This is a genomic window from Sphingobium sp. V4 (genome assembly GCF_029590555.1).
Taxonomy (GTDB): Bacteria; Pseudomonadota; Alphaproteobacteria; order Sphingomonadales; family Sphingomonadaceae; genus Sphingobium.
The window spans coordinates 57,672-115,342 of the sequence record NZ_CP081002.1 but is presented as its reverse complement, the minus strand read 5'-3'; the positions used below and the strand labels follow the sequence as shown (position 1 = coordinate 115,342).

48 protein-coding genes and 1 pseudogene (2 of these 49 cut by a window edge) are annotated in these 57,671 nt (G+C 63.8%); 29 read left to right on the top strand and 20 right to left on the bottom strand.

Annotated elements, in window-relative coordinates; all coding sequences use genetic code 11:
• The 14 genes and pseudogenes from K3M67_RS16370 to K3M67_RS16305 form a co-directional block, all read right to left on the bottom strand.
• A protein-coding gene (locus K3M67_RS16370) for a family 1 glycosylhydrolase (RefSeq protein WP_285833447.1) crosses the window boundary here: on the bottom strand, positions 1-430 show its 5' end (the start). It extends 875 nt beyond the left edge of the window; the window shows 430 of its 1,305 coding nt (coding positions 1-430); it begins with the start codon at positions 428-430; its stop codon lies beyond the left edge, outside the window.
• Positions 431-455: 25 nt separating this feature from the next.
• A complete protein-coding gene (locus tag K3M67_RS16365; RefSeq protein WP_285833446.1) occupies positions 456-1,304 on the bottom strand; it encodes an alpha/beta hydrolase in 849 nt (282 codons plus the stop codon).
• Positions 1,305-1,379: 75 nt separating this feature from the next.
• Positions 1,380-3,593: a TonB-dependent receptor gene (locus K3M67_RS16360; protein WP_285833445.1), complete on the bottom strand. Its 2,214-nt coding sequence runs from the start codon at positions 3,591-3,593 to the stop codon at positions 1,380-1,382.
• 38 nt (positions 3,594-3,631) lie between these two features.
• Positions 3,632-4,465: a fumarylacetoacetate hydrolase family protein gene (locus K3M67_RS16355; RefSeq protein ID WP_285833444.1), complete on the bottom strand. Its 834-nt coding sequence runs from the start codon at positions 4,463-4,465 to the stop codon at positions 3,632-3,634.
• A gap of 88 nt (positions 4,466-4,553) precedes the next feature.
• Positions 4,554-5,444 (bottom strand): VOC family protein, encoded by an 891-nt coding sequence (locus K3M67_RS16350; protein ID WP_285833443.1) that lies wholly within the window; start codon positions 5,442-5,444, stop codon positions 4,554-4,556.
• Positions 5,441-5,872 (bottom strand): GlcG/HbpS family heme-binding protein, encoded by a 432-nt coding sequence (locus K3M67_RS16345; RefSeq protein ID WP_285833442.1) that lies wholly within the window; start codon positions 5,870-5,872, stop codon positions 5,441-5,443. The genes K3M67_RS16350 and K3M67_RS16345 overlap by 4 nt, the downstream gene beginning before the upstream one ends.
• Positions 5,869-7,368, bottom strand: a complete 1,500-nt coding sequence (locus K3M67_RS16340) for a bifunctional 3-(3-hydroxy-phenyl)propionate/3-hydroxycinnamic acid hydroxylase (protein ID WP_285833441.1) — start codon at positions 7,366-7,368, stop codon at positions 5,869-5,871. Before K3M67_RS16340 ends, K3M67_RS16345 begins: the two co-directional genes overlap by 4 nt.
• 16 nt (positions 7,369-7,384) lie before the next feature.
• Positions 7,385-8,620, bottom strand: coding sequence for an amidohydrolase family protein (locus K3M67_RS16335; protein ID WP_285833440.1), 1,236 nt, complete (start codon positions 8,618-8,620; stop codon positions 7,385-7,387).
• Between the two features lie 80 nt (positions 8,621-8,700).
• Entirely contained in the window at positions 8,701-9,597 is an 897-nt protein-coding gene (locus K3M67_RS16330) for a LysR family transcriptional regulator (RefSeq protein WP_066858903.1), read from the bottom strand.
• Positions 9,598-9,650: 53 nt separating this feature from the next.
• Entirely contained in the window at positions 9,651-10,349 is a 699-nt protein-coding gene (locus K3M67_RS16325) for a YoaK family protein (protein WP_285833439.1), read from the bottom strand.
• Positions 10,346-12,271: an amidohydrolase gene (locus K3M67_RS16320; RefSeq protein WP_285833438.1), complete on the bottom strand. Its 1,926-nt coding sequence runs from the start codon at positions 12,269-12,271 to the stop codon at positions 10,346-10,348. The genes K3M67_RS16325 and K3M67_RS16320 overlap by 4 nt, the downstream gene beginning before the upstream one ends.
• Positions 12,272-12,294: 23 nt before the next feature.
• Positions 12,295-12,465, bottom strand: a pseudogene (locus K3M67_RS16315) (DUF1427 family protein); the annotation flags it as partial.
• Positions 12,466-12,486: 21 nt separating this feature from the next.
• Positions 12,487-13,326, bottom strand: coding sequence for an alpha/beta fold hydrolase (locus tag K3M67_RS16310; RefSeq protein ID WP_066858900.1), 840 nt, complete (start codon positions 13,324-13,326; stop codon positions 12,487-12,489).
• A 43-nt stretch (positions 13,327-13,369) separates the two neighbouring features.
• The gene (locus tag K3M67_RS16305) at positions 13,370-14,029 is read right to left on the bottom strand and encodes a hydrolase (RefSeq protein WP_285833437.1); all 660 of its coding nucleotides are present in this window, start codon (positions 14,027-14,029) and stop codon (positions 13,370-13,372) included.
• 282 nt (positions 14,030-14,311) lie between these two features.
• On the opposite strand from K3M67_RS16305, the gene K3M67_RS16300 reads away from it, so the two are divergent.
• The 3 genes from K3M67_RS16300 to K3M67_RS16290 all read left to right on the top strand — a co-directional run bounded on the left by K3M67_RS16300 (position 14,312) and on the right by K3M67_RS16290 (position 18,331).
• On the top strand, positions 14,312-14,965 hold the full coding sequence (locus tag K3M67_RS16300; protein WP_285833436.1) for a YjbE family putative metal transport protein: 654 nt from the start codon (positions 14,312-14,314) through the stop codon (positions 14,963-14,965).
• A gap of 97 nt (positions 14,966-15,062) precedes the next feature.
• On the top strand, positions 15,063-17,231 hold the full coding sequence (locus K3M67_RS16295; RefSeq protein ID WP_285833435.1) for a TonB-dependent receptor: 2,169 nt from the start codon (positions 15,063-15,065) through the stop codon (positions 17,229-17,231).
• Positions 17,231-18,331, top strand: a complete 1,101-nt coding sequence (locus tag K3M67_RS16290; protein ID WP_285833434.1) for a PepSY-associated TM helix domain-containing protein — start codon at positions 17,231-17,233, stop codon at positions 18,329-18,331. Before K3M67_RS16295 ends, K3M67_RS16290 begins: the two co-directional genes overlap by 1 nt.
• A gap of 69 nt (positions 18,332-18,400) precedes the next feature.
• On the opposite strand, the gene K3M67_RS16285 is transcribed toward K3M67_RS16290, so the two are convergent.
• The 5 genes from K3M67_RS16285 to K3M67_RS16265 form a co-directional block, all read right to left on the bottom strand.
• On the bottom strand, positions 18,401-19,678 hold the full coding sequence (locus K3M67_RS16285) for an alginate export family protein (protein WP_285833433.1): 1,278 nt from the start codon (positions 19,676-19,678) through the stop codon (positions 18,401-18,403).
• Between the two features lie 69 nt (positions 19,679-19,747).
• The gene (locus K3M67_RS16280) at positions 19,748-20,551 is read right to left on the bottom strand and encodes an ABC transporter ATP-binding protein (protein WP_285833432.1); all 804 of its coding nucleotides are present in this window, start codon (positions 20,549-20,551) and stop codon (positions 19,748-19,750) included.
• A gap of 17 nt (positions 20,552-20,568) precedes the next feature.
• Complete coding sequence (ntrB, locus tag K3M67_RS16275) at positions 20,569-21,519, bottom strand: nitrate ABC transporter permease (protein ID WP_285833431.1); 951 nt, start codon at positions 21,517-21,519, stop codon at positions 20,569-20,571.
• Between the two features lie 17 nt (positions 21,520-21,536).
• A complete protein-coding gene (locus tag K3M67_RS16270; RefSeq protein WP_066859047.1) occupies positions 21,537-22,817 on the bottom strand; it encodes a CmpA/NrtA family ABC transporter substrate-binding protein in 1,281 nt (426 codons plus the stop codon).
• Between the two features lie 458 nt (positions 22,818-23,275).
• A complete protein-coding gene (locus K3M67_RS16265; protein WP_285833430.1) occupies positions 23,276-24,328 on the bottom strand; it encodes a LacI family DNA-binding transcriptional regulator in 1,053 nt (350 codons plus the stop codon).
• A 309-nt stretch (positions 24,329-24,637) separates the two neighbouring features.
• Between K3M67_RS16265 and K3M67_RS16260 the strand changes: the two genes are divergently transcribed.
• The 23 genes from K3M67_RS16260 to K3M67_RS16150 all read left to right on the top strand — a co-directional run bounded on the left by K3M67_RS16260 (position 24,638) and on the right by K3M67_RS16150 (position 52,578).
• Entirely contained in the window at positions 24,638-27,013 is a 2,376-nt protein-coding gene (locus K3M67_RS16260) for a TonB-dependent receptor (protein WP_285833429.1), read from the top strand.
• Positions 27,014-27,149: 136 nt separating this feature from the next.
• Positions 27,150-28,787, top strand: a complete 1,638-nt coding sequence (locus K3M67_RS16255; protein WP_353051190.1) for a glycoside hydrolase family 3 protein — start codon at positions 27,150-27,152, stop codon at positions 28,785-28,787.
• Complete coding sequence (locus tag K3M67_RS16250) at positions 28,781-30,712, top strand: glycoside hydrolase family 3 protein (RefSeq protein WP_285833427.1); 1,932 nt, start codon at positions 28,781-28,783, stop codon at positions 30,710-30,712. Before K3M67_RS16255 ends, K3M67_RS16250 begins: the two co-directional genes overlap by 7 nt.
• Before the next feature lie 38 nt (positions 30,713-30,750).
• Positions 30,751-32,391: a sulfatase family protein gene (locus K3M67_RS16245; protein WP_285833426.1), complete on the top strand. Its 1,641-nt coding sequence runs from the start codon at positions 30,751-30,753 to the stop codon at positions 32,389-32,391.
• 25 nt (positions 32,392-32,416) lie between these two features.
• Positions 32,417-33,676 carry an MFS transporter gene (locus K3M67_RS16240; protein ID WP_066858890.1) on the top strand — a complete coding sequence of 420 codons (1,260 nt, stop codon included), beginning with the start codon at positions 32,417-32,419 and terminating at the stop codon, positions 33,674-33,676.
• A 515-nt stretch (positions 33,677-34,191) separates the two neighbouring features.
• Complete coding sequence (locus K3M67_RS16235) at positions 34,192-34,356, top strand: hypothetical protein (protein ID WP_198162878.1); 165 nt, start codon at positions 34,192-34,194, stop codon at positions 34,354-34,356.
• Positions 34,357-34,439: 83 nt separating this feature from the next.
• Positions 34,440-36,770, top strand: coding sequence for a TonB-dependent receptor (locus K3M67_RS16230; protein ID WP_285833425.1), 2,331 nt, complete (start codon positions 34,440-34,442; stop codon positions 36,768-36,770).
• A 23-nt stretch (positions 36,771-36,793) separates the two neighbouring features.
• The gene (locus K3M67_RS16225) at positions 36,794-38,197 is read left to right on the top strand and encodes an MFS transporter (RefSeq protein WP_285833424.1); all 1,404 of its coding nucleotides are present in this window, start codon (positions 36,794-36,796) and stop codon (positions 38,195-38,197) included.
• Positions 38,198-38,225: 28 nt separating this feature from the next.
• Positions 38,226-39,164, top strand: coding sequence for a TauD/TfdA dioxygenase family protein (locus K3M67_RS16220; protein WP_285833423.1), 939 nt, complete (start codon positions 38,226-38,228; stop codon positions 39,162-39,164).
• Positions 39,165-39,245: 81 nt separating this feature from the next.
• Positions 39,246-40,877 (top strand): arylsulfatase, encoded by a 1,632-nt coding sequence (locus K3M67_RS16215; protein WP_285833422.1) that lies wholly within the window; start codon positions 39,246-39,248, stop codon positions 40,875-40,877.
• Between the two features lie 622 nt (positions 40,878-41,499).
• On the top strand, positions 41,500-41,682 hold the full coding sequence (locus K3M67_RS16210) for a Flp family type IVb pilin (protein ID WP_285833421.1): 183 nt from the start codon (positions 41,500-41,502) through the stop codon (positions 41,680-41,682).
• 76 nt (positions 41,683-41,758) lie between these two features.
• Entirely contained in the window at positions 41,759-42,664 is a 906-nt protein-coding gene (gene cpaB / locus K3M67_RS16205; protein ID WP_285833420.1) for a Flp pilus assembly protein CpaB, read from the top strand.
• The gene (locus K3M67_RS16200) at positions 42,654-44,132 is read left to right on the top strand and encodes a type II and III secretion system protein family protein (RefSeq protein ID WP_285833419.1); all 1,479 of its coding nucleotides are present in this window, start codon (positions 42,654-42,656) and stop codon (positions 44,130-44,132) included. Before cpaB ends, K3M67_RS16200 begins: the two co-directional genes overlap by 11 nt.
• The gene (locus tag K3M67_RS16195; protein ID WP_285833418.1) at positions 44,122-44,427 is read left to right on the top strand and encodes a hypothetical protein; all 306 of its coding nucleotides are present in this window, start codon (positions 44,122-44,124) and stop codon (positions 44,425-44,427) included. The genes K3M67_RS16200 and K3M67_RS16195 overlap by 11 nt, the downstream gene beginning before the upstream one ends.
• Before the next feature lie 21 nt (positions 44,428-44,448).
• Complete coding sequence (locus K3M67_RS16190) at positions 44,449-45,651, top strand: CpaE/TadZ family protein (protein WP_285833417.1); 1,203 nt, start codon at positions 44,449-44,451, stop codon at positions 45,649-45,651.
• Positions 45,652-45,653: 2 nt separating this feature from the next.
• Positions 45,654-47,042 (top strand): TadA family conjugal transfer-associated ATPase, encoded by a 1,389-nt coding sequence (locus tag K3M67_RS16185; protein WP_066858881.1) that lies wholly within the window; start codon positions 45,654-45,656, stop codon positions 47,040-47,042.
• Entirely contained in the window at positions 47,039-48,037 is a 999-nt protein-coding gene (locus K3M67_RS16180) for a type II secretion system F family protein (RefSeq protein WP_066858880.1), read from the top strand. The genes K3M67_RS16185 and K3M67_RS16180 overlap by 4 nt, the downstream gene beginning before the upstream one ends.
• Before the next feature lies 1 nt (position 48,038).
• Positions 48,039-49,013: a type II secretion system F family protein gene (locus K3M67_RS16175; protein WP_285833416.1), complete on the top strand. Its 975-nt coding sequence runs from the start codon at positions 48,039-48,041 to the stop codon at positions 49,011-49,013.
• Positions 49,010-49,765: a hypothetical protein gene (locus K3M67_RS16170; protein WP_285833415.1), complete on the top strand. Its 756-nt coding sequence runs from the start codon at positions 49,010-49,012 to the stop codon at positions 49,763-49,765. Before K3M67_RS16175 ends, K3M67_RS16170 begins: the two co-directional genes overlap by 4 nt.
• Entirely contained in the window at positions 49,762-50,232 is a 471-nt protein-coding gene (locus K3M67_RS16165) for an A24 family peptidase (RefSeq protein ID WP_066858877.1), read from the top strand. Before K3M67_RS16170 ends, K3M67_RS16165 begins: the two co-directional genes overlap by 4 nt.
• A gap of 128 nt (positions 50,233-50,360) precedes the next feature.
• Positions 50,361-51,632 (top strand): pilus assembly protein TadG-related protein, encoded by a 1,272-nt coding sequence (locus K3M67_RS16160; RefSeq protein WP_285833414.1) that lies wholly within the window; start codon positions 50,361-50,363, stop codon positions 51,630-51,632.
• Positions 51,629-52,174, top strand: coding sequence for a TadE/TadG family type IV pilus assembly protein (locus tag K3M67_RS16155; RefSeq protein WP_285833413.1), 546 nt, complete (start codon positions 51,629-51,631; stop codon positions 52,172-52,174). The genes K3M67_RS16160 and K3M67_RS16155 overlap by 4 nt, the downstream gene beginning before the upstream one ends.
• Positions 52,171-52,578: a TadE/TadG family type IV pilus assembly protein gene (locus K3M67_RS16150; protein ID WP_285833412.1), complete on the top strand. Its 408-nt coding sequence runs from the start codon at positions 52,171-52,173 to the stop codon at positions 52,576-52,578. Before K3M67_RS16155 ends, K3M67_RS16150 begins: the two co-directional genes overlap by 4 nt.
• 125 nt (positions 52,579-52,703) lie before the next feature.
• Here the strand turns inward: K3M67_RS16150 and K3M67_RS16145 are convergent, their stop codons facing one another.
• Positions 52,704-53,903, bottom strand: a complete 1,200-nt coding sequence (locus K3M67_RS16145) for an IS256 family transposase (protein ID WP_285833411.1) — start codon at positions 53,901-53,903, stop codon at positions 52,704-52,706.
• Positions 53,904-54,889: 986 nt separating this feature from the next.
• Between K3M67_RS16145 and K3M67_RS16140 the strand changes: the two genes are divergently transcribed.
• The 3 genes in view from K3M67_RS16140 to K3M67_RS16130 are tightly spaced (at most 2 nt apart) and all read left to right on the top strand, a layout consistent with a single transcriptional unit that may run on beyond the window.
• Complete coding sequence (locus K3M67_RS16140) at positions 54,890-56,572, top strand: ATP-binding cassette domain-containing protein (RefSeq protein WP_285833766.1); 1,683 nt, start codon at positions 54,890-54,892, stop codon at positions 56,570-56,572.
• A complete protein-coding gene (locus K3M67_RS16135; RefSeq protein ID WP_285833410.1) occupies positions 56,569-57,630 on the top strand; it encodes an efflux RND transporter periplasmic adaptor subunit in 1,062 nt (353 codons plus the stop codon). The genes K3M67_RS16140 and K3M67_RS16135 overlap by 4 nt, the downstream gene beginning before the upstream one ends.
• Before the next feature lie 2 nt (positions 57,631-57,632).
• On the top strand, positions 57,633-57,671 hold the 5' end (the start) of the coding sequence (locus K3M67_RS16130; protein WP_285833765.1) for a TolC family protein. Its footprint extends 1,419 nt past the window's final position; the window shows 39 of its 1,458 coding nt (coding positions 1-39); it begins with the start codon at positions 57,633-57,635; the stop codon falls past the right edge of the window.

The following is a 57,671-nucleotide window of genomic DNA, read 5'->3' as shown; positions in this document are numbered from 1 at the left end:
AGCGCGGCGCGGTGAAATGGCTGTAGGTGACGATCGGCGTCAGGCCGCGTGCGCGGCACCCGTCTACGATCGCCTTGTAATGGTCAAGCATCGCCTCGCTGAACAGGCCCTTCTCCGGCTCGATCCGCGCCCATTCGATGCCGAAGCGATAGCAGTTGAGGCCCATATTTTTGGCGAGGTCGAGGTCGGTTTCCCACATCAGGAAACTGTTGCAGGCATCGCCCGATGGCTGGGCGAAGACGGTGGGTTGCTGATTTTCCAGGAACCACAGGTCGCTGGCGATATTATTGCCCTCGATCTGGTGCGGCGCGGTTGCCGTTCCCCAGAAGAAGCCCTTGGGAAAGGCAGGATCGGCAGCCTTTCGCGCGGCGAACGCCGGGGCGGCCATCAACGCGGCGCCGGTGGCCAGAAGGGTTCTGCGGTCCAGCATGGTTTCGTTTCTCCGATTATGATTGTCAGGCGGTGATGTCGCGCACGAAGGCACAGATTTCGTCGGCGAGCCGCCGGTCGGCCGTGCCAAGGTGCATGGGCATAGTGTAGTGATTATGGCCGCTGAGGATCAGCGCCCGCGGCATCGCGCCGTGACGGGCAAGCCGGTCCTGCATCAGACCCAGGAACTCGGCCTGGAAACGCGGCGGGTCGAACTCGGCGCAGGCGAGGAACAGCGGCAGCGTGGTGGCCGCGACCGCCTCCAGCGGCATCCGGTCGGGATAGAGCGCCGCTTCGCCATAATAGAGCGTGTCGCGCTGATCGAGCGGGGTATAGCCATAGAGGCCGGACAGCAGGATCGCGGCGCGAATATCGTCCGCCCCGGCCAGCTTGAGATAGCCCGCGACATGCACCGCGCCCGCCGACGTGCCCATCAGCACGATCCGATCAGCGTCACCGCCATGCTGCGCGGCCTGGCCCTTGAGCCAGGCGACCACGGCCGCGACATCCTCGGCACCGGTGGGCCAGACATGATCCGGCGCCAGCCGGTAATTGATGACGACGCCAAGAAATCCGGCCTGCGCCGCCATGCGGCCGACATTGGCGTTGGGCCACGCGTCGCCGCCGCCCTTGTCGCCCTTCAGGAACCCCCCGCCATGAACGAAGACGAGGATGGGCGCGTGTCCATCGCCCTGCGGCCGGTAGAGGTCGAGCCGATGGCGCTCATGCGGCCCGTATGCGATGTCGGCGACCGATGCCGGCATCTGTTCGACCAGCGCGGATTGCTCGGCATCGAACAGCGCCCCACATTGCGCCAGGACGTCCGGGCCAAGGTCGGTGCCCATCGCGGCGATGGCTTGTCTGACTGGATTCATATCCGCATCCTAATCGCCTAGGTCGACAGCGAAAGGGCAGCATGACGGCCGGCCGTCATGCTGCCCGCATTGCGATCAGAATTTCGCGTCGAGTTGCAGGCCGACCTGGCGGAAGGACTGCGGGCCATAAATGGCGCCGACACCCGATCCGAAATTGCTCTGCAAAATCGACGGTTCATGGACATTGAACAGGTTGCGCACGAACAGGCCCGCCGAATAGCGTTCATCCTCGCTGCGGACGCCCAAGCGGCCACCCACCGTCCAGTGGGGACGGAAGGTTTCCTCGCTGCGCGACGTGTTCTGGTAGCGGATCCGCGATTTCCAGATGGTGTCGACCGCAAGGAAGCCATTGATGGCGCCGGTCAGCGGCTGCTCATATTCGCCCGACAGGGTGAATTTGTAGCGCGGAGAGTAAGCCAGCTGGCTGCCGCCGATGTCGGTGCCGTCATTGCCGATAAAGCCACCCGGATAGGTCGCCTTGGTGTAGATGAAACCAGTGTTCATCGACAGCCGGTCGGAAATCTGGCCGAACAGATTGACTTCCGCACCGCGCGTCTTGACCCCGTCGATGTTGGTCTGGGCGCAGACAAGCTGAGCCGTCGTCGGGTTAACGTTACATTCCTGAGCCTGGAAGTTCTTGATCTTGCTATAGAACAGGCTGACATCCAGCACCGCGCCGCCGAACAGCGTAGCCTTGAGGCCGGCTTCATAGGACATCGGAATTTCCGGCTGCACGACATAGGGCAGCAATGGTGCAGTCGGTACCGCGATCTGCCCGCCCTTGAAGCCGCGCGCGGCAGTGGCATAGGCCATGATGTCGCGAGCGATGTCATATTGCACGCCGGTCTTCCAGGAAACCTTGTCGACATTCAACACTTCAAAGCTGGTCGCGCCCGTGCCCGCATCGGTCCGGTCGAGCGAGAGGCGGCCGCCGGTGTAGCGCGCGCCCAGGATCAACCGCAGGCTGTCGCTGGCGTGCAGCGTGCCCTGGCCAAAGACCGACAAGGACTCGTCCTTGATCTCGTTCAGTGCGCCCGGCGTGTTGACCGGGGTGATGGTGACACCGTTGGGCAGCGTCACGCGAATGGTGAAGCGCTCGGGCTGCTGCACCGTCTTCTGATTGGAATAGAAAGCGCCGATGGTGTATTCGAGCAGGTCGTTATTGTTAGACGACGCCCGGAATTCCTGGGTGAACAGGCGCAGGTCGGTGCCGGTCGGCCCGCTCGTCAAACGGGAGGCAAGAGCGTCGGCGCGATAGATGTTGCCGCCGCCCGAATTCACATCCGTCTTGCGGTAGGCGGTGATGGATGTGAGGGTGAGCGGACCCGCATCATAATCGACCTGGGCCGACCCGCCCCAGGCTTTGGTGCTGCCACGATAGCCGTTGGCGAGGCAATAGGTCTGGTTCCCTTCACCGGGCGTGATGCCGCAGCTGTTGAGCAAGGCGGTGTTTGCCGCCGTGTTGGAGATGAAGGTGAAGAAATCGCCGCTATTTTCAGTCGTGCCCTTCGACCAGTCGCCGATCAGGTTGACGGTCAGGTCTTCGGTCGCGTTCCAGAGGAAGCGGCCGCGCAGCGCATAGCGATTGACGTCGTTCCAGTCGCCAGTGACCGCGTTGCGATTGACACCCTGACGGGTGTTGCTCATGCCCGAGACGCGCAACGCGCTGGTCGCGCTGATCGGCACGTTGATAACGCCCTGGACAACCTGCTGGCCATATTGGGAGCCGGCCGTCCCTGCATCCGACAATTCGGTGCGGACGCGACCGCTGAACTGGGTCGGATCAGGGGCATTGGTGGTGATGTTGATCACGCCGGCCGACGTGGTGAGGCCGAACAGCGTTCCTTGCGGCCCCTTCAGCACTTCGATCCGCGACACGTCGAACAGGTCAGAGATATTGGCATTGCCCTGGCTGACCTGATCGACGACGACGCCGACTGAAGCGACAGCGCCGGGCGAGAAGCTCTGCGTGCCGATGCCGCGGATCGAGCCGCCGCCGCCCGTGTTCTGGGCCGGAGCCGACTGGATTTCGAGCGCCGGGGCGACCCGGTTCAGGTCGTTCAGATTGTTGACCTGCTGACGCTCCAACTGCTTCTGGCTGGCGACGGTGATGGAGATGGGAACCTCCGTCACCTTTTCCTGACGCCGTTGAGCGGTAACAATTATGTCCGACGATGCTTCCTCGGCCGCTTCCTGCGGCGCGGCGGCGTCCTGCGCGAAGGCGGGCGCGGTGATGGCGAGCGTGCTGACGCCCGCCATGGCCAGGATGGACTTGTGGAACTTACGCATGGTTACTCCTCCCCTTCTTATGATTGGGTCGCTTGGACTTACTGTTCGTCGATGATGCGGTTGGTCAGCGTGCCGATGGTGCCGATGGTGACTTCGACCTTGTCGCCCGCGTTCATGTAGAGCGGCGGGGTACGCTTGTCGCCGACGCCGCCAGGGGTGCCCGTGGCGATGACATCACCAGGGGCGAGCGGCGTGAAGGCGCTGATATATTCGATGACCGTGGGAATGTCCCAGATCATGTCGCTGACCGGCTGGTCCTGCACCAGTTCGCCATTGAGGCGGGTCTGGACGCGCAGCGCGCCCAAATCCTCGATCGCGTCGGGCGTCACCAGCCCGGGGCCGAAGCCGCCGGTGCCAGGGAAGGTCTTGCCCGGCGTGAACTGGATATTGTGGCGCTGCCAATCGCGCGCCGACCCGTCGTTAAAGCAGGCATAGCCGGCGACATAGGCCATGGCGTCAGCGGCTGCGACCTTGTGACAAGGCTTGCCGATGATGACCGCCAGTTCGCCCTCATAGTCGAAGCGGGTGGTGACGGCGGGCTTCACCATGGGCTGGCCATCCGCGATCAGGCTGTCGGCATAGCGCACGAAGATCGCCGGATGCGCCTTCTGCTCACGGCCGGTTTCCTTGACATGCTCGGCATAGTTGAGGCCCACGCACAGGATCTTGGCGGGATCGGGAATGACCGGCAGCAGCACGACATCGGCGGCGGCGAAGGACGCGCCGTCAGTCAGGCCGGCAAGGCTGCCGTCGGTCAGCGCCGCCTTCAGGCTGGGCGTCGCGTCGGTTGCCAGTTCCACGATCGTCTCGCCATTCTGGCGGCCGAAGCTCGGGGTGCCGTCGGGGCGGCGGAAGCTTACAAATCGGGTCACGTCTCTGTCTCCTCTGCCGCGCGGGGCGGCCTTTATTCCGGTTGTTCCGAGCAGCGCGCCGCCAAGCGCGGCGAGCGCGGCCCGGCGGTCAAGCGTCAAGCGGGGCGGCCTCCCAATCGCGGCGATGGCGGAATTTCTCCTCGGCGGCGCGCAGACCGTTAAAATCCTTGTCGGACATGCCCCACTGGTCGATCCGCTTGGCCGGCCAGGTCCAGTCCTCCGGTGCGCCGGGCTGATAATCGTCGGGCACCTTGTTCACGGCGGTCGAAAATTCGATCACCGGGCCGAAGGGAGCGATGAAATAGGCGAAGACGTTGGCACCCGGACCATGGCGGCCCGGCCCCCAGGCCGGCGCCATGTCCTGATCGCGCAACCGGCCAATACCGCGCATCACCGCGTCCAGATCCTCCATCTCGAAGGCGATATGGTTCAGCGACGCGAAGCCCGCGCGGGCGAAGGCGGTGCTGTGGTGGGAATCGTTGCAGCGCACGAATACCATGCCCTTGGTCCGGTCCGACACGCGAAAGCCCAGCGCGTCCTCGACCAGATGGCCGGTCGCTTCGGCGTCGGCGCTGTTGAACACCACATGGGTCAGCTTGACCGGCAGATCGGCGCCCTCGATCGGCGCGACTTCCGCAGCATCGACCAGGAAGCGCAGCAATTCGCCCTCCGCCAGCTCGACGATGATGCCATGGCCGCCGCCCAGATCGTCGGACGTCACCGGCGCGGCGGTCAGGCCGGCGGCGGCGACGCTCTGCTTCAACTGCGCCAGCCGTTCGGCGGTGCAGACGAAGGTGGTGGAGCGGACATAGCAATCCACAGACTCTTCCAGCGCCACCAGATAGGGATAGCTGCCCGATCCGCGCAGATAATGGATATTGCCCACCACATCGGCCGGGGCCATGCCCCAGATCTCGGTCAGGAAGGCAGCGGCCTGCTCCGCGCCCGGCAGCGCCAGTTCGATGCTGCGCAACTTCATTTCACATCTCCATGGGTAAGGCCGGCGGCCAATATGCCCGCAATGGCGCAAGCCTCGTCGCAATCGCCCGTATCGCCGCTGATCCCGACGGCGCCGATCACCGCGCCTTCCATCTCGCGGATCAGGACGCCGCCGGGCGACAGAGCGAGCTGGCCGCCGGTGACGGCCACCACGCTCTGGAAGAAGGCAGGATTGGAGGCGGCGCGCGCGGCAATGACCCGCGTGTCCGCCCCCATCCCCAGCGCACCCGAGGCTTTGGCCTTAGCGATGTCGAAACGGAACAGGCTGGCGCCGTCCTCGCGCACACAAGCGACGGGGTGCGCGCCCGCGTCCAGCACGACCACGGCGAGCGGCTGCGCGCCATCGGCGCGCGCCTTTTCCAGCGCCGTGTCGATGATGATCCGCGCCTGGGCGAGGGTGAGGCTCATGCGGCAATCTCCTGATGCGCGGCGCCAGCGATCAGGGCGTCGCGGCGCGTGATGAGGTCGGCAGGCTTGCCGGTGCCAAAGACATAATGGTCCGGGCGAACCAGCACGGCCTCCGCGCCGCGATCGGCCAGCCAGGCGGCGATCGCGCCCTGGTCGTCCAATCCTGCGATGTCGATGACGGTCACGTCCCCGCCCTCGACCGCAGTCCGGGCGAAGAGACGCCAGCCGGCGCCGGTCACATCGTCCAGCAGCCGATCGCCGACGCGCGGCTGGATGAAGCGCTCGCCCGCGCCCGGCGTGCCGGCAGCAACGATGCCGGTGGCGATGGCGGGGATGAGGTCGGCGGCGGTGCCATGCTGCGCACCCTTGGCGGCTTCGCGCATCTGGGCGTCACGCTCGGCCGCCGCTTCGGGGTCCAACATGCAGATATAGCGCCCGGCGCCCACGGCGGCGGAGATGACCGCGCGGACGTGGGGATCGCGTTCGGGCTGATAGGTGTCGAGCAACGCGTCGGGAGCGCGACCCTTCAATACCAGTTCCAGTTTCCAGGCAAGGTTGGCGACATCGCGCAAGCCATGGCACATGCCCTGTCCGAAAAAGGGCGGCGTCTGGTGCGCGGCATCGCCGGCCAGGAAGACGCCGCCCTGCCGCCACCGCTCGGCGATCAGACCATGGAAGCGATAGGTCGCCGCGCGCACCACCTTGTGCGGAACCCCGGAGAGGTAGGGTTCGACAAGGGCTGCGACTGCTTGCGGCGCCATCATCGCCTGGTCGTCTTCGCCAGGCAGGAGCATGAATTCCCAACGACGGTGATTGCCGCGGCCCGGTACGATGGTCGCCGGGCGCTTGGGATCGCACATCATCACCGACAGTTTCTGAAGGTCCGCATCCTGCGGCACGCCCCAGAGGTCGGGGAAGCGGACAGGACCGTCGACTTCGGCATCCACCACCAGCCAGGGCTCCTCGAAATCCAGATCGTCGAGCCTGATGCCCAGCGCCTTGCGCACCGCGCTGCGCGATCCGTCGCAGGCGATGACATAGCGGGCCTGTTCGGTGCGACCGCTCGACAGGCGCAGCGTTACGCCATCCCCGTCTTGCTCCAGCGTTTCGAAAGCGACACCGAACTGGACAGTTACATTGGGATGGTCGGCGAGCGCGTCGCGGAGATGATCCTCCAGTTCGGGCTGGTAGAAGAAATAGTCGTTGGACCAGCTGAACGGACGCGGCCGGCCGACCGTGCCCATGTAGCGGATGGCGCCATGGTCGGCGCCGACATGGAGATGGCCTTCGGTGTCGCGCATGTCGGGAGCGACCCGGTCGATCACGCCCGCGGACTGAAACAGACGCATCATCTCATGGTCGAGATGCACCGCGCGGGGCAGCGGGTAGGGGCGCGCTTCCTGCTCGATCACCAGGACCGAGACACCGGATTTCCCAAGGAGATTGGCCGCAAAGGCACCCACCGGCCCGCAGCCGATGATCGCAACGTCGAACATGAAAGCGTCTTTCCGGTCAGGCGGTCACGGGCTGCTGCGCGGGGGATTTGTGCATCTTCCCACCCAGCATGATCATCTTGATATTGCTGGCATCCTGAAGGATGCGAACGTCCTGTGTCGGATCGCCCTCGACCAGCAGCAGGTCGGCGAGATAGCCCGGCTTCACCTGCCCGACTTCCAGCCCCATCAACTGGCCGCCCAGCATGGTCGCGGCGCTGAGCGCCTCGGCCGGAGTAAAGCCGTAAAGGTTGACGAAATGCTCCAGGTCGCGGGCGTTGCGGCCATTGGGGTTGAAGGGGAAACCGTAATCGCCGCCCGGCAGCACCCGCACGCCCCGCGCCTTGAGCTTGGGCACCAGCACCTTCTCCAGCTCCAGCCGCTCGGCCGCGCTCGCCTTCATCGAGGACATGTCGATATGCGGCGGGGGCGATGCCTCCAGCGCGGCGACCGAGACGCCGGGACCAGGCGCGTAGAAAATCTCGTCCTTCTTCGCGACCATCGCGTCGATCGCGGCATCGTCGGCGAAGGAGCAATGATAGAGGATGCGGGCGCCGGCCTCGAGCGCCAGATTGATCGCGCGCGGCGAATAGGCATGGGTGGCGATCCACAGGCCCGCCTCCTTCGCCGCCTCGCCCGCCGCCAGCATTTCCTCGTCCGTGTAGAGGATGTCACCCGACGATCCGGGCTTCAGCGCATCCTCGCCCGAAATGACGAGCTTCAGGGACTGCACCCCCTCCGCCGCGCAGTAGGCGACGAAGGCGCGCATGGCTTCGGGGCCACGACCGTTGAACACGTCACCGGTTTCGACGCCCTCTTCGCCTTCAGGGCTGCGCTCGAGGGTCGAGGGGACGAGGCGCGGGCCAGGGGTCTGGCCGGCTGCGATCGCGCGGGCCAGTTCGGGTTCAATCTGGTCGCCGAGCGCCCCAGCCGAATAGAGGCTGGTGAAGCCATGGTCGAGCAGCACACGAGCATTGCGCCACGCGGCGACCTTCAGCTCCTCGGGCGGCAGGATGAACTGGTGATAGATTTTCTCGACCGAGCTGCCCCAGGTCAGATGTGTGTGGGAATCGACCATGCCCGGCATCAGCGTGGCGCCCAGGCCATCGATCACGCTGTCCGCTTCGACCGCCGCAATGGCGGCTTCGTCGTGCAGGACAGCGGCGATTCGATCGCCCTCTACAATGACCGCGCCAGGAAACGGCGCAGCGCCCGTTCCGTCGAAGATGGCGATGTTGCGGATCAGTTGCCGCACGGCGTGCTCTCCCGAAAACTCTTGTCGAGCAGCTTATGCGCCGATTTTCATGCAAAGAAAAATAATGATTTTTAGGGACATCATAGTTTGGAACTATGGATTAGAGCGTCCAGCAGCGCTTCGCCCAGGCGTGAGAGCCGCCCGCCCGCCATGCGCCGGATGCCGACGCTGCGGGGGAAAGCGGACTCCCGGATGCTGATGGCTCGCAGCACGCCGATCGACAGTTCGGCCGCAGCGACCTGCATCGGCAGGATCGTCACCCTGTTGCTGCCCCGCACGATCGCCTTGGTCGTGAGCAGGGAGTCGCAGCGTATCGCATCCTGCGGCACGGGCACGTCGGCAGCCATGAACAGGGCGTCGATCTGGCGGCGGAAGGCGCCGCGTGCTTCGGGCAGCACCCAGCGCATCGCGCCCATGTCGCGCAGCGACAGCTCCGCCGGTAGATGATCGTTGCGGCGACCGACGATCAGCGCAAAAGGATCGCGCGAGAAGGTCATTTCCTCCAGATCGTCCGGCGGTGCCTCGATCCCGGTGGTGACGAAGGCGAGTTCGATCTCGCCCGCGCGCAACATCGCGGCAAGGTCATGATCGGGCCGCTCGACGGCATGAAGCGTGAAGCGACCCATCCGGTCCTCCAGCCGCCGCACCGCTTCGGGCAACAGGCTGACCAGAGCACCGGGCGTACCGCCCACGCGAAGCGGGCCGGTCACGCCCTTGCGCGCGAGTTGCATTTCCTCCTCCGCCTCCCGCAGGACGGAATCGATCGTCTCGGCGCGGCGGAGGAGGATTTCGCCCTCGGCGGTCAGGCTGATCCCGGTGCGGGACCGTTCGAACAGGGTCGCGCCGACCGATTGCTCCAGTTGGGCGATCGCGTTGGAGACGGAGGGTTGCGAGATATTGAGCAGCCGCGCGCCGCCGCTGATGGAGTTGGCGCGGCACACGGCCAGGAACATCCGCAGGGCGCGAGGATCAATCATACGCTCTCCATCGCAGAGGGGCGGGCGATAGACAATGGCCGCCGCCGCTGCGATCAGGAGACGGCCGGGCGCGCCGCTTCCGGATGTATCATGCAGGCGATCGTCCCGATCAGCACGAGCGCTCCCGCGAGGATCAGCGGCAAAACCAGGCCGTGCCCCATGACCAGCCAGGCGCCGAGAGCAGCGCCAAGCAGGATGGCGACGACGCTGCCGATGCGGCGCGCCATGTTGGGGTTGCCGCCGCCCGCCATCGCCGAATCGGCCGCCAGGCCGGCGAGAGTGAGCGTAAGGACGGTGGTCGTGAGATCGGGCACCTTGAGCGAGCGGATGGTGGCGTTGCGGAAACCCATGGCTATGCCGGTCAGCGCGATAATGGCATAGAGATGCCCATCCGGGGACTGGCGGACCATTTCGAAGCCGGTGGCGACGCCTGCGGCGATCCAGAGCAGCGATGCCTCGACCAGTGCAGCGACCAGCAGCCAGCGTCGCAACGGCAGGCCGGCATGGCCCCGCCCCACCCGCCCCGCCACCAGCGCGCCGATCAGGAAGGCGAGGATGGCGACGAGGTAGGACGGCGCATGGAAGCCCGGCGTACCGACAGCCGCAAAACCCAGGAAGACGATATTGCCGGTCATGTTCGCGGTGAACACCTTGCCAAGGCCCAACACGCTGATCGCATCGACCAGTCCGGTCGTGACCGAGAGCAGAAGCAGGAGCCAGGGCAAGGGCGAAGGCGCGCGATCCATGGTCATACCGCCCAGCAACCGCAGCCCAGCGCCCCCCAGAAGCTCTGGACATCGGCCGCGGGAACGTTCGCGCCCAGCGCAGCGGCATGATCATGACCATGGACGCCGCAGGAAGAGGCGCAGCCGCAGGCCGAAGCCAACTTCTTCGCCGTTTCATCCTTGCGATGATAGCCGCCGAAGGTCGCAACAGGCGACCAGTCCGGCATCGCCTTGGGCATAACCGGTGCCAGCGGGCCATAATCGCCCTCGCCATGGACGATCCTGCCCCCCAGCAGGGTCAGCACGGAGCGGAGATGGGCGATCTCATCCTCTGGCACGGCAAAATAATCATCCGAGAGAAGCGCCAGGTCGGCAAGTTGCCCCTTCTTGATCTGCCCCTTCTTGCCCGGCTCGTTGGAGAACCATGTGTTCTTCTCGGTCCAGAGGCGCAGCGCGGTTTCGCGGTCGAGGCGATTGCGCACCGGATAGAGGGCGAGACCGCCGACCGTCTTCGACGTGACCAGCCAGGACAGCGACACCCAGGGATTGTAGCTGGCGACGCGAGTGGCGTCGGTGCCGGCGCCCACGGGCACGCCGGCCGCCATCATCCGCTTGATCGGCGGGGTCGCCTCGGCCGCCCTGGCGCCATAGCGTTCGACAAAATATTCGCCCTGGAAGGCCATGCGATGCTGGACTGCGATGCCACCGCCCAGCGCGGCGATCCGATCGATATTGCGATCGCTGATCGTTTCGGCGTGATCGAAAAACCAGTTCAGGCCTGCCAGGGGAATGTCGCGATTGACCTTCTCGAACACATCCAATGCGCGGCCGATCGTCTGGTCATAGGTGGCGTGCATCCGCCAGGGCCAGCGCCTTTCGGCGAGGAGGCGAATGACGGGTTCCAGATCGCCTTCCATTTCCGGCGGCATGTCGGGGCGGGCGACGCGAAAATCCTCGAAGTCGGCGGCCGAATACACCAGCATTTCGCCCGCACCATTGTGTCGGTAGCTATCGTCGCCGTCGCCCGGCTTGATCTGGGTCGACCAGGTAGCGAAGTCCCTGAGTTCTTCTTTCGGCTTCTGGGTGAAGAGATTATAGGCGATGCGCAGGGTGAGATCGCCATCCTTGTGCAGCTTTTCGATAATCTCATAGTCGTCAGGATAATTTTGCGAGCCGCCACCCGCATCGATGACGCTGGTGACGCCGAGCGCGTTCAACTCGCGCATGAAATGGCGGGTGGAGTTGAGCTGATATTCGGGCGGCAGCTTCGGCCCCTTGGCCAGGGTCGCGTAAAGGATCGTCGCATTGGGCTGGGCCAGCAGCAGCCCGGTCGGGTTGCCCTGCGCATCACGGACGATCTCGCCGCCCGGCGGGTTCGGCGTATTCCGGTCATAGCCCACCGCCCGGAGCGCGGCGGCGTTCAGCAGCGCGCGATCATAGAGGTGGAGGATGAAGACGGGCGTATCGGGCGCGGCGGCGTTGATCTCCTCGATGGTGGGGAGGCGCTTTTCGACGAACTGATGTTCGGTAAAGCCACCGACCACGCGCACCCACTGGGGCGGCGGGGTGTTTTCGGCCTGGCGCTTGAGCATCGCCATGGCATCGGCCAGGGTCGGCACGCCTTCCCAGCGCAGTTCCATATTATAGTTGAGGCCGCCCCGGATGACATGGATGTGGCTGTCGATCAGTCCGGGGATCAGGCGGCGGCCCTTCGCGTCGATCAGTTGCGCATCGGGCGCGGCGACGGCGCGCACCTCCTGCTCGCCACCGACCGCCAGGAACCTGCCATCGCGGATCGCGACCGCCTGCGCCACCGGATTCTCCCGGTCCAGCGTCGTGACCCTGGCATTGGTGATGAGGAGGTCTTTTCCGGTCATGGCAAGGCTTTCGGTGGCGGTGACAAGGGCGGTCGTGGCGGCGCCGGTGAGCGCCTGGCGGCGCGTGATCATGCGTCATTCTCCACATGAACGACAGGGGACGAATACAGAAGGCGACTGGCGAAAGGCAGCATCTGCTCGCCCAGCAATATCCCCGCCAGCCCGACAAGGGCGATGACCGGCGGGGCGGGGGAACGGACGCCGAGCAAGCCGTAGACGAGACCGACCAGCAGCCCGGCCCCCAGCGAGAGAAGATAGGGCTTCATGCGTCCATTCCCCTTTCGCGATCAGGCCTGGATGAAGGCGAGCATGTCGGCGTTCAGCACATCGGCATTCACCGTCAGCATTCCGTGCGAATAGCCTGCATAGATTTTGAGCGTGGCGTTCGGCAGGATCTCGGCCTGGAGCACGCCGGCATTCCGGTAGGGAACGACCTGATCGTCGTCGCCATGCAGCACCAGCGTGGGCACGGTGATCGCCTTCAGATCGTCCGTCTGGTCGGTTTCGGAGAAGGCCTTGATCCCCTCATAATGGGCAAGTGCACTGCCCATCATGCCCTGGCGCCACCAATTGTCGATGACCGCAGGCTTCACGTCCGCACCCTCGCGGTTGAAGCCGTAGAAGGGACCGGCGGCGACATCGCGGAAGAATTGCGCGCGGTTGGCGGCGAGACCGGCGCGAAGGCCGTCGAAAACCTCGATCGGGAGGCCGTCGGGATAGCGATCGGTCTTCAGCATGATCGGCGGAACGGCGCTGACCAGAACCGCCTTTGCAACGCGGCCCTGCGGCTGGCCATGGCGGGCGACATAGGCCGCGACTTCACCACCGCCGGTCGAGTGGCCGATATGGATCGCGTTGCGGAGGTCCAGTTGCTCGGCGACCGCGGCTGCGTCGGCGGCATAATGGGCCATGTCGTGGCCGACATCGACCTGTTGCGAGCGGCCGTGGCCGCGACGGTCATGGGCGACGACGCGATAGCCCTTCGACAGGAAGAACAGCATCTGCGCGTCCCAGTCATCCGACGAAAGCGGCCAGCCATGGTGGAACATGATCGGCTGGGCATCCTTCGCGCCCCAGTCCTTATAGAAGATGTCGACGCCGTCGCTGGTGGTAATGAAATTGCTCATGGGACAATCCTTTCAGAGAAAAATTGAAAACCGGGTCTTGTGGTCAGTGACCACCCTCGGAGGCGCCGAACATCGTCTTGGCATAGGTGATGCCCAGGCCATAGGCGCCGCCCCATTTGCGGGCGATGCCGGTCGTGAGGTCATAGGTTTCGGCGCGCGCCCAGTCGCGTTGCAGTTCGAGCAGATATTGGAGCGCGGTGATCGGGCGGGCGCCTGCCTGGATCATGCGTTCGACGGCGCGTTCATGCGCTTCCTCGCTGATGTCGCCGCTGGCGTCGGTGATGACATAGACTTCAAAGCCCTGCTCCAGGGCCGAAAGTACGGGTCCGACGATGCAGACGCTGGTCCACAGGCCGGCAAAGACCAGGCGATCCTTGGCCAGGCGGTTCACTTCCTCGATCACCGCAGCATCTTCCCATGTATTCATGCTGGTGCGATCCAGCATGGGCTGACCTGGGAAGGCGTCGGTGATTTCATCGAACATGGGGCCGGAAAAGCTCTTTTCGGCGACGGTCGTCAGAATTGTAGGGACATTGAAGCCGGCAGCGGCGTTGGCGACGAGCGCGGCATTGTTACGCAGCAGTTCGGGCGCGATCGACTTGGTGGCGAAGGCCATCTGCGACTGGAAGTCGATCAGGACCAGCGCATGGTTATCGGGCGAAAGCAGAGCCTTGGCGGGGGTCGGGGTGGCGGTGATGGTCATGTCTGTCTCCCTCGATATGGGCGGTGGCGAAGTGGTGACATCAGAGATAGCCGGATACTATCCCTTGAGTAATCCGGATAAAATCGTCCAGACTTTTCAAAAAAGTCGAAATGATGGGCGGTGCCTATCGGGACAGGCTGCTCCATCGATCTGAAAGGTTGATGACAGCTTCGCTGCCTATGCGGCGGTCGTCCCGTGGCGGGGCCATGAGGACCGCCCGCAACGCAACGGCCATTGGTTCAGGTGCGGGCGTCTCCTGCCTGACCGGTGGCGAGGGGTTTTATGAACGACATCTGGCAGCATATCGTCGCCGACTTCACCAATCTCGGTTCCCCTTCTGCACTGGCAGCTTTCGGTCAGGTCGTGCTGATCGACATCATGCTGGCCGCAGACAATGCGATCGTCGTCGGCGCGCTGGCGGCCGGGCTGCCGCCCGCGTCGCGCCGCAAGGTGATCGCGATCGGCGTGGTCGCGGCGCTGGTCCTGCGCGTCGCCTTTGCCCTGCTCGTCACTCAGCTGATGCAGCTGGTCGGCCTGGTGTTCGCCGGCGGGCTGTTGCTGGTCTGGGTCGCCTGGAAAATGTGGCGCGAGCTTCGCTCGGGCGGCGCATCGGAGGATGGCGAGGATATTGCCGGCAAGGCCGCGCCCAAGGGTTTTGCCCAGGCGGCCTGGGCCGTGGCCATCGCGGACGTTTCCATGAGCCTGGACAATGTGCTGGCGGTCGCCGGCGCGGCGCGCGCGCATCCCGGCATCCTGGTCATCGGCCTGGTCCTGTCTGTCGCGCTGATGGGCGTGGCGGCGAACCTGCTGGCGCGCGTCATCGAACGCTACCGCGCCATCGCATATTTCGGCCTGCTGGTGATCCTCTATGTCGCTGGCAAGATGATCCTGGAGGGCGCAACCGACCCGGAGACGGGTCTTTTGGCGCTGCTCTGACCAGAATGTCATCGGGTCGAAGGCACATTCCGGAATGCGAATGACTTGCAGGATCATCTTGGATTGAGTAGATGGCGCCGTCTTTCAGGGGGTCCTCATGCGTCATTTCATCGTCCCGCTCCTGTGCGCAACCGCGCCCTGCTCTCCGGCGCTCGCCCAAGCGCCCGCCGCAGGCGATGGGGATGACGCAATCATCGTCACGGCGGCCCGCACTATCCTGCCCGCCAATGCGCTCCCCCTGACGATCGATGTCATCGACCAGGAAAGGTTGAACCAGCAGGTCGCGATCAGTGGCTCCATCGTCGATGCCGTATCGACGCTGACGCCATCCTTCTCGCCGACACGCCAGAAGCTGTCGGGCGCGGGCGAAACGCTGCGCGGCCGATCCCCGCTCTACGCGATCAACGGGATTCCGCAGACCGCGCCTCTGCGCGACGGCGCGCGGGACGGTTTCACGATCGATTCCTTCTTCATCGACCGCGTCGAGCTGATCTACGGCTCCAACGCGCTGCAGGGCATTGGCGGCACTGGCGGCATCGTCAATCAGGTGACGGTCGCTCCACCGACCACCGATGGCATCACCGGCCGGATCCTGGTGCAGGGCAATGCCGATACCGGCTTTCATGGCGACGGCGTCGGCGGCAAGGTCGCGGGCCTCATCGGCTGGCGCGCGGGTCGCTGGGACGCGACCGTGGGCGCCGCCTATGAAAAGCGCGGCGCCTTCTACGATGGCCATGGGGATCGTGTCGGCACCGACCTGACGCAAGGGGAAACGCAGGACAGCCGCAGCTGGTCCCTTTTCGGACGTTTCGGTTATGCACTGAGCGACAGCGCCCGCCTCGACCTCACCATGAGCCGTTTCGAGTTGAAGGGCGACGGCGACTATGTGGCGCTGGACGGCGATTACCGCGTGGATCGCCCGACCACGTCGGTGCGCGGAACTCCGCCCGGCGATCCGGCGAAGAACCGCACCGAGAGCGCGGCGCTGACGCTGACCGACAGCAATTTGTGGGGCGGCAATTTCATCGCGCAGATCTTCTTCAACCGCTCGCGCGACACCTATGGCGGCGAAATCGCGCCGATCGCGACCTTCCAGGACGCGAGCCTCGCGCCGATCGGCACGCTGTTCGACCAGTCGCAGAATCGCAGCCGCAAATATGGCGGCAAGATCAGCTATGAACGCGCTGTTCCCGGCTTTGAGGCGCTGACGGCAACGCTCGGCTTCGACGCCCTCTATGACCTGACCGAGCAGCGGCTGATCGCCACCGGCCGCACTTGGGTGCCGCCGACGGACTATCGCAGCCTGGCGCCCTTCGCCCAGCTGAACCTGGCCCTGCTCGACAAGAAACTGCGCCTGGCTGGCGGCGTCCGCCATGAGGATGTGCGCGTCTCCATCGACGATTATCGGACGCTCGCGAGCTACAATGGAGGCTTTGCGGTGTCCGGCGGGACGCCGACCTTCAACGACACATTGTTCAACGGCGGCGTCATATTGGAGCCGTGGGCCGGAATCCGTGCCTATGCCAGCTATGCCGAAGGCTATACCGTGCCCGATGTGGGCCGGATCGCGCGGGCGGTAAACCGGGCGGGCGTCGATATCGATAGCTATATGAACATCAGTCCCATCGTCTCCAACAATCGCGAGATCGGATTCGAGCTGAAGCGTGGACCGCTGGATGCGAGTGCGGCCTATTTCTGGTCGACGAGCAAGAATGGATCACTGCTGGTGCAGACCGCCATCGGCGCGCCTTTCGAAATCCAGCGGCAGCGGGTCGAGATCCAGGGGCTTGAAGTGAACCTGTCGGCCCGGATGCCGCTTCCCGGCCTGACCCTGTCGACCGGCTATGCCCATCTGATCGGCCGCACCGATGGCAACAGCACGGATGGCATCGACAAGGTGGACCGCGACCTCGACGGTGCGAACATCTCGCCCGACCGCCTGAATGTCGCGGCCAGCTATGTGCGCGGGCCGTTGTCGGCGCGCATCCAGACGCAATTCTTCCTGTCACGCCAGTTTGAGGTCCGACCTTGGACTAGCCCGGCCAACGCCGCCTATAATCGGGGCTTCAGTTTCGGCGGCTATAACGTCACCGACCTCAGCCTGCGCTATCAGACCAGCTTCGGTGCGGTCACTCTGGCGGCCCAGAACATCTTCGACAAATTCTACATCGACTATTACACGCAGACCGTCCGGCCGACCGACAATGCCCATTATTTCGCCGGTCGCGGGCGCAATTTCACTTTGTCCTGGGACTATCGGTTCTGATGAAGCTGATCGACACGCTGCATCGCTGGACGGGGGGGATCATCGGCCTGGTGCTGGCGATCCTCGGGCTTACCGGCGCGCTGCTTGTCCACAAGGATAGCTGGGTGCTGCTGCCCCATGCCGGCGACGCGCAGGTCCAGGAGACCGCGCATCTGGCGGCGGTAACACAGCAGGTCATGGGCGATCCTGTGGCGCAGCCGCAATCGCTTACTTTCGCTTCGCAGAATTTCGGTCTTCTGCGCCTGACCTTCAAGGAAGGCGCGGGCGCCTATGCCGATCAGGATGGAACCATCGTGACCCGATGGCAGAGCCAGTGGGAACGCCCCGAAATCTGGATGTTCGACCTGCATCATCACCTCTTTTCGGGTGATAGCGGCGAGACGGTCATCGGGATCGCGGCGGTGTGCGGCCTGTTCTTCGTCGTGACTGGAATCCTGCTCTGGTGGAAAACACGCAAGACGTTCGCATTCCGCCTGTGGCCCGCCCGGATGAGCCGGCCGGCGATCGTACGCCATCACCGCGATCTGGGCGTCGTCATCGCACCTTTGCTGCTGCTTTCGCTTCTGACGGGCGCCATATTGGTGTTCCGGCCGCTGGCCGCGCTGATGTTCGGGCCGGGCGCTCCGGCACTGATCGACAAGGCGCTCCAGGGGCCGCCGCCCCGCCCCGCCAAGCTGAACGATCAGCTCGACTGGGCGCAGATGATCCGCACCGCCCGAGCGCGCTTTCCCGATGCGGAGGTTCGCAGCATCAGCCTGCCGCGCAAGGATAATGGCCTGATAACCCTGCGGATGCGATCGCCCGAGGAGTGGCTTCCCAACGGGCGGACGACGCTTTGGTTCGCGGCGGACAATGGCGCGCTCGTCGCCAGTCGCGATGCTGCGGACCTGCCCATGACCGTGCGCGGCTATAACCTGCTTTACCCCCTGCACACGGCCAAGGTCGGCGGCCTGCCCTTCAGGATCGTCATGACCCTGTCCGGCCTTGCCCTGACGCTCCTGGGGTCTCTGGCGGTCTGGACATTCTGGTTCCGCAAACCAAAAGCCGTCCGGACTTCAGCCCGACGACCGGCCGTCCCCCGCTATCGGCAAAGCTCCTGACCGGCATGTCCGACAGCGATGCGCGGAACCGGTCTTCCCGATCCCGCGCATCTGCATCGAGCGCGATGTTCAAAAAGCGTAGTCGATCTGTGCCCAGAATTTCTTCGTGTCGGCATCGCCGGTGAAGCTGGCGATGCCCTTACGCTGATAATCGGCATATTTGACAAGCGCGCTCAGACGCTTGTTCAGCTTCATCGTCACCTGCGCATTATATTCATCACCATAATGGATCGACAGCCGGTCGCTGCTGAAGCGGTGGAAGATGAAGGATGCCACCAACGGGCCCGCCTTCCCGAGCTTCGGCACTGTATACGCAGCGCCCGCATAATAATCCTGAATGCCCGTGCCGGGCGTGGTCAGAAACTTGTCCGCCCAGCCGTTGAACTTGTGCAGCGTGGCAAAAGGTGTCTGGAAGGCGAAGCCGCCGGCGACGCCGGTCGCGCCAGAATCCGACCCCAGCAGTTCATAGCCCGCCGTCAACTTGAACGCGGCGACATCCAGCGCCAGTTCCGCCGTCGCGAAGTCGGCCGAATAATCGACGGGGTTAGCGGCATGGTCGCTCTGGCGCGCATAGCTGGCGAGATAGCTGAGCTTCACTGTCTTCGAGAGGGGCTGCGCGCCCACGAAACGCACGCCATAGGTCTGGCTGCTATTCCGCCGGAGCGGCAGCACGGCTTCATCCTGGTCGACCAGATAGGCAAAGCCGGTCAGCGTTCCCAGCTTCATCTTGTAGGAAATATTGGCGAAGAGATTGTCGCCGTCGATATGCGTCGGCCGGTGGGTTGCGCCGAACTTGCCGCCGTCGATACCCCAGATGGTTCGAGCCGAAATCGCATAGGTGACGTCGACCTTGAGATTCTTCACGCCCATATATTCGACGCGCAGGGCATCGAAGGTCTGCTCATTCTGGCGCCAGGCGACCGAGCCGACGAAGCGCTGGTCATCCAGGTTGATCCGCTGGCGCCCGAGGGTCACCACCAGCGGCTTGGTGCGGTACTGGAGTTGCACACGGTTCACCTCGACAGTCTCGGGATCCGGTACGATTGGATAGAGCGTCTTGCCGTTGACGCCGCTATTATAAGTCTCATCGATGGCCAGCGTCCCTTCGGCCTCGGCCAGAAAGGCGAACGGGCCTTTGGAAATCTCTCCGCCTGCTCGCACCCGCATCGTTACAGCATGGGCATCGCGGCTGCTGGTCAGCGGCGCCGGACCGGCCTGATCGACGCCCTCATAGCGCAAACGCGCCTCGACAATAGGCTTGAACACGATGTCGTCGGCCAGGGCTGGCGTCGCGACTGCGGTCAAGGCGGATATCGACGCCGACAACAAGAAACAAACCTTACGCATAAATCCCCCTTCTTGGCTCCTGATGGCCCTTTCTGGGCCTTCCAGGGCATCCCCCCATAGGTCTTGATGTCAGGCGGCGAGTGTCGCCGGGTTGCGGTAGCGCTCGTGCAGGAAGTGGATGACGGCCGATCGCGCCTCGGCATATTCGGCCGTATCGATCGCTTCGAGCCGGTTGCGCGGCCGGGGCAGCGAAACGGCCCGATCCTCGCCGATCCGTGCCGCCGGGCCGTTGGTCATCATCACCACGCGGTCGGCCAGCAACACCGCTTCATCCACGTCGTGCGTGATCATCAGCACGGTATTGTTGAGCCGGGCCTGCAAATCCATGACGACATCCTGCAGCGCCGCCCTGGTGAGCGCATCCAGCGCGCCGAACGGTTCGTCCATCAGCAATACGCGCGGGTTCATCGCGATGGCGCGGGCGATGCCCACGCGCTGCTTCATGCCGCCCGACAATTCACCTGGGCGCTTGGCGGCGGCATGGGCCATCTGGACCAGCTCCAGATTATGCATGACCCAGTCCCTGCGCTCGGCCTTGCTCTTGCCGTCCGCCGTCTTGTCGACGGCGAGACGGACATTTTCCTCCACCGTCAGCCAGGGCAGCAGCGAATGGTCCTGAAAGACCACCGCCCGGTCCGGTCCCGGCGCGTCCACCACCTGACCGTCGAGGAAGATCACGCCCCTGGTCGGCTTGACCAGCCCGGCGACGGCATTGAGCAGCGTCGACTTGCCGCAGCCCGAATGGCCGATCAGCGCCACGAACTGCCCCTTATCGACTTCCAGATCGATCCCGTCGAGCGCGCAAAAGCGCCCGGCCTTGGTCGGAAATTCGACGGTGATGCCCTCAAGCGCGAGATAGCTGCGCTGTTTCATGAGCCTGTCCTTTCCCTTTAACCGGCGCGGCCGATGATGCGGCCCGCGAAAGCGACGATGCGGTCCAGTGCGAAGCCCACCATGCCGATCCAGACCAGCGCGACGATGGTGTCGGTCAGCAGCGAGCTGTTGTAGCTGTCCCAGATGAAGAAGCCGACGCCGGTGCCTCCCTGCACCATTTCGGCGGCGACGATCGCGAGCCAGCTCATGCCGACGCCGATGCGCAGGCCGGTGAACATGTGCGGGACGGTGGCGGGCAGCATGATGCGGACGAAATATTCGACCGGATTGAGCGCCAGCACCTTGGCCACGTTGCGATAGGCGGCCGGGATCGTCTGGACGCCGGCGGCGGTGTTGAGGATGACCGGCCAGATCGCGGTGATGAAGATCAGGAAGATCGCCGAGGGCTGGGCCTGCTGGAAAATCGCCAGGCTGATCGGCAACCAGGCCAGCGGCGGTACGGTGCGCAATACCTGGAACAACGGATCGAGCGCCCGGAAGGCGAAAACGCTTTGCCCGATCAATATGCCAAGCGCCACGCCGATCACCGCGGCGATGCTGTAGCCGATCAGCACGCGGCTGAGGCTGGTCAGCACATGGCCGGCAATGCCGACGTCGCCGCCGTCCTGGATGCTCATCGCGACGAAATCGACCCCCTTGAAGGGATTGACGATCACCTCATGGCTTTCCTGCCAGACCTTGTAGGGGCTGGGGAAGGTCGCGTCCGGCGAGCCGCAGAGCAGCTGCCAGACCAGCAGCAGCCCCATGACCATCACCAATGTCGGCAGCGTATTGGCCACCATGGACCGGGCGGTCCGGACCAGCGGGTGAACCGGCGCCGCGACCGGCTCGAAACTCCGGCGGGCGATCGCCTCTTCGGGATAGGGCAGGATGACCCCCAGTTCGGTGGCGGGAGCGCCGGCCGAAACCGACGGTCCATTCTTGCTGTTGGGCGATGGCAAGGCCATGCTCTTTTCCTTCCCTGTCAGACGCGCTTGATCGCCAGGCTGGCGAGGTAAGCCTTGGGGTTGGCGGGATCGAAGCTCTTGCCGTCAAAGAATTTCTCGACGCCCCGGCTATCGCTGGCCGGCCCCTTGCCCCCCAGCATCGCCGCGGCCTTTCGCCAGATGTCGGAGCGGTTGACCTTGGCGATGGTGCCCTTGGTGTCGAGCGACATGGGCAGCTTGCCCCAGCGCTGGTTCTCGGTGAGGAACCAGAGGTCATGGCTCTTGTAGGGGAAGGAGGCGTAGCCGGCGAAGAACTTCATCTTGAAGGCCGCGTTCGGGAATTTGCGCCCGTCGCCCATGGTGAAATTGCCCTGAAGACGATCGGCGATGTCGGTGACTGGACATTTGAGATAATCGCGACCGGCGATCGTGCTGGCGAGCTGGCTGGTGTTGGCCGGACTGTCGGCCCAGCGCTGCGCCTCGATGATGGCGGCCGTGATCGCCTGCGCCGCCCGTGGATGCTTCGCGACCCAGTCGGAACGCATGGCGAAGCTTTTTTCGGGATGGTTCATCCACATCTGGCCGGTCGATACGGCGGTGTAGCCCAGTTGCTGCGCAACAAGCTGATCGTTCCACGGCTCACCCACGCAGAAGGCGTCCATCGTGTCGGCCTTCATGTTCGCAACCATCTGTGGCGGCGGAACCGTGATCAGCTCCACATCCTTGTCCGGGTCGATGCCGCCAGCGGCCAGCCAGTAGCGTAGCCACAGGTCGTGCGTACCGCCGGGGAAGGTCATGGCCATGCTGATCTTCTTGCCCGCGCCTTTGCGCTGGGCGATAACTCCTTTCATCTTAGCCGCGTTGAGGTCGGCCTTCGCCCCGAGATATTCCTTGGAAACGGAAATGGCCTGACCGTTGACGTTGAGGCGGGCGAGGATGCTCATCGGCGTCGCCTTGCCGATCGCGCCCAGCGTCAGCAGATAGGGCATCGGCGTCAGAATATGCGCGCCATCGATGCCACCGCCGCCGCTGCCCAAGACCAGATTGTCGCGGGTCGCCCCCCAGCTGGCCTGCTTCATCACCTGCACGTCGGGCATCCCATATTTGGCGAAGAGGCCCAGTTCCTTGGCGATGATCAGCGGCGCCGCATCCGTGAGCGCGATGAAGCCGAGCTTGGCGCCCGATACTTCCGGACCCGACCCGGCCGCAAACACGCCGGATGGAAATGCCTGCTGCACCGCAGCGAATATCGCCGCCGTGCCGCTGGTCTTGAGCAGACCGCGCCGGCTGACGCTATCCCGATTGTCCCCCTCTGCCATTCCCCAATGTCCTTCCCTGTTGCTCGTCATCAGCCGCGCACGGGCGCGGCCGTCCGTCGCCGGAAACCGATCCGGCGCGCGAAAGATGTTCTTGAGAGCCGCCCGGCAGCCGCAGGCCGCTGGCGGAAAACCAAATAAAAAAGCCGCCAGGACCAAGGTCGCAAGACCTGTCCGGGCGGCATCATTGCCTGATCGATCCTGTGAAGGAACGGAACTGAGCCTGCCGTCATCGGCGAGCATCAGTCTATAGATCGAAGCGCCCCTGCTTCGACGACATGCAAGCTGTCACCCTTTCATTCGAGTCGCAAGCGAAATTTTTGCGTTGCACAAATTGCATTCGGTTCGCGATTGACGACAGGCGGCCGTGCTCCGCCTCCATACCGTTGGCAACCGATCAATGTTCGAGACGAACCACGATCGTCGGACCGGATCAGGATGTATATGCGACTGGTCCGGGGCTAACCATCCAGCGAAGGTGATGCCGTGGATTCCCTGATCACCAGTTCATGGCGCAGATATGTTGTCGAGGGCGCAGGGAGCGTTTCCGCACTCCTCGCCAGCGCCACCGCCTGCGTCGCCGCTTCCGCCGAAATCCGCGCACCGGGATGCCGCACACTGGTCAAAGGCGGCCAGATCTTGACTGCTATGGGGGTATCATCGAAGCCAACCACAGAAATGTCGCGCGGCACGTCCAGACCCCGTCGGTGCGCCAGCGACACGATCGCCGCAGCCATGTCATCATTGCTGGCGAAAATCGCGGTGGGACGATGCGCGAGTTTCAACAATTGCTCGCCCGCGGCCAGGCCGGATTCGAAACTCATGTCGCCTTCGACGATCAGGTCCGGACGAACATCAAGGCCGGCATCCCTCAGCGCCGCCATATAGCCGTCGCATCGGGTGCGATGGATCAGATGCCCCGGACCACCGCGAATAAAGCCGATGTCGCGATGGCCCAGGCCGATCAGATAGGCGGTCATTTCGCGCGCCGCTTCACGATCGTCGATCCGGACGCAATATTCGCCCGGCAATTCGTCGCCCGGCGACATGGCGATGACGGGCACCGGAACATCGCGCGTCAGCCCGAACATGCTGGCCACTTCGCAATAGGGCGGCACGATCAGGATGGCATTGGCGCCACTGTCCACCAGGGCTTTCATCTGTCGCGCAATCTCGACCGGCGCCGCGCTGTCGAGCCGCCGCAGCAGCAATTGCGCGCCCAACTGGCTGGTAGCGTCAAGCGCACCAACCAGAATGGAACTGAGAAAGGCATTCTCGATATTGCGGTGCAACAGGCCGATCCGGATCGTCGCCGCGCTGGCCAGCGAACGGGCTGCCAGATTGGGTATGTAGTTCAGTTCGCGCACGGCAGCCATCACCAGTTCACGCGTCTTTTCCCGCACCTTGTGGCTGTTGTTGAGCACATTGGACACGGTCATGGTCGAAACGCCGGCGCGATCGGCAACGGTCTGGATCGTGACGGCCTGGCTGGAACGGCGACCCGGACGGGCCATGGTGAACTCCCTGTTTTCCGTTGGGCGACGGATGTCGGCCTGCTCGGTGAACGCCCCCGCGCCCGCACCTGTCATTTATCGCTAAAATATGCGCAATGGCAAATGCCGCCAAACCCGTGGTTTCATCCAACTTGCCGCCTGTAGTTATAGCGCTAAAATTCTGACTTGACTCCAACTCATCCGTCGAACATTTAGCGCTACAATTGCGCAAGCGAATAGCGTGAGGGCGTCGCCGGCTTCGGTGGCCGCCGGGATTTGAACAACAGCGCGCCGGTGCACAATCGTCCGGGCGAGATAGGGGAGGCAAAAATGCGTTTTTCCAGAAATATCCTGTGCCATGCCAGCGCATCTGCGATCGTGCTTGGCGCTGTCATGTCGCCCATGGCCGTATTCGCGCAGGACCAGGGCGCCGATACCGCGGCGCTGGACGGCACCGACATCGTGGTGACCGCGCAAAAGCGCGCCGAGCGCCTCCAGGATGTACCGCTGGCCGTCACCGCCGTAGGCGCCGATACGCTGGCCAATCGCCAGATCAATGACAGCAGTTCCCTAGTGCAGGCGGTGCCGTCGCTCACCTTCCAACAGGGCGCCACGCCTACCAACAGCAGCTTCCGCATTCGCGGCATCGGCACCGCCCTGTTCGGCCAGGGCGTCGAATCGTCCGTTTCGACCGTCGTCGACGGCGTGGTCGCCGTGCGCCAGACCCAGGGCTTCACCGACCTCGCCGACATCGAGCGCGTCGAAGTGCTGCGTGGCCCGCAGGGCACGCTGTTCGGCAAGAACGCGACCGCCGGCGTGGTCAACGTCACCACCGCGCGTCCCTCGCGCGATTTCGAAGGCCGCGCCGAAGCGACCATCGCCGAACATGGTGAATATCGCGTCCGCGGCACCGTGTCGGGCCCGATCAGCGACACGATGCGTGCTCGCGTGACCGGCTTCTACAATGACGTGCGCGGCATCGCCCGCAACATCGCCACCGGCGGCTGGGACAATGGTTCGAAGAGCTGGGGCGTGCGCGGCAAGCTGGAATGGGACGCGACCGACAACCTGAATCTGTTGTTCGCGGCCGAATATCGCAAGACCGAAGCGGACTGCTGCGCCTCGACCTGGATTGCGATCACCAATCCCAATCTCCAATCTCTGGTCGGCCCGATCAATGCAACGCGCGAGAACCGCACGCTGAATGACGAGACCGTCACCTATTCCAACAGCGACCAGCAGACCTATTCGCTCCAGGCCGACTGGGATCTGGGCGAGTCAACCATCACGTCGATCACCGCATACCAGAAATATTATCTGGACGTGAACCAGCCGATCGAACGCATCAACAGCAACGTGCCGCTGTTCGTCGGGGCCGGCGCGACCTATTCCTATTTCAGCCAGAACCATGGTGTCGTGGACCTGTCCGCCTTCAGCCAGGAACTGCGCATCGCCAACAACGGCAACAGCGACCTCAACTATGTCGCCGGTGTCTTCTACATGCATTCGGACATAGAGCGTCCCTTCGATCGCCGCCGCGCCCGCTGCACCGCCGGCACCTTCGGCCAGCCCTGCGCCACCGCCAACATCGTCTGGCAATCCGCCGCGAGCAATGTTCGCCTGAAGCAGGACAGCATCGCCGCCTTCGGCCAGTTCGACTATCGCATCATCGGTGGCCTCAAGGCGATCGGCGGCCTTCGCGTGCAATATGAGAAAGGCACCAACAGCGGCACCCGCACAGCACCGATCGTTGCGGGCGACGTGGTGTTTCCTGGCAACGCATCGACCAGCGGTTCGGTCTCCGCCGACGACACCGCCGTCACCGGCAAGGCAGGCCTGCAATATGAATTCAGTCGCAATGCACAGGTCTATGGCAGCTATACCCGCGGCTATAAGGGGCTGGGCTATGACATGGAAATTTCCACGAATCTGGCCAACCAGACCGTGCTGGAACCGGAACATGTCAACGCATATGAATTGGGCTTCAAGGGCCGTACCGCCGACGGCGTACTGAGCGTCAGCACCGCGCTGTTCCTGGCGGACTATACCAATCTTCAGGTCCAGGCGAACCGGTCCGACATCGCATCGGGCGTGGTCCAGTTCGTATCCACCAATGCCGGCAAGTCGCGCACCAAGGGGTTCGAGGTCGAGGCGACGGTGCGTCCCGACGATCATTTCAGCCTGACCGGCGCCGTGACCTATTCGGACGCGCGCATCGACATCGATGGCCTGAACTGCCCGCAGCAGATCGCGGCCACCGCACCGATCATGTCCGGATCGCCGTCAAACATCTGCTACCGCGCCGCTGCCGGAGTCACACCGACGCAAAATCTGCGCGGCGCAACCCTGCCCGTCAGCCCGAAATGGCGCATCAGCATCGCGCCGCGTTACGAAGCGAACATTCCAGGCACCGACTATGCCGGCTTCGCGCAGGTGGGCGTCAATTTCCAGAGCGCTATGAACTTCTCGGTCGAGCAGGACCCGCTGCTGGAACAGCCCGCCTATACGCTGGTGGACGCCAGCATCGGCGTGAAACAGATTGACGGCCGCTACAGCCTGACCCTGTTCGTCAAAAATCTGTTCGACGAAAACTACCTGACCAGCATCGGCCACACCTCGTTCCTGGGCGGCAACTATGATCTGGTCGGCACCTTCAACAAGGATGCGGATCGTTATTTCGGCGCCACCCTGGGCGTGAAATTCTGATTGGACAGCGTGCGGCGGTTGCGGCCGCCGCACGCGCATTCGCCTCTGCCCGATGAGTATCGCCATCCCCGACCTGTCTCCCCCCCGTTCGCCCAGCGCTGGCCCTCTCGCCCTCTCCCCGGAGGATCAGCGCTGGGTGGAAAACACCCGTGACGCCCTCTCGGTCGAAGCACAGATCGCGCAATTGTTCGTGCTGTCCGCGCGCCATGACACGCTGGCAGAGGTGGACGATCTGTCCACCCATGCCCCTGGCGGCATCCATCGCTTCCCAGCCCATGATCTGGACGCCGCCTGGGCGGCGACCCGCCATGCGCTGGATCGGGCACTGGACGGAACCGGCGTGCCGCTGATCCTGTCCGGCGATATCGAGGGCGGGACGATCAGCTCTCCCTTCACGACGGCCATCCCCAACCAGATGGGCATCGCGGCCTGCGACGACCTTGCGCTGAGTGCCGACCTTGCCCGCATCGTCGCCCACGAAAGCCGGGCGTTGGGCTATAACTGGTCCTTCACCCCGGTTGTGGACATCAACCACGCCTTTCGCAGCGCGATCGTGGGCACGCGGTCCTATGGATCGGACCCTCAGCGCATCATCGACCATGCCCGCGCCTATGTTCACGCGCTGCAGGCCGACGGCATCGCCGCCTGCGCGAAGCACTGGCCGGGCGACGGCATCGACGATCGCGACCAGCACATGACCACGACCGTCAACGACCTGTCGATGGCGGAATGGGAGGAAAGTTTCGGCCGCATCTTCGGCACGTTGATCGACGATGGCGTGATGACCGTGATGTCGGCGCATATCGCCCTGCCCGCCTATGTCCGGTCACGCTGGCCCGATGCGGGACGCACGGCCTTCCAGCCCGCATCGGTCTCCCGCCTGTTGAACGAGGAATTGTTGCGCGGGCAGTTGGGGTTTCAGGGCCTGATCGTGTCGGATGCCACGGTCATGGGTGGCCTCACCAGCTGGATGGACAGGGCCGAAGCCGTGCCTGCGGTGATCGAGAATGGTTGCGACGTCTTCCTGTTCAGCCGCGATCCGGGTGAGGACATGGCGCTGATGCTGCGCGGGCTGCGCGAAGGCCGGCTGTCCGAACGGCGCCTGCACGAAGCCGTCACCCGCACCCTGACGCTCAAGGCGAAACTGGGCCTTCACCGCATGACGAACGACGAGCGGCTTGCCCCCGTCGAACGGGTGCGCGAAATATTGCGCCGGCCCGATCATCTCGCGATCGCCGCCGATGCGGCGGGACGTAGCATCACGCTGGTCAAGGACAGGCAGCAATTGCTGCCCCTCGATCCAACCAAGCACAAGCGTATCGCGGTGATCGCCGACGAAGGATCGAGCTTCTTTTCCGGCGCGCCCGAACGCAGCTTCGACCCGCTACGCGGGGCACTGGAAGCACGCGGTTTCGCCGTGCGCGCCTTCGACCCCGCGGCCATGCCGACGCCGGATGATACGGACCTTGTCCTCTATCTGATCGGACAGGAAACGACCCCGGCCCTTGGGCACATTTTCCTGGACTTCGCCAAGCTGCACGGCAGCCCCCGCAACGCGATGATCCAGTTCAACCGCGAAATCCCGACCCTGCTACTGTCTTTCGGCCAGCCCTATTATCTGTATGACGCCCCGCACGTCGCGACCTATATCAACGCCTATGCCTCGCTGCCCGACGTCCAGACGGCGCTGGCCGAGCGGTTGCTTGGCGATGCGCCATTTGCCGGCGTCAGCCCGGTCGATGCCTTTTGCGGGAAGGAGCAATTGACATGGTGATGCGCGGAAGGATCGCGGCTGCGTCGCTTTTTGCCCTTGTACTCGGCGGCGCGGGAGCACCAACCGACCCATGGCGCGACCTCAACCATGATGGCAAGCGTGACGTCTACGAGGATTATCGCCAGCCGATCGACAGGCGGGTGGAGGATCTGCTGGCGCAGATGACGTTGGAGGAAAAGGCAGGAATGCTGCTCCACGCGAGCCTGCCCACGCCGGGATCGACCATCGGCTTTTCCGGCCGGACCTATGATGCCGTCGCTGCCAAGACTTTGATCGACCAACGGCACATCAGCAGCTTCATCACACGCCTCGTCGTGTCGCCGGCCGAACTCGCGACGCAGAACAACGCCATCCAGCGGCTTGCCGAAGCCAGCCGCCTCGGCATACCCGCCACGATCAGCACCGACCCGCGCCATCATTTCCAGGCGACCCTGGGCGCCAGCACGACTGGCGGCGGCTTTTCGCTCTGGCCCGACACTTTGGGCTTCGCCGCTCTGGGGGACGCGGAAACGGTCAGGCGTTTCGGCGATATTGCGCGGATCGAATATCGCGCCGTCGGCATCCATATGGCGCTCTCGCCCCAGGCGGACCTGGCTACCGAACCACGGTGGCCGCGCTTTGCCGCCACCTTCGGATCCGACCCGGTGACCGTCTCGCGGCTGGCAGGCGCCTATGTCGAAGGATTTCAGCAGGGTCGGCACGGAGTGACGAAGGACGGCGTCGCCACCGTGGTCAAGCATTGGGTGGGCTATGGCGCGCAGCCGAAGGGCTTTGACGGGCATAATCATTATGGCCGCCATGCACCGCTGACCCAGGCCGCCTTCGACCAGCATGTCCGCGCGTTCGATGATGCCCTCGCCGCGCATAGCGCCGGGGTGATGCCTACATATGTCATCGTGCAGGGGCCGACGATCGCCGGCAAGGCCATCGAGCCGGTCGCCGCAGGTTTCAACAAGCAGATACTGACGGGTCTGTTGCGTGGCGAAAAAGCCTATCGCGGCCTGATCCTGTCCGACTGGTCGATCACCCGCGACTGTCCGCAGGCCTGCATAGCCCCCGATGCCGCCCATCCGCAGACGCCAGCCTCCATCGGCACGCCATGGGGCATGGAAGAAGCAGACGTGACCACCCGCTTCGTAAAGGGACTTGAGGCGGGAATCGACCAGTTTGGCGGCGCCGATGATCCTGCGCCCCTGGTGGCGGCAGCACGCGCAGGCCGGATCAGACCAGTTCGCCTGGATGAGGCTGTGCGGCAAGTGTTGCGACTCAAATTCGCGCTCGGGCTGTTCGATAACCCCTATGTCGATGCCGATGCCGCTACGAATATCGTGGGCAATGCCCTCCATCAGGCGAAGGCGGACGCGGTGCAACGCGCGAGCCAGGTGCTGCTGCGCAATGAGAACGCATTGCTGCCGGTCGCCGCCGGCAAGCGCGTCTGGCTGCACGGCGTGGCGGCGGCGGCGGCGCGGGCGGCAGGTTTCACCGTGGTCGACGATCCTGCGGCAGCGGAGTTCGCCCTCATTCGCACCGCGACACCATTCGAAACGCTGCATCCCCATCATTTCTTCGGATCGCGCCAGCATGAGGGCCGCCTGGACTTCCGCCCCGAAGATGCAGACGTGAAGGCAATCGCCCGCGCCGCCGCCCATGTCCCCACGATCGTCGCCGTCGAAATGGACCGCCCCGCGATCCTCACCGCGATTGAACCGATGACCAAGGCGATGCTCGTGACTTTCGGCGCCAGCGACGCGGCGGTGCTGGATGTGATATCGGGGCGGGCTGTTGCCCGCGGTCGCCTGCCCTTCGCCCTGCCCCGCAGCATGGCGGATGTCGAACGGCAGAGTCCCGACCTGCCCGATGACGGTCCCGATCCCGCCTATCCCCGCGGCGTGGGCATCATGCTGCCTGTCCGGTCGCACCATTGAGCGCCATCCTCGGCCCGAGACGGAAAGGAATCCCGCCCATGAAGAATGCCCGCCGCATCCTAAGCGCCACGCTGACCGTCTGCGCCCTGTTCGGCACGACCGCGCTGGCGAGGCCCACCGCGCCGGCCGAGCCGCAGCGCCCCAACATGATCTTCGTGCTGGTCGATGATCTGCGTTACGACGCGATGGGGTTCCTGACGCAGGGGCTGAAGACACCCAATATCGATGCGCTGGCGAAGAATGGCGTCTATTTCCCCAATGCGGTGGTCACGTCCTCGCTCTGCTCGCCCAGCCGCGCCACCATCCTGACCGGCCAGAGCACGCGCAATCATGGCGTGGTCGACAATAACAACAGCTCGGAAGAGGGGCTGGTCTTCTTCCCCGCCTACCTGCAGCAGGCGGGATATCAGACCGGCTTCTTCGGCAAATGGCACATGGGCTTCGACACCGACGCCCCCCGCGCCGGTTTCGACAAATGGGTGAGCTTCAAGGGCCAGGGCACCTATTTCCCGACCGAACAGTTGTCGCCCGAAAAGATCGCGGCGGGCGAGCGGCAGATGCTGAATGTCGATGGCCGGCAGGTGAAACGGACCGCCTACATCACCGACGAGCTTACCGACTATGCAATGAACTGGCTGGAAAAGGGGCGCGACAAGTCCAAACCCTTCTTCCTCTATCTGAGCCACAAGGCGGTCCATAGCGATCCGCTGCCGCCCGATCGCTACAAGAAGCAATATCGCGATCTGGATATCAAGCTGCCGGCGAGCATGGCGAACACGCCGGAAAATAACGCCGGCAAGCCGCTCTGGGTGCAGAACCAGCGCAACAGCTGGCACGGGGCCGACTTCCCCTATCATACCGACAATCCGATGAAGGAGCAGGTGCGCGATTATTATCGCACCCTGTCCCCCGTCGACGAGAGCCTGGGTCGCATCATGGCGTATCTGAAGGCGAACCATCTCGACAGGAATACGATGGTCGTCTTCTATTCCGACAACGGCTTCCTGATCGGCGACCATGGGCTGATCGACAAGCGCAACGCCTATGAACCCTCGGTCCGCGTGCCGATGATCGTGTGGGCGCCGGGGATGCTGCCGAAAGGCGTGACCAATCCGGCGGTCGTGCGCAATCTGGATCTGGCGCCCACCTTCCTCGACGTCGCCCATATCCCTGAACCTGGCCGGATGGAGGGCAAGAGCTTCCTGCCCGTCGCGCAGGGCAAGATGGACGAAAAGACCTGGAACCCGGGCGATTTCGTCTACGAATATTATTGGGAATGGAGCTTCCCCCAAACGCCGACGACCTTCGCGATCGAGCGCGACCGGGTGAAATATATCCAATATCATGGCGTCTGGGATCTGGAGGAACTGTACGACCTCAAGAGCGATCCCGACGAGATGCACAATCTGATCGACGATCCCAGATGGCTGGACACGAAGATCACCCTCCGCAAGGCACTTTTCGACCAGATGGCCAACAGCAAGGGCGAGCATGTCGTCCCCTATACGCGCAAGACCAGTTCGGGCCTGGTCCATCGCAGCATCAAGGGTCCCCATGCCGCCGACTTCCCGGCGCAATGGTATGTCGAGCCCAACCTGCCGACGAAGATGAATGATCTTTTCGCAGACAGCCCCGCCAAGGCGAAGGCCGACGCGGCCGGCAAGTCCTACCACCCCTGATACCCGGACCGGAGAGCGCCAAGACATGAAAGCCTGGTCCCCTGCCGATGAGGCGACCCGCAAGCCGGTCTCGCTCGCCTTCATCGCCGTCTATGTGCTGGCGCAATTCGGCATTTGGGTCGCGCTGCTGACGCCGGTGGTGATTACCATGGCGCTGCGCGTCGGCGCGATCGCGACCGAAGCGGAAAAAGGGCGCTGGCTGGGCATCATCCTGGCGATCGGCGGGTTCGTCGCGCTGGTCGTGACGCCGATCTGCGGCGCGTTGTCGGATCGGACGCGCAGCCGTTTCGGGCGGCGGCGACCCTGGTTGCTGGGCGGACTGCTGGTCAGCGGCGCCGGATTGGTCGTCCTGGGGTCCGCACCCAACCTGCTGCTGCTGGGCCTTGGCTGGGTGGTCTGCCAAGCCGGTTTCAATGCGATGCAGGCCGCCTGCCTGCCGATCCTGCCCGATGTCATTCCGGTGCGGATGCAGGGGCGCGTCGCCGGGATGCTGGGCATGACATCGACCGCCGGCACCTTCGCTGGCAGCTGGATCACGCAGTTCACGCAATCGTCCGACCTGTTGATGTTCCTGGCGCCCTTCGCCATCACGGTCGTTGGCATCGTCACCCTGTGTCTGATCCTGCCCGACCGCCCGGCCTCGCCCGATGAAGATCGGCCCGTCGGCGTCGGCGCCATGCTGCGGCACATTGCAGCGCCTTTCCGCGACTGGGATTTCAGCTGGGCCTTCGGCAGCCGCTTCCTCATCATGATGGCCTGGTCCTTCCTGCTGACCTACCAGCTCTTCTTCCTGACCGACCAATTGTCGCTGCCGAAATCGGATGCGACGCAGGTGATGGTCAAATCGATGGGAATCATCGCGACCGCCACAATCGGCATATCGATGATCGGCGGCTTCATTACCGACTGGACCGGCCGCCGCAAGCCGCTGGTATTCCTGGCGGCCGTGCTGGAAGGCGCGGGATTCCTGACAATCGCGCTCGCGCCCTCGGTCGACCAGTTCCTGGTCGGCGTGGCGATGGCAGGGATCGGCAAGGGCCTGTATTTCGCTGTCGATCTGGCGCTGCTGGCCGCCATCCTGCCGAGCGATCAGGACCGGGCCAAGGATATGGGCGTCTTCCAGATCGCCAACAGCCTGCCCCAGTCGCTCGCCCCGGCCATCGCGCCGGTCATCCTGATGATCGGCAGCGCCGGCGGAAAGGATTATGCCGCCATCTATTTCACAGGCGCGGTTTTCGCCCTGCTGGGCGCGTTCGCGATCAACCCCGTTCGCCGATCGAAATGAGCCTTGGCCAATAGAGGCCATCCGTCGCCTTCGGCAGGGCTAGGGCCCATTTGGCAGGAGCGGACGAAAACGAACGCGCGCGCCCTGATCCAACGGGACATGCCTTGATGGAAGCGGACACGCAGAACCGTTCCGCTGCAAGCGCGGATATGGGGATCGAAAGCAAAACTTGCCTTGCGCAACAAAGTCTATCTGATATGTAGACATAGCCCCAGCGATGCGAATGGCCACGTATCGGATGACATCATCGGCATGGCCCGCGGCTTTTGATCGGGAAGCAGCTTGCTCCGCGTCACCAACAGCTAAAGCGCGCGATGCCAGGGCGACCACGCCAGGATCGTGTTCCCTCCACACCCATGGAGTGCGAAACGATGCGCCAATTTTCAATGACAGTATAAGGCCAACCGCCGCGCGTCTCGGGGTGGCCTGACCGCGTCTCCAGGGCGCGGCAAGGCCATGACCGTCAACGATCCCGCCCTGTCATACCGCACCGCCGGTGCGGGAAAGGCATGTCCATGCCTAAAAAACATGCCGCCGCGCCAGATGTGCGGCGTTCCACCTATTCGGTGTCCGTCCTCCACTCGGCCGCTGCGCTCTACGGCGATGCCGTCGTGCGCGATGCTCTGCTGCGCGGCGCCGACGCCACCAAGATAAAAAAATCCAGGGAGTCCACTCCATAATGTTGTCCAGCCTTTCCCCGCGTCGCACCGCCCGACTTTCTGTGCGCTTCCTCCTCCTGCTCGGGGTTTCCGGCGCCGCCTGCATGGCGCAGGCTCAGGAACAGCCGCTTCCCCAACCGGTCGACGCCGCCCTCGACGAGGGCGATGCCGGCAGTCCGATCGTCGTCACCGCACGCCGTCGTGCCGAAAATGCACAGGATGTCCCCGTCGCGCTTGCCGTGGTCGGCGGCGCCCTGCTCGAACAGCGCGGCGACTATACTTTGTCGGCGGTGCAACAGGTCGCGCCCAGCCTCCAGCTCTTCAGCTTCAATCCGCGCAACACCAACATCAATATCCGCGGGCTCGGCTCGAACGTGGCGCTGACCAACGACGGGCTGGAAAATGGGGTCGGCGTCTATATCGACGACGTCTACTATGGCCGCGTCGGCGCCAGCCAGTTCGACCTGGTCGATCTGGACCGCATCGAAGTGCTGCGCGGGCCGCAGGGCACTTTGTTCGGGAAGAACACGACCGCAGGCGCGATCAACATCACCACCCGACAACCGGAATTCAGCTTCGGCGGACAGGCCGAAGCGACACTCGGCGAGTTTGGCTTCCACCAGGTGCGCGGCTCCGTGACCGGTCCGCTGACCGACTGGGCGGCGCTGCGCATCAGCCTGGCCGACACCCATCGTGACGGCTTCATCCGTAACGTCCATGATGGCCGGAAAGTCCATGACTATGACAATTTCACGGCGCGCGGGCAGTTGCTGCTGAAGCCATCGGACAGCTTCTCTCTCCGCCTCATCGCCGATTATGGCAAGCAGACACTGAACTGCTGCACCCGATCACCCTACGCGGTCTTCACCAGCTATGACGATGGCACGGCCATCGCCAACAATTTCCTCCAGCGCACAGCCCGGGCGGGATACACGCCTCTGCCGGTCGATCCCTTCGCGCGGAAGGTCGACGTCGACGCCCGGTTCCAGGCATTCATGAACCAATGGGGGGTATCGGGGAAGGCCGACTGGGATCTCGGGCCGGTCACGCTCAGTTCCATCACCGCCTATCGCAAGTGGAACTGGTATCCGCGCAACGACGGCGACTCTACCTCGCTCTCGGTCAACACGCTTAGCCATCAGGAAAATCGCCAGCGCCAGTTCAGCCAGGAATTCCGCCTCGGTTCCAATGGTGAAGGCCGCCTGAGCTATATGGTCGGCGCCTATTATTTCTGGCAGATCATCAACGGATCGGGCGCCTCCGGCTATGGCGTCGACGCGCCGCTCTGGCTCTTCCCCAACGCCGACCCGACAGTGCGGCAGGCGGCGGTCAACGGTTTTGTCGCGCGATCCACGTCCGACCCGGAAACGAAAAGCTACGCCCTGTTCGGCCAGGCAAGCTACGACCTCATCCCTGACAGCCTGTCGCTGACGCTGGGATTGCGGTACACGCACGAAAAGAAGCAGGGCAGCTTCGACCAATGGTGGGCGGAAGGGAATGATCTGTCCGCGCTGACCGCAGCGCAGCGTGCTGCCGCCATCACTCTGCGTAACAGCCTGAACCCCGTCGCCAGCTACTCGACCGGCTTCACGGACGACAGCCTGTCGGGCCTCGCCACCCTGTCCTACAAGGTTACGCCGGACATATTGGTCTATGCGACCTATGCCAGGGGCAACAAATCCGGCGGTCTCAACCTGACCAATATCCCGGCTGGCGTCAGCGCCGATGTCGGCCCGGAAAAGGTCGACAATTATGAAGCCGGTCTAAAGAGCCAGTGGTGGGACGGCAAGCTGACCGTCAATGCCGCGGCCTTCTGGACGGACATTTTCGACTATCAGACGGCCATCGTCGAGCAGATCGTCGGCACCAACAGCACCCGCAACTATATTACCAACATCCCCCAGGCGCGGGCGCGCGGCTTCGAACTTGATAGCGTGCTGGCGCTGTCGAAGCGTCTGAACCTCAATGCCTCGCTCGCCTATACCGACGCCTATTATGTGTCGTTCAAAAATGGCCCCACGCCGGTGGAATCGCTCAATCCGACCACCGGAGGTTCGGCGATCACGGACCTGAGCGGAAGGCCGCTCTCCGGCGTTCCGAGCTGGTCGTGGAGCGCAGGCGGCGATTTTTCGGTGCCGCTGGGCACGACCGTGCTGGGCGACGCCGATCTCTATGGCCGCGCGGACTATAGCTGGCGCTCCTCCTACTACACGGCCGTATCGGACAGCCGCTATTCGCTGGTACCCAGCTATGGCGTCGCCAACGCCCGCATCGGCGTGCGGCTGGAGGACGGCGCCCTGGACCTGTCGATCTGGGCCAAAAACCTGTTCGACAAAAATTATGTGGACACGCTCTCGGTCGCCAACACCGGCCTCGTGACAGCCACACTCGGCGACCCCCGCACCGTCGGCGCCACGCTCCGTACCCGATTCTAGCCCCAGCCGAAAGGAGACGTATCATGGCCACGCTCCCTTACACGGACCTGTATCCGCCCGGCCGCCTGTCCAGTCCGCCCGACGCGGAGGCGCGTCGCCTCACGCCGCTACGGCTGGCCGGCTTCGCATCGATCGCGGTACCGATCGCAGGCGCGGGCCTTCCGCTCGCGCTGTTCGTGCCGCAACTCTATGCGACCGAATTCGGTCTGTCGCTGGCGACCATCGGCCTCATCTTCTTCCTGGGCCGTTTCTGGGACGTCGCCGCTGACCCGCTCGTCGGCGTTCTGAGCGACCGCACCCGCAGTCGCTTCGGCCGCCGCCGTCCCTGGATCGCGGCAGGGGGCTTGCTGTTCGGCCTGTCCTCCGCGCTGCTCTTCTTCCCGCCGGCCGCGCTGGTGACGCCCGCCTATCTCGCCGCCGTGCTGTTCGTTTTCTATCTGGGCTGGTCGATGCTGGAGATCCCCTCTTCCGCATGGGCCGGGGAATTGTCGCGCCGCTATCACGGTCGCACCCGGGTCGTGAGCTACCAGGCGCTGCTGCGTTCGATAGGGCTGCTGGCGGTGCTGGTGCTGCCGACCATCCTCGAACAGTTCGAGCCGGCCAATGGCCTGCTCAAATTGAAGCTGGTCGGCGGCTTCATCCTGGTCACGCTCGTCCCGGCCCTGCTGCTGAGCCTGCTGTCGGTGCCGGAACCAACCGTGCCAGCCGCGCCACCGGTTCGCCAGGGTTTCGGCCGCGCCATCGGGGTGATCTTTTCCGACAAGCTGTTGCTGCGCGTGCTTGCAGCCGACGCGGTCGTGACGACGGGCCAGTCGATCCGCGCCGGGCTGATCGTCTTCTTCGCGGTCTGGTATATGGGCCTGCCGGCCTGGGCGAGCGGCCTCTATCTGCTGCAATTCATCTTCGGCGTCGCCGCCGCGCCGATCTGGCAACGGATCGGTACCCGGATCGGCAAGCGCGAGGCCGCGATAGCCGGCGAACTGGCGCAGGCGGCGATCAACCTCGCGCTGCTCCTCGTCGTCCCCGGCGCCCTGCCGCTGCTTGTCGCCCTCACCATCGCCCAGGGGCTGACCCAGGGATCGGGCAACCTGATGCTGCGCGCCATGGTGGCGGACGTCGCCGACGCCCACCGCCTGCGCACCGGCCATGATCGCACCGGCCTCTTCTTCTCGGTCTTTGCGCTGTCGGCCAAGCTGGGACCGGCGATCGGCATCGGCGTCGCCCTGCCGCTGATCGCCTGGGCAGGCTTCAGGGCTGGTCCCGGCAACGCCCCCGAAGCCCTGGAATCGCTCAAATATCTATTCGCGATCGGCCCCGCCCTGGCCCACATCCTGGCCACCGCCATCATCTGGCGCTTCCCCCTCGACGAAGCCGCCCATGCCGAAATCCGCCGCGCCCTCGACCGGGCGGACGTGATCCCCGCCTGACCCTACCCACCCCTGAAAGGAGACTGTCATGACCATTCTCACCCAGAGCTTCATCAACGCTGCCGACGCCGACGGTCCACTCGACATCGTACCCGTGGCCGGCCGGATCGGCGCTGAAATCCGGGGCATCGCCCTTGGCGGAGACCTGGACGACGCCACGTTGGCGGCGATCCGCGACGCGCTGCTGCGACACAAGGTGATCTTCTTCCGCGACCAGCACCAGCTGGACGATGCCGCGCAGGAAGCCTTTGCCGAACGCTTCGGCAAGCCTATCGCCCATCCTACTGTTCCTGTGGTTCCCGGTTCCAAATATCTGCTGGAGCTGGATTCGAAGGAAGGCCGCGCGGCATCGAGCTGGCATACGGACGTGACCTTCGTGCCCGCCTATCCCGAAGCCTCGATCCTGCGCGCGCTGGTCATTCCGCAAGCGGGCGGCGACACGCTCTGGGCGAATACGGTGACGGCCTATGAGGAACTGCCCGAGCAGTTGCGCCAGCTCGCGGACACGCTCTGGGCGGTGCATACCAACCTTTACGACTATGCGACCATCCACACCGACGCCAATGACGAGGCGATCCGGCGCCACCGCGAAGTCTTTGCCTCGACCGTCTACGAAACCGAGCATCCGCTGGTTCGCGTCCATCCCGAAACCGGCGAGCGCTCCCTGCTGCTCGGACATTTCTTCAAGCAGTTCACGGGCCTCAGCCAGGCGGACAGCCAGCGCCTGTTCGCCATCTTCCAGGAGCATGTCATCAAGCCGGAAAATACGGTGCGCTGGCGCTGGCAGCCGGGCGACGTCGCCATCTGGGACAATCGCGCCACCCAGCATCGCGCCATCGCCGACTTCGGCGTGCAGCACCGGCAGCTTCGGCGCGCCACCATCGCCGGCACCGTTCCCGTGTCGATCGACGGGCGCGAAAGCCGCAACCTCAAGAAGGAACCACAGCAGCTTGCCGAAGCAGCCTGACCCCTCGCATTCCTGACCTTCGGCATGTCTGGGCCGCACCCCCGATCGGGTGCGGCCCCCTTTTCTCAGGGGACAACCCTCATGAAATTCCGTACCTTGTTTGCCAGCCTCGCCCTGACCAGCGCGATCGTCGCTCCCGCCGCGGCGCAGGAAAAGCGTCCCAACATCCTCGTCATCGTCGCCGACGATCTCGGCTATTCCGACCTGGGCGCGTTCGGCGGCGAAATCTCGACGCCCAATCTGGACAAGCTCGCGACGCGCGGCATCCGCTTCACCGGCTTCCACACCGCGCCCACCTGCTCCCCGACCCGATCCATGCTGCTGTCGGGCACCGACAATCACCGCGCCGGCCTTGGCACCATGGCGGAGATGCAGGCGCCCAATCAACTCGGCAAGCCGGGGCATGAAGGCTATCTGCGCCCCGACATCGCCGCCCTGCCCGAAATCCTGTCCGCGGGCGGCTATCGCACGCTCTTTTCCGGCAAATGGCATCTGGGCCTGACGCCCGAGCAAGACCCCCATGCGCGCGGCTTCCAACACAGTTTCGCGCTGCTGCAAGGCGCGGGCAATCATTTCGGTACAGACATTTCGACCGATCCCAAGGCCGGCGCGACCTACCGGGAGGATGGCAAGACATTGGCGGCATTGCCCGATGGCTTTTATTCATCCGACGGTTTCGCCACGAAGCTGATCGAGCAGCTCCGGGCGACGCGTGACGATCGGCCGTTCTTCGCCTATCTGGCCTTCACCGCGCCGCACTGGCCATTGCAGGCTCCGCCCGAAACAGTGGCCAAATATCGCGGCCGCTATGATGCGGGCTATGAGGCGCTGCGCGCAGAGCGCCTGACCCGTCAGGTGGCGCTCGGTCTGGTGCCGGCCAGCGCAGCGCGGCATTCGCTCGACAATGCGCGCGCCTGGAAGGAACTGTCGGCGCAGGAACGGCAGACGGCGTCCCGCTCCATGGAAGTCTATGCGGCGATGGTCGACCGGATGGACCAGAATGTGGGCAGGGTCATCGATGCGCTGAAGGCCAGCGGCGAGTATGACAATACGATCATCCTGTTCCTGGCGGACAATGGCGCGGAAGGCATGGATCTGGTCCATGCGAAAAATCCGCGGTTCCGGACGCACGCGGCGAAGGCCGACAATAGCCTCGACAATCTGGGCAAGGCATCGAGCTATGTCAGCTATGGACCCGGCTGGGCGCAGGCGGCGACCACCCCCTCGTGGCTCTACAAGGCCTTCGCCACCGAGGGCGGCACGCGCACGACAGCCTTTCTGAGCGGCCCCGTGGTCAGCCGGCCGGGGTCCGTGGCGCACCCCTATCTGAACGTTATGGACGTGACCCCGACGCTGCTCGACCTCGCGGGCGTCGCTGCCCCCAAGGGCGAGTTCCAGGGCCGCGCCGTCCAGCCTCGGCTCGGCACGAGCTGGGTACCCTGGCTGTCGGGCAAGGCCGACGCCGTTCACGCCGCGGACGAGAGCATCGGCACCGAATTGTTCGGTTCGCGCGCGCTGCGGCAGGGCGACTGGAAGATCACCGATCCGGGCGACGGCAGTTGGCGATTGTTCAACATTGCGCAGGACCCCGGCGAGACGACCGACCTGTCGCACCGGGAGCCAGCACGCAGGGCTGCCCTCGAACAGGCATGGGACGCCTATGCCAAATCGGTCGGCGTGGTGCTGCCCCAGCCGCAGATCATGGTGGAGTGACGCTGAGGGGTCGGGAGGTGCGCATATCGGGCGCTCCGGTCAATCCGACAGCGAAATAGACAGTCTGACGGCTGTCGGTGGATGGCGGACCGGACCGGCATCCACCGGCCGCTTCGGCGCAATATGGCGGCCGAGGTGCGCCTTAACCTTCCTCCACTTCCTTAAATGCGATTCACTCCTATTTTCAATTAAAAAAGCAAATATTCATTTCGCCTCAAGTCTACACCCTCCGCATCACCGGCTTTTGCCTCACGCAATACTGCCCCTTCGGCTCCATGTCCCTAATTGAGACATGATAGCGGAGAGCCACCGCCTATTTTGTCGTTTCTCAGTGCGTTGAGAAGAATCGAAAAGATTTATGGCAATTTTGGGTAACGTTTAAGGGTTAGTTGACGAATCGACCGGAGAGGCGGATTTCTAGACAACTTGGCCGGATGGCTCAGTACCGCTTACTATCTCCGTTTGCATGTTCAAATCTTCATGCAGACATGTGCAAATAGTGAGATGATGGCGGTTAGGGGGGTGGGTGCCTGCATTTCCATACCGGGTCTCCCATCTATGATGCATTGCAGCAATTCAGGCATCGCAAAGATGACTGACTGTATTTTTGGGAGTATGATAGATGATCAAGTTCATCCGTGACTTCGTTCGTGACGATGCCGGCGCTTCGGCCGCCGAATATGCCCTGATCCTCGCCATTGTCGGCTCGGGCATCGCCGCTGCTTCCTTGGCGCTGGGCACCACCATCTCGAACTCGTTGAACGCTTCGGGAACCTGCATCAGCAGCAAGGGTCAGACCTGCTGAACCTGGTCTAGCCAATATTCGCTGGCCGGGATCAAGGTTCCGGCCAGTATTTTCAAGCTTTCGCGTGGGGGGTGCCATGCAGGGGCGCAATATCATCGTAGTCGCCGTGGCCGTTTCCTTCGGACTTGGAGCGGTCATTCTGGGCAATGCTTATTTTTCCGGCTATGAAAAGCAGCAGGAAAAGTCCGCCGAGGCGCAAAGACTTGTCCGCCTTGTAGTCGCCAGCCAGGATTTGCCGTTCGGAGCCCAGCTGGGGCCGCAGAATGTGCGGATGGTGAACTGGCCCGCGCAATCGGTGCCGACCGGCGCCTTTACCGACATCGAGCAGTTGACCAAGACGAAGCGCGTCGCGCTGCGTCCGGTCGTGGCCGGCGAGCCTTTGCTCGCATCGAAGATTTCGGGCAGCGACGGTCGCGCCACGCTGTCGACCACGGTCCCGGTCGGCAAGCTGGCCTACGCCATCCCCATCAACGACGTATCGGGCGTCGGCGGCTTCGTCCGCCCCGGCGATGTGGTCGATGTGCTGCTGACGCGCCCCATACCCGGTGACGGCGCGGGCGCCAACGACAAGATGACCGATGTCGTGGTCGAGGCGGTGCCGGTGCTGGGGATCGACCAGGTCGCCGATTCCAGCCAGACCAAGGCGGCAATCGCCAAGAGCGCGACCCTTCAGGTCGATGCGCGGCAGGCGCAGAAGCTGGCGCTGTCGATCCAGCTCGGCCAGCTCAGCCTGGCGCTGCGCAACGTCGCCGACGCACAGCAGACGGCGATGCCGACGGTGCTGCCGCGGCACCTGTCGACCACCAACATCTACATGCCCCGCCGCACCGGAGGCGCCACGCCGCCCGCAGCATCGGCCATGCCTGCCCTGTTCCGCCAGATGGCGCAGCGCCCGGCGCCCGCGCCACGCCGCGCCGGGCCGACGATGACGGTCGTTCGCGGCAGCAACCCCAGCGATTACGAGGTGCAACATGGTTACTAACCTGCCCCGCGCCGCCGCGCTGGCGCTCGCCCTCACAGCGCCGGGCATTCCGCTTGCAACCCAGGCCGAAACCGTGATGCCGGCGGCGCTCCATGCCGGAACGCTCGACATTCCGGTCAACAAGAGCCAGGTGGTCAGCGCCGACCGTCCGATCGCAAAGGCGATGGTTGGCAATGCCGACATTGCCGACGTGCTGCCGCTGACCGACCGCTCCATCTATGTGCTGGGCAAGAAGATGGGGACCACCAGCCTGACGCTCTATGACTCGGGCGGGCGGGTGATGTCGATCATGGACGTCGCCATCGGACCGGATATCGAGGCGCTGACGCGCCAGATGCGGGAGCTGATCCCCGGCGACCAGATCAATGCGCGCATTTCCAACGACTCGATCGTCCTGACCGGCATCGTCAACAGCGCGGCGTCATCGGCGCGCGCGGTGCAGCTGGCGCAATCCTATGCCGGCGACAAGGTGATCAACATGATCTCCATGGGTTCCAGCCAGCAGGTGATGCTGGAGGTGCGCTTTGCCGAAGTGCAAAGGTCGGCCGGGAAGGAGATCGGCCTGAACAGCTTCCTCCAGTCCGGCGGCAACAATTTCAACGCCGTCACCGGCAGCGGCGCGCAGATGGTGCCTAATGCGGTCATGGGCGAAGGATCGCTGCAACTGCGGTCGATCACCGACACGTTCGGCATTTTCCGGTCGGTGTTCAGCCTGGGCGGGGTCAGGATCGACGGCATATTGAACGCGCTGGAAAAGCGCGGCCTGTCGAAGACGCTGGCCCAGCCGACGCTCGTCGCGCTTTCCGGCGAACGCGCGTCCTTCCTGGCCGGGGGAGAATTCCCGGTGCCGGTCGCGCAGAACGGAACGGGTGGAGACGCCGCGATCTCGGTCGAGTTCAAGCCTTTCGGCGTCAGCCTGGGCTTTACCCCGACCGTGCTGAGCGACCGGACGATCAGCATCATCGTCGAGCCGGAGGTGAGCGAGATCGATCCGACCGTATCGCTGGATGTCGGCAATATCAGCATTCCGGGCCTGCGCACCCGGCGCGCCAGCACGACGCTGGAGATGCGGGACGGCGAGAGCTTCGCGATCGCCGGTCTGCTGCGCAACGATTACCAGACGGCGATCCGCCAGCTTCCGCTGCTGGGCGCTTTGCCGGTGATCGGCGCGCTGTTTCGCTCCACCAATTATCAGAAGGGCGAAACCGAACTGCTGATCGTGGTGACGCCGCATCTGGTCCAGCCCATCCGGCCCGACCAGGTGCGTCTGCCTACCGATCGCGTCCCCGACCCGCGCGAATCGGACGCGTTCCTCTTCGGCCAGCCCTATCGCCCACTGCCGGTGGTGCCCAACGGCGCACCGACCGAAGCCGTCGATCCGGCGCCCACGTCAGGCTTCACACCCGACCCCGGCACCGCAGCGGCGACCAAGCCCGCCAAGCCCAAGGAAGACGGCTATGCCTATTGACCGCCCCCGCCTGTTGCTCATGATCGGATCAGCCTGCGCGCTGTCGGCCTGCGCGGAACCGCATGGCGGTGTTCCCTACATGGGAGGACCGACCAATTTCGGGGAGGCGAACCGCCAGACCATGGCCGCGCAGGTGGTCAATCCTCTGCCGGTCTATGACACGCCCCTGCCCGAAACCAGCGGCGAACATGCCGAGCAGGCGATCACCCGCTATCGCACCGACAAGGTGAAGCGGCCCGCCAACGCCAAGATATCCAATGTCGCAACGGTCGCCGCTTCGGCGGCGGGCAATTGATGGCAAGGATGGAGAGGGTATATGGGTGCGCCCGACTTTCCCGCTGACCAGATGAAGCACGCCGCGCCCGGCGAAGGACCGCGAGTCCTGATCGTGGCGTCGCCCCGCGAGATCGCGCCGCTCACGGCCGTGATCGAGGATGGCGGCCTGTCGGGGGTGATGGCCCTGCCCCTGGACAGCGACGAGCCGCTGGGCGGGGCGCAACTCGGCCGGGCACGGCTGCTGGTACTGGAGGTCGATCCGGGCAGCAGCGCATCGATGCAGCGGCTGACGCGCGTGGCCGAAGAACGGCCGGGCCTGATCGTGATCGCCGCGGTCCGCGACGCCACCGTCTCGCTCATTCGCACCATCGTGCGCGAAGGTGTGGCCGACGTCGTGTCGCTGCCGTTCGATCCGCAGGAAGTTTTGCAGGCGACGCTGGACGCCATGGCGCGGCGCGATGGCGACACGCGCCCGCCAACGACGCTCGCGCCGCTGCTGTCGGTGGTGCGATCGGTCGGCGGATGCGGCGCGACCACCGTCGCCACGCATCTGGCAGGTGCGCTGGCGGCCAGCGACACGAGCGGCAAGGGCGCGCTGGTGGCGGATCTGGATGTCCAGTTCGGCACTGTCACCGACTATCTCGGCCTTGCACCCAATGGCCGGCTCAACGACCTGCTGGAGGCGCACGGGCGGCTCGACGAAGAGCTGTTGAAGTCCGTGGTGATCGGCGCAGGGGAACAGCTGTCGGTGGTCGCCGCGCCCGACACGATCATGCCGCTGGAGCAGATCGACACCGACCAGCTGCTCAAGGTGATCCAGCTTTTCCGCCAGCAATATGGGATGGTGGTGCTTGATCTACCGGCGGACTGGACGAGCTGGACGCTGTCGGCCGCCGCGGAATCGGATGCTATCCTGATGGTGGTCGAACTCTCCCTGCCGAGCCTGCGGCAGGCCAAGCGCCGGCTGGACCTGTTCCGGTCGGTCGGGATCGAGGATAGCGCGGTCCACATCGTCGCGAACCGGGTTGAGAGGCGACTGTTCAGCACCATCGACCTGAGCGATGTCGCGCGGACATTGTCGCACCCCGTCCTGGCGTCGCTGGCGCTGGAAGAGCCGCTTGTGAGCGCCGCGCAGAATCAGGGCCAGCTGGTCAACGCCGTTCGTCCGAAAAGCCGTTTCGCCACCGACATCACCAAACTTGCCGCTCTGCTACGCAGCGGTCCGCTCAATCGGGGAGGCTGACCATGTGGAATGTCCGCAAGAGCGAGCAGCTCATCACGCCGGAGCCGGTCGAGGTCGACGGACCGCCGCCGGCCGCCGCGCTCGCCGCCGTACCGGCGGAGCCTTCCTTCTCCGACCGGATGATCGCGCTCAAGGTGAAGATTCACCGGCTGCTGCTTGACCGGATCAACCTGGCCCTGCTCGACAAGATGTCGCGCGAGCAGATCGTCAAGGACGTGTCGGAAATCGTGGCCGAACTGCTGCAAGCAGAAGGCGAAGTCCTCAATCGCAACGAGCGGGCGCTGCTGTGCAACGACGTGCTCGACGAACTGCTCGGCCTCGGGCCGCTCGAGCCGTTGCTGAAGGACGAGACGATCACCGACATATTGGTCAATGGCTGCGAATCCGTGTTCGTCGAGCGTTATGGCCTGTTGGAGCGCACCGCCACCCGGTTCCAGGATGAGCGCCACCTGCTGCGCATCATCCAGAAGATCGTCACCGCAGTAGGTCGGCGTATCGACGAATCCTCTCCGTTCGTGGACGCCCGGCTGGCCGACGGATCGCGCGTGAACGCGATCGTGGCGCCACTGGCAATCGACGGATCGCTGCTGTCGATCCGCAAATTTTCCAAAAAGCCGATCAGCATGGAACGGATGATCGAGTTGGGCAGCATTCCCGCGTCCATGGCGACCGTGCTGAAGGCGATCGTCGCCGCGCGGCTCAACATCATCATCTCGGGCGGCACCGGTTCGGGCAAGACCACCATGCTGAACGCGCTGTCATCCCATATCGACGAACGCGAGCGGATCGTGACGATCGAGGATTCGGCCGAGTTGCAGTTGCAGCAGGATCATGTCGCGCGCCTGGAAACCCGCCCGCCCAATATCGAGGGCCGCGGTGAAGTGACCCAGCGCGATCTCGTCAAGAACGCATTGCGGATGCGGCCGGACCGGATAATCCTGGGCGAGTGCCGGTCGGGCGAGGCATTCGACATGCTGCAGGCGATGAACACCGGCCATGACGGGTCGATGACCACCGTCCACGCCAACACGTCGCGCGATGCCCTGTCGCGGATCGAGCAGATGGTCGGCATGAGCGGCATCGACATCTCCGCGCGATCCACGCGCAGCCAGATCGCGAGCGCGATCAACGTCGTGCTGCAAGTAGGGCGCCTGAGTGACGGGCGCCGCAAGATACTCTCCCTGTCCGAAGTGACGGGGATGGAGGGCGAGGTCATCACCATGCAGGATATTTTCCGCTTCAAGATGGCCGGCCGCGATGCGGACGGTCGGGTCGCCGGCCATTTCGAGGCGACCGGCATCCGGCCCAAATTCATGAACATCCTGGCGGCGCACGGCATTGAAATCGATCCGTCCGTGTTCCGCCCGACGACGCAGTTCGACATGCCATGACCCCGCTCCTGCTCCGCCTGGCGATTCTGATCGCGGTTTTCGCGACCGTCTTCCTGCTGTCGCAACTCGTGATGAGCATCATCCTCAATCGGCGGGCCGAACTGGGCACGGTGAACCGGCGAATGTCCATGCTGCGAACGGGGCAGGATCGCGACGCGGTCCGCACCGCGCTGCTCAAGAATGCGCCGCCCACGGTCGCGCCGGATGCACCCTGGTGGCAGCGGCGCCATGTCGGCCTGATCCGCATGGTGATGATGTCCGGCATTTCGATGAGCGCGCGCAACCTGCTCGTCGGATCGGGAATTGCGTCGATCACGTTGTTCGTCCTGATGTTTCTGCTGGTGGCCGGACGTTTCAGCCTGACTATCGGCGTGGTGCAACTGATCGCGATCATGTCCGTCATCATGGGCGCGGGCCTGCCGCTGATGGTCATCAGCCACCGCGCGCAGCGGCGGCGCAAGCGGATGCAGGATCAATTCCCCAATGCGCTCGACATCTTCATCCGGTCGCTGCGCGCAGGGCATCCGATCGCGTCTGCCATAGATTTGATCACCCAGGAAATGCAGGACCCGATCGGCAGCGAATTCGGCCTGGTCGCAGATGAAGTCTCCTATGGCGCCGAATTAAACGACGCGCTGTTCGGCATGGCCGAACGATGGGATCTGGAAGATATCCGCATGTTCGTCGTGTGCGTGGCGGTCCAGTCCGAAACCGGCGGAAATTTGGCCGAAATCCTGGAAAATCTTGCGCGCGTGATCCGCGACAGGGCCAATCTGTTCCTCAAGGTCCGTGCGCTGAGTTCCGAAGGGCGCATGACGGGCTGGATGCTGACGGTACTTCCCGTGTTCGCCTTCACCGTACTGTTTACCTACAACCCCGGCTTCTATCTGGATGTCGCTCAGGACCCGATCTTCACCATCGGCTTCCCCATGCTGATCGGGCTCTATGCGATCGGGGTGTTTTCGATCCGCCGACTAACGGACCTCAAGGTGTAGCATGATCGACCTCATCGCCTCCAACCCTTTCCTGCGCGTCGCCATTCTGGGCGGGCTGTTTCTGGTCGTGGTCAGCCTTTGCCTGGTCGCGATCCGGGTCCAATCCCAGCGCAGCGGCGTCCGCCGTGAATTGCGGTCCATCGCGATAGGCAGCGGCGGGCAGGTCAGCGCGCCAACGCTGCTGGGGCGCCAGAACGACGCCCTCACCCGAATGATCGACCGGATCGAGCGCGCCGGGTTGAACCTGGCCGACACCAAGTCGGACGTGCTGCGCGAGCGAATGGTGGCGGCCGGATTTGAATCTCCTGCCGCACCCCGTCTCTTCACGCTCATTCGCCTCATACTGGTCATCCTGCTGCCGACGGCGCTTGTCATGATCACCCTGATGGCCGGCAGCTCGCTTTCCTTCACGAAGCTATACCTGTTCGGGTCCATTGCTGCGGTGGCCGGGCTTTATCTGCCCGCTCTGGTGGTACGGGCAAAGGCCGACCGGCGGCGCGAAGCGATCATAAACGGGTTTCCCGACAGCCTGGACCTGATGCTCGTATGCGTCGAAGCCGGTCTGGGACTGGAGGCCGCGATCGATCGGGTCGGCCGGGAAATGGTGAACTCGCAGCCCCTGGTCGCGCGGATGCTGACGACCGCGACGATGCAATTGCGGGCCGGTGCTTCGCGAGAAACCGCGCTGCGCCGGATGGCCCAGGCGACAGGCGTGGAGGAAATCCGCTCCTTCGCCGCCCTGCTGATCCAGTCCGACAAGCTGGGTTCCAGCATCGCCGCGACACTGCGGGTCTATGCCGCCGAAATGCGCGAAAAACGCCGTATGCGGGCGGAGGAGAAAGCGCATCGAATCCCGGTGCTGATCTCCATCCCGCTCGTCACCTGCATGTTGCCGGTCATGATCGGCGTGCTGATGCTCCCGGCTTCCGTGCAGATCGCCCGTCAACTCTTGCCAGCAATGCAGGGCAGCAGATGAATAGTAACGCTCCTCTTCCGAAAATCATCGCCGGTCTGGCGCTGGCTGGCGCGCTGAGCGGCTGCTCGCTGATCCGGCTGCCCCTTTTCGGCCATCGGCCCGCTGCGAAGCCACCCGCCATCGTGACCGCCCCCCTTCCCACCGGAGATGCCGACACCCAGGAAGGACGGCGGCTGCTGGCAGACGGACAGCCGGGTGCGGCCATCGCGATATTGCAGCGCGCGCTTGGCCGCGGCGAGCCGGTCGCACCTGCGATCAACGCGCTCGGCATCGGCTATGCACGGATCGGGCGCCTGGACCTTGCCGAACGCTATCTGTCCGAAGCCGCGTCGCTCGATCCCGCCGATACCCGCTATGCCAATAACCTGGCGATCATCGTTCAGACGCGGGAAGCGCGGGAGCGTGCGATGGAACTGACACGAGAGAGGGCTGCGATGCGCGCCGCCGCCGACAGGATTCCTGCGCCGCCGGCTCTCCCGGGTCGACTGGAGCGAATCTCCAGACTGGAAGTCAAGATCATCACCGCACCCGCGCAGGCCGCGCCGCTCTACAGATCCGCGCTTGTCGCCAACGTCGCAACGCCATCCCGGCCCATCGGCGCCAACCCCGGTCTGACGGTCAAGATCATCACCGCGCCGACGCAGGCCGCTCCGATCGCCCGATCCACCCCCGCCGGTACAGACGGCACCGCATTGGCCAGCGCCGCCACACCACGCCTTCCAGCCACCCGGTTCATGGAGCGGGCGCGATGATCGCCCTTCTTTCCCTGCCTCAGCTTATCCTGTTGCTGAGCGGCGCGTTCGCGTCCTGGAGCGACGTCAGCACGCGCCGGATTCCGAACTGGCTTTGCCTCCTCACCTTCCTGCTCGCAATCGCTGCAACCGCCTATCTGCAAGGAGCTTGGGTGGCGGGCGATCACTTGCTTCACGCATTCGCCGCACTGGCGGTGGGCATGGCGCTATTCGCCCTGAAGGCGGTCGGCGGAGGCGATGCGAAATTCTACGCGGCCGTCGCGGCATGGTTCCCCCTGGCGGACGCGTGGCGGCTGTTCGTGCTGGTCAGCTTCAGCGGACTCCTGCTGCTGGCGGTGTGTTTCGCGGTGCGCCGGATGCGGGGACTTCCCCTGCGACGGCAAAGCCAGGGGATGGACGGCATTCCGTATGGCGTGGCGATTGCGGTGGGCGCGATCGCCCTGGCGAGCATGGGATATGGATCATGATCGACTTCGCAGCCACGCACGATGACAAGTCCCATCGCATGACTGGTCTGCTCGCTTTGATGATGCGGACCATGATGGCTTTTTTGCGCTGTCGAAGCGGGGCGGTGAGCCCGATGATGGCGCTTCTGTTGCTTCCCATTTCAGGCGCCATCGCCATCGGGGTCGAGCAGGGCCAATGGTATTATTTCCAGCGCTCCATGCAAAATGCAGCCGATGCGGCCGCCATAGCCGCCGCTGTCAATAACAACAGCAGCGGCACAGGCAGCGGATACCAGGCCGAAGCCGCGGCGACCGCTGCCAAGTTCGGCTATGTCAACGGCACCAACGGCGCGTCGGTGGCAACGACGATCGTGACCTGCCCGACGGGTACGGCAGTGGGAGCCACCTGCTACCAGACGGCGATCTCGACTGTCGTACCCGTCAGTTTTTCCGCCCTGATCGGATTCCAGGGCAACACGACCTACGGAACGGGCCGGGGTCAGATCATTCCGGTGGCCGCGATCGCTACATCATCGGGAGCGGGCCATAATTATTGTCTGTGGTCATTGTCGACTGCCTATAATTCCTTCACCAGCAATGGCGGCCCCAAGCCCGACCTGCAAGGATGCAGCATCCTGTCGAACGGCGGCGCGACCTGCAACGGGCATGACCTGGGCGCCGATTTTGGCGATGCCGTCCTGACCAACAGCGGATGCGGGGAAACCCAGACGTCCGGTGTGACAGCGCCACCCGACCCCTATGACGCTCTCAAGTCCAACATCCCGGCGGACACATGCAGTTCCTATCCGCAGGGTGCGAAAGTGCGCGGCACCTGGACCGTTCCAACGACTAACCAGCTTTCCGGCTCGAAGAGTTGGAGCGGCAATCAGCAACTATGCGGCGACATTCAATTGACCGGCGACGTGACGCTTACCGGCAGCGAGACGACCATCATCATCCGTAACGGAGTGCTCGACCTCAACGGCAGGACGATCAAGACGGCGAGCGGAGCAACGGCAACGATCGTCTTTTCCGGCACGGCGGGGAGCTATCTTCATTATCCCACCGATAATTCAGGTTCGACTTCCGGCAAGATCGATATCCAGGCACCTACTTCCGGCCCCTGGTCGGGCATCGCCATGTATCAGGACCCCGCGCTGACCAGCGGAACCAGCTTCACCTACACCGGCAACAGTCCCGCGTGGGAGATCACCGGCCTTGTCTACCTGCCGAAGGCGGACGTGACATTCAGCGGCATAGTGAACAAGAGTTCCAACGGCTCTTCCTGCTTCATGCTGATCTCCTACACGATCCTGGTGAACGGGACGGGCACTATTTTCGCCAATAACAGCGGCTGCGAGACGGCCGGGCTCGACCCGCCGTCCTCGGGCGGCTCCACGGTGACGAGGCTGGTGCAATGACAGGGTTGCTTCCCCTGTTCCGGCGGTTCCGTGCCCACCGACGCGGCAGTGTCGCGGTCGAAATGGCGCTGTGCTTCCCGATCATCGGGTTCGTTTCGCTGAACATCATGGACCTGTGCGTCTATATCTTTTCACGAATGCAGACCGAATTGGCGGCGCAGGCGGCGGTGGGCAAGGTGCGCAACCTGTGCCCCGACGCAAAGCTGCCCGCCACCTATCCCATTGGCAATTGCAGCGCCACCTTGTCCACGGACATGGCGGCGGCGGCGCAGGCCACATCGCTGGGATCGTCGGTTACGCTCAATACGCCGACCGAAGCCTATTATTGCGCGGATGATAGCGGCGGCCTGCAACTGGTCGCGGCAATCGACGCCACGCCGCCCGCTGACTGCAGCACGGTCGTCACCGGAAGCACCCAGGCGCCGGGCGACTATATCTCGGTAACGGCCAGCTACACCTATGTTCCGTTCGCACCCGGATTGACCATCATGTCCGCGATGTCGACGAATATCCAGCAGACCGCATGGATGCGCCTCAAATGACCAACCTGTTGCCTCGTCTTGCCCATTTCCTGCGCATTTTCGCACGGACGGAGTCCGGAGCGACGGCCGCCGAGTTCGCTCTCGTCCTGCCGCTCTTCCTGACGACCGTTTTCTCCACCATTTACCTGTCCTTTCTGCTGGGCGCCGTCATCAGCCTCCATGCAGCCACCGAGCAGGCCGCACGGTGTCTCGCGGTCAACATATCGGGGACATGCACCAGCGCCAATCTCGATACCTATGCCAAGACGCTATATCAGGGCCCGGCGATTGCGGGCCTGGCCTTCACCCTGACAGAACCGGCCTGCGGGAAGCAGGTAAGCGGCAACGGGAGTTTCACCCTGTTCACCGGAGCCGGATCGATCAGCGTGCCACTTTCGGCAAGCGCATGTTACCCGGTCATCTGAGGCCCATGAACCGATAGCCCTTGGACGACCGCGGCACGTTCGTTCCGGGCACTGGTGCCGCTTGAGAGATCGTGCCCCGCGGGATGGTGTAACAGCGCGGATCCTTGGTAGAGGATCGGACTGGATCAGGCCGCCACGCCGGGCAGCTTGATGAGAGGATTGTCGCTGACTGGGGCGAGACTTTCAAGGCTCATGTATCGGCGTGATACGGCCCACTCGTCCTGCTGTTCGAGCATCAGGGCGCCGACGAGGCGGATCACGGCCGCATCATTGGGAAAGATGCCGACGACATCGGACCGTCTTTTGATCTCGCCGTTGAGGCGCTCGAGAGGATTCGTGCTGGAGATCTGGGGCCAATGGTCCTTCGGGAAGGCAGCATAGGCGAGGACATCTTCTCGTGCGGCGTCCATCATTTCGGCGAGTTTGGGAGCGCGGTCGCGTAAGGCGTCGGCAATTGTCTGCCACTGCTTATGGGCCTCCTGAGAGGTCTCCTGGGCAAAGATCGTCTTGATCATCGCTGTGACCGCAGGCCGCTGCTTGGTCGACACATGCGCGAGGGCATTGCGCATCCAGTGGATTCGGCAGCGCTGCAGGGTAGCATGGAAGACCTTGCTGGCGGCGGCGCGCAGCCCTTTGTGATCATCGGCGATGACAAGTTTGACGCCCCGCAGCCCGCGATCGGCGAGAGACCGCAAGAAGCCCTTCCAGAAGGTCTCCGCCTCGGTGGGGCCAGTGGCGACGCCCAACACCTCACGCCGGCCATCGGTGCTCACCCCGACAGCGATTATTGTCGCCGTCGACAGGATCCTGCCCCCCTGGCGGGATTTTATGTAGGTGGCATCGAGCCAGACGTACGGAAATTCGCCTCCTATCGGCCTGTTCAGGAAGGCGTTGACCCGCTCGTCGATCTCCTCGACCAGCCTGCTGACGGAGCTCTTGGAGATGCCTGTGAGGCCCATGGCCTTCACCAGATTATCGACCGAGCGGGTCGAGATGCCTTGTACATAGGCCTCCTGAATGACCGCGGTCAGCGCCTTCTCAGCGGTACGGCGGGGTTCAAGGAAGGACGGGAAATAGGACCCCTTGCGAAGGCGGGGAATCTCCAGATCAATATGGCCGGCCCTGGTTTCCCAGGAGCGCTCACGATAGCCGTTGCGCTGAACCTCCCGCACTGCGGGGTCTCGAGCACCATGGGGAGCGCCGGTCAGCGCCTGCACCTCAGCTTCCATCATCCTTTCAGCAGCGAAGGCCAACATCTCGCGTACGAGATCTGCGTCTGCGCCCTTTTCAACCAGCTCGATAAGCGCCATTCTGTCCGTGGTCATCGTCGTCTCCGATAGGTTCATTGGTTTCGCAACCCGAACTCTACCGAAGATCGGCGATGGCCGCCAAGACAGGGGCCATGTCATTGCTGGGGCTTGAGGCTCCGGTCGCTACGCTCCATGCACCTCAAGCCCCACAATGACGCTGTTACACCATGCGATGGGACGCGGCCTAGATCCCGGTGCCTTCGCCTATCGCGAAATCAATGATGCGCTGGCGCTGGGGGGGCAGGTCAAAATGCAGTTCTGACTCATGCCCTTACTGGCATGTCGCTGGTCATGTCCCAGCCGAACTTCGCATAAAAACTGTGGCGCTAGGCTTGCACGCTGGTCGTCATGTTCAGATGAACCGCTCGAACTGAGCAAAAGCGGCAAGAACGGCGATGCCATGCTCTCCCCGCAGTTGTTCGAACTGCTGCGGATGTGGTGGCGCGAAGCCAGAAAAATGCAGAGCCCTGCTCGCTTATGGCTGGCTGTTCCTCGCCAGAATATGGCTGACCCGATCACTACCCGCCTCCTACACCCTATGGTCCAGGAGGCGGCCGAGGTCGCCGGGATCCCCAAGCGCATCAAACCCCACACATGTTGCGTCATTCCTTCGCCACCTGCGACTCGCTTAAACTAGCCAATGCTGAAATCCACCCAAGGCTGGTGCTCAGCCCGCGAATTCCCGCATGGAAGGCTGTCATATGCAAGCACCCCAACCCTTGACATTTGGAACCGCTCAGTTGCGCTTGATTCTCCTCAGGAACAGACGGGCAGCTTTCGATTGAGCCATCTAATCTGGCCGGATGTTTCCGCCAGGCGACGATTACGGTTTCGAAATCGCCGAGGGGTCACAGCGCCAGACGCTGTCATGCCGCAGAACGGAAAGAAGCCCTAAGCACGTTACGGCTTTGTGAATTTATGTTGCAACGCAACAGTCAGAACTTGTCTTGCAACCCGGTCCGATTATACCGCCGGAAAGGCACATATCCATGAGGTCCAAATTGGCTGGGGAGCGTCTGGGTCTGCGGCAGGCTGCCGCGTGGCTCGCGGAGATAGTGGGGCCCGACAAGGCCTATGTGAATGTAGGCATCGTCTACACCTTGGCGATCACTCTGCTATCGCTGGCGACACCCATTTCAGTGCAGTTGCTGATCAATTCTGTGGCTCGCACCGCCTTGGTGGCGCCGCTCTGGATTTTATCAGGCGTGCTGCTCACCCTGTTATTGCTCGTCGCGGGCCTCAGCGCGCTGCGCATCTACCTGCTGGCCATGTTCGAGCGTCGCATCTTCGCCCGAGTGGTAGCGGAGGTCACCGTGCGCGCCGTGCATGCGCAAAATCCCTTCTTCGCAGATGAAAGCCGCGGCAGTCTGTTCAACCGCTATTTCGACATGGTGGTCGTCCAGAAGGCGGTACCCAGCCTGGTGATCGGCGCTTTCACCATCATCCTGCAGGGGGCCGTCGGCCTAATGGTGACGAGTTTCTATCATCCTTTCTTCCTGGCGTTCAACATCATCCTGGTGGCGGCATGTCTGCTGATCTGGCTGGTCTGGCGCCAGGGCGCGATCACAGGTGCCGTCGGCGTGTCGCACGCCAAGCATGAAGCCGCGCACTGGCTGGAGAGCGTTGGCGCGTCAAATGGCTTCTACAAATCCGCGCGACATCTTGATTTTGCCATGGATCGGTCCGAGGCGGTTACGGCCAACTATATCAAGGCACATCGTCGCTATTTCCGGTACAGCTTTGCGCAGGCGCTGGGTTATTTCCTCGTCTACGCGCTCGCTGCCGCGGCGCTGCTGGCGCTGGGGGGCAATCTCATCCTAGCGGGGCAGCTTTCAATCGGTCAGCTAGTGGCGGCCGAACTTATCCTGTCCGGCGTCTTCTACGGCATTTATCAGCTGGGCTGGTATCTCGACACCTTCTACGATCTGGTCGCGAGTTCGGAAGAATTGTCCCAGATTTTTGCCATTCCGCAGGAACCCGCCGGGCTCAGCGGACAGGCTCCACCGAATGGATCGGTGCGGTTTCGCGCCGTGCAACTGGCCGGATCGCATTTCGACTTCGCGATCCACAGCGGCGAGCAGGTCGTGATCGTGGCAGAGCCGGGCGTCGAAAACCAGATCGCGCTTCTCCTCAAACGTCATGCAAGCCCCGAGAGAGGATTGTTGTCAATCGGAGGAAGCGAACTTGGCAGCTTCGACATGTATCTTCTGCGCTCCGCCGTGATGGTGCTGAACCGACCCACGATCGTCGACGTCACCATCCGGGAATATCTCAATCTGGCGGCAGGCCGCAATGCTGACGGCGCAATGATCATACGCACGCTTGACATGGTTGGCCTCGCTGCGCGCGTGTCGAGCCTGACCGACGGGCTGGATACGCAACTAGCCAGCTCGGGCTCGCCGCTGTCGATCGTGGAGGTTATGCAATTGAAGCTGGCCAATGCCTTGCTCGGCCGCCCAAAGGTCCTGTTGCTATCGCAACTTTACGACATGATGCCGGCCGAACCGTTGCGCGCGTCGCTCAGGATGTTGCGGGAACATGGAACGACCGTCCTGCTGTTTACCGGTCGCCCCGAAGCGCTGGATCTCGACGCATGTTATTGGTTGGGCGTGCGGGAGCAGCACCGTTTCGCGGATCAGGATGGGCTGGTGCGCTTCCTTGCGCGGAAGGAGCCAGAGGCGTGACGATCGAACCGCCGCAGCTCACACATTTCCGATCGCTTGCAAGCCTGAAGCCGCCACGGGCAACCGTGGTTGTGGCATGGCTCATCCTGCTGGGACTTTGCGTGGCGTTTGCCATCCTGTTCGTGCCATGGCGTCAAACCGCGCAGGGTAGCGGGCAGGTTATCGCGCTCGACCCCGATGATCGACCACAGCAGGTGTCATCGCTGGTTGATGGTCGCGTCGAACGTTTTTTCGTACAAGATGGTGCGCTGGTGAAGGCCGGTGATCCCATCGTTCAGGTTGTCGACGTCGATCCCAACTTTCTTGAGCGCCTGGCCGCCGAGAAAGCGGAAGTCGAGGCGCAGATTGCGGCGATCGAGCAATCCCGCGCGGTCGCATCGATCGATGTAGGGCGCACCGGACAGCTTTACACCGAAGGGCTCGCCGCGCGGCGGGACTATGAGCAGACCCAGATCAAGGTCGCCGATGCCAACGCCAAGCTGGCTGAGGCGCGGGCGAAGCTGAAGCAGATCGAGGTTCGGCAAAGGCGACAGTCGGCGCAGGTCGTTACCGCGCCACGGGACGGGCGGGTACTGGAACTCAACGCCGCGGCGGGCGGCGCATTGATTTCCGCAGGGACCGTGCTGGCGATGATCGCCCCCGAACAGATCGAGCGCGCAGTCGAACTCTATGTCGATGGCCGGGACATCCCGCTGGTCGATCAACGCCGCCCGGTGCGCCTCGAATTCGAAGGCTTTCCCGCGGTTCAGTTCAGCGGCTGGCCCGCCTTTGCGGTGGGCATTTATGATGGTCAGGTAGTGTCGGTCGATCCGACACCCCGCGCCGATGGACTGTTCCGCGTGCTGGTCGAACCCAGGCCCGGCAAACCCGTGTGGCCGGATCGACGCTTCCTGCGCCAAGGCAGCAAGGTGCTGGGCTGGATTCAGGGCGAGAATGTGACCGTTGGATATGAATTATGGCGCCAGCTCAACGATTTTCCTCTAAATTTCGGGCAGGATCAGGCCGCTCAGAAGCAAGGGGGGAAGACCGAGAGCTCGATCGAAAAGAAGAAAAAGTGATGATGCGCATCAGGATCGGCGTCGGAGCGCTGCTGATTGTT

Coding starts and splice junctions, on each gene's coding strand:
- K3M67_RS16365 (WP_285833446.1), bottom strand. CDS start 1,304: ATGAATCCAGTCAGACAAGCCATCGCCGCGATGGGCACCGACCTTGGC.
- K3M67_RS16360 (WP_285833445.1), bottom strand. CDS start 3,593: ATGCGTAAGTTCCACAAGTCCATCCTGGCCATGGCGGGCGTCAGCACG.
- K3M67_RS16350 (WP_285833443.1), bottom strand. CDS start 5,444: ATGAAGTTGCGCAGCATCGAACTGGCGCTGCCGGGCGCGGAGCAGGCC.
- K3M67_RS16345 (WP_285833442.1), bottom strand. CDS start 5,872: ATGAGCCTCACCCTCGCCCAGGCGCGGATCATCATCGACACGGCGCTG.
- K3M67_RS16340 (WP_285833441.1), bottom strand. CDS start 7,368: ATGTTCGACGTTGCGATCATCGGCTGCGGGCCGGTGGGTGCCTTTGCG.
- K3M67_RS16330 (WP_066858903.1), bottom strand. CDS start 9,597: ATGATTGATCCTCGCGCCCTGCGGATGTTCCTGGCCGTGTGCCGCGCC.
- K3M67_RS16325 (WP_285833439.1), bottom strand. CDS start 10,349: ATGACCATGGATCGCGCGCCTTCGCCCTTGCCCTGGCTCCTGCTTCTG.
- K3M67_RS16320 (WP_285833438.1), bottom strand. CDS start 12,271: ATGATCACGCGCCGCCAGGCGCTCACCGGCGCCGCCACGACCGCCCTT.
- K3M67_RS16310 (WP_066858900.1), bottom strand. CDS start 13,326: ATGAGCAATTTCATTACCACCAGCGACGGCGTCGACATCTTCTATAAG.
- K3M67_RS16305 (WP_285833437.1), bottom strand. CDS start 14,029: ATGACCATCACCGCCACCCCGACCCCCGCCAAGGCTCTGCTTTCGCCC.
- K3M67_RS16300 (WP_285833436.1), top strand. CDS start 14,312: ATGAACGACATCTGGCAGCATATCGTCGCCGACTTCACCAATCTCGGT.
- K3M67_RS16295 (WP_285833435.1), top strand. CDS start 15,063: ATGCGTCATTTCATCGTCCCGCTCCTGTGCGCAACCGCGCCCTGCTCT.
- K3M67_RS16290 (WP_285833434.1), top strand. CDS start 17,231: ATGAAGCTGATCGACACGCTGCATCGCTGGACGGGGGGGATCATCGGC.
- K3M67_RS16285 (WP_285833433.1), bottom strand. CDS start 19,678: ATGCGTAAGGTTTGTTTCTTGTTGTCGGCGTCGATATCCGCCTTGACC.
- K3M67_RS16280 (WP_285833432.1), bottom strand. CDS start 20,551: ATGAAACAGCGCAGCTATCTCGCGCTTGAGGGCATCACCGTCGAATTT.
- ntrB (WP_285833431.1), bottom strand. CDS start 21,519: ATGGCCTTGCCATCGCCCAACAGCAAGAATGGACCGTCGGTTTCGGCC.
- K3M67_RS16270 (WP_066859047.1), bottom strand. CDS start 22,817: ATGGCAGAGGGGGACAATCGGGATAGCGTCAGCCGGCGCGGTCTGCTC.
- K3M67_RS16265 (WP_285833430.1), bottom strand. CDS start 24,328: ATGGCCCGTCCGGGTCGCCGTTCCAGCCAGGCCGTCACGATCCAGACC.
- K3M67_RS16260 (WP_285833429.1), top strand. CDS start 24,638: ATGCGTTTTTCCAGAAATATCCTGTGCCATGCCAGCGCATCTGCGATC.
- K3M67_RS16250 (WP_285833427.1), top strand. CDS start 28,781: ATGGTGATGCGCGGAAGGATCGCGGCTGCGTCGCTTTTTGCCCTTGTA.
- K3M67_RS16245 (WP_285833426.1), top strand. CDS start 30,751: ATGAAGAATGCCCGCCGCATCCTAAGCGCCACGCTGACCGTCTGCGCC.
- K3M67_RS16240 (WP_066858890.1), top strand. CDS start 32,417: ATGAAAGCCTGGTCCCCTGCCGATGAGGCGACCCGCAAGCCGGTCTCG.
- K3M67_RS16235 (WP_198162878.1), top strand. CDS start 34,192: ATGCCTAAAAAACATGCCGCCGCGCCAGATGTGCGGCGTTCCACCTAT.
- K3M67_RS16230 (WP_285833425.1), top strand. CDS start 34,440: ATGGCGCAGGCTCAGGAACAGCCGCTTCCCCAACCGGTCGACGCCGCC.
- K3M67_RS16225 (WP_285833424.1), top strand. CDS start 36,794: ATGGCCACGCTCCCTTACACGGACCTGTATCCGCCCGGCCGCCTGTCC.
- K3M67_RS16220 (WP_285833423.1), top strand. CDS start 38,226: ATGACCATTCTCACCCAGAGCTTCATCAACGCTGCCGACGCCGACGGT.
- K3M67_RS16215 (WP_285833422.1), top strand. CDS start 39,246: ATGAAATTCCGTACCTTGTTTGCCAGCCTCGCCCTGACCAGCGCGATC.
- K3M67_RS16210 (WP_285833421.1), top strand. CDS start 41,500: ATGATCAAGTTCATCCGTGACTTCGTTCGTGACGATGCCGGCGCTTCG.
- cpaB (WP_285833420.1), top strand. CDS start 41,759: ATGCAGGGGCGCAATATCATCGTAGTCGCCGTGGCCGTTTCCTTCGGA.
- K3M67_RS16200 (WP_285833419.1), top strand. CDS start 42,654: ATGGTTACTAACCTGCCCCGCGCCGCCGCGCTGGCGCTCGCCCTCACA.
- K3M67_RS16195 (WP_285833418.1), top strand. CDS start 44,122: ATGCCTATTGACCGCCCCCGCCTGTTGCTCATGATCGGATCAGCCTGC.
- K3M67_RS16190 (WP_285833417.1), top strand. CDS start 44,449: ATGGGTGCGCCCGACTTTCCCGCTGACCAGATGAAGCACGCCGCGCCC.
- K3M67_RS16185 (WP_066858881.1), top strand. CDS start 45,654: ATGTGGAATGTCCGCAAGAGCGAGCAGCTCATCACGCCGGAGCCGGTC.
- K3M67_RS16180 (WP_066858880.1), top strand. CDS start 47,039: ATGACCCCGCTCCTGCTCCGCCTGGCGATTCTGATCGCGGTTTTCGCG.
- K3M67_RS16175 (WP_285833416.1), top strand. CDS start 48,039: ATGATCGACCTCATCGCCTCCAACCCTTTCCTGCGCGTCGCCATTCTG.
- K3M67_RS16170 (WP_285833415.1), top strand. CDS start 49,010: ATGAATAGTAACGCTCCTCTTCCGAAAATCATCGCCGGTCTGGCGCTG.
- K3M67_RS16165 (WP_066858877.1), top strand. CDS start 49,762: ATGATCGCCCTTCTTTCCCTGCCTCAGCTTATCCTGTTGCTGAGCGGC.
- K3M67_RS16155 (WP_285833413.1), top strand. CDS start 51,629: ATGACAGGGTTGCTTCCCCTGTTCCGGCGGTTCCGTGCCCACCGACGC.
- K3M67_RS16150 (WP_285833412.1), top strand. CDS start 52,171: ATGACCAACCTGTTGCCTCGTCTTGCCCATTTCCTGCGCATTTTCGCA.
- K3M67_RS16145 (WP_285833411.1), bottom strand. CDS start 53,903: ATGACCACGGACAGAATGGCGCTTATCGAGCTGGTTGAAAAGGGCGCA.